This is a genomic window from Trueperaceae bacterium (assembly GCA_036381035.1).
Taxonomy (GTDB): domain Bacteria; phylum Deinococcota; class Deinococci; order Deinococcales; family Trueperaceae; genus DASRWD01.
The window spans coordinates 1-57,671 of record DASVDQ010000106.1 but is presented as its reverse complement, the minus strand read 5'-3'; the positions used below and the strand labels follow the sequence as shown (position 1 = coordinate 57,671).

The following is a 57,671-nucleotide window of genomic DNA, read 5'->3' as shown; positions in this document are numbered from 1 at the left end:
GAGGATCTCCGCGATCTCGACGTCGAAGCCGCCGCGCTCCCTGTCTGAGATGGGGTAGCTGGAGGGCTGGGCGCAGAACGCCAGCTCGAAGGCGCCCTCCTGAGCGGAGGCGAGCTGACCGAGGACTGTCAGGCAGAGGGTGAGGGCTAGCAGGCGCGTTCGCACTCGTCGGCCTCGCTTTCCTTGTATGCAGGGACTCTAGACCAGGGGCACGCCGCCCTACCAACCGACGCGGACCGGGAACTGCTGCTCCCGGTCCGCGTCCTTGTCTCTGCGGGACTGTCGGTCCCGCCCGTGGCTTACGGCAGCTTGAAGACGAAGACCGCCACGCCGCCCGTCGGGGGCACGAACAGGTCCTCGACCTCGGGGTTGTAGTCGGGGATCGCCCCGCCGGCCGCGAAGCCGGTCTTGCCGACCATGGTGGCCACGTACTGCTCGCCGTCGACCTCGTAGGTGATGGTGCCGGCGTTGGAGCCCGTGGACAGGGGGTGGCTCCACAGCAGCTCGCCGGTCGCGGCGTCGAACGCGCGGAAGGTGCGGTCGGTGAAGGCGGAGAAGACGAGGCCGCCCGCCGTCACGACCGGTCCGGCGTCGTAGCCGTAGTCGTACGTGAACTCCCAGACGACCTCGCCCGTCACCGGGTCGAAGGCGCTGAGGCCGCCGAGGCGGTCGAACCACGTGTTCTCGCCGGTCTCCCAGTCGAACGCGCGCTCGCCGGGCTGCCAGTCGTCGGGGATCGAGACCGAGCCGAACTCGATGCAGGCGGTGTTGTTCGGCCGGTAGTACAGGCCTGTGTCAGGGCTGAAGGCCGGCGGCGCGATGTGCGCCCAGCGCAGGCCGGGGCACATGTCGAAGAAGTCGAAGGTCTCGGCGAAGGCCTGGTTCGACTCGCGCGCCTCCTCGTTCACGATGGCGCGGCCGTCGTCGTCGTAGCCGAGGATGATGGTGTACTCCGCGTCGGGGACCGCGGTGGTGAAGGCCGGGTGGTTGGCGAGCTGCTCGCCCGTGTCGGCGTCGACGACGAAGATGTAGCCCGTCGAGGAGCCCATGATCGCCACGCGGCGCTGCTCGCCGTTCCAGTCGACGGTGGCGAACGTCGGCACCTGGTGCTGGTCGTAGTCCCACTCGTCGCCCGGCAGGGCCTGGCGGTACCACTTCAGCTCGCCGGTGTCGGCGTCGAGCCCCACCCACGTGTTCGCGTAGAGGTCGTCGGTGACCTCGCCCTCGGGGTCGGCGCGGCGCGGGTCGACGCGGTCCCACGGGGTCGGCTGGCCGGTGCCCCAGACGATCGTGTTGGTCTCGGGGTCGTAGGCGCCCGCGTTCCACGCCGAGGCGCCGCCGATGCCGGCTTCCCAGGACGGCGGGTTGTTCCAGGTCGCCCAGGCGGGGTCCTCGGGACCGGTCGGGATGATGTTGAAGGTCCACAGGATCTCGCCGTCCTCGGGGTTGAGGGCCAGGATGCGTCCCGGCGCGCCGCCGGAGTCGGCGCCCGAGGGCGAGACGATGACCTTGCCGTCAGCCCAGATCGGGTTCGTGGTGAAGCCCTCGTTCAGGGCCTCGTTGGTGACCTGGACCTTCCAGAGCTCCTCGCCGGTCGCGGCGTCGAGGGCGACGGTGGCGCCGTAGCGCAGGTTCGCGAAGACCTTGCCGTCGTAGACGAGGGGCGCGCCGCGCGTGGCGGAGTCGTTGATGACCTCGCCCTCGTTGGGGGAGCTGTACTCCCAGACGGTGGAGCCGTCGGTGGCGTCCAGGGCCGTCACGCCGGTCTGGGTGGCCACGTACATGATGCCGTTCCACACCGTGGGCGTGCCCTGGAACGTCTGCCGGTAGCCCATGTCACGGACCCACGCGAGCTGCAGGTCGGCCACGTTCTCGGTGTTGATCTGGTCGAGCGGGCTGTAGCGGTTCGCCAACGAGTCGCGCCCGAACTGAGGCCACTCGCCGGGCGGGGGGTTGAGCATGTCCTCGTCGGTCTGCGCGAGGCCGAAGCCGGCCAAGGCGGCTGCCGCCACGAGGGTGACGATGCGTAGCTTCCGCTGGGGTCTCATCGATCTTCCTCCTCCGTGCCGAACGGCTCGATGCAAGCAAGGCTCTCTCGTGTTCCGTTGCGAAGCAGACCTTCCGGCTCTCGACTCCTCTCAGCGCATCTCAGCGGCAGCCTCCTCTCCGACGGGACCGAAGTCGTTGCCGAAGGAGTTGCGGACGAAGGTGGCGACGGCGGCGACCTCGCGGTCCGACAGGTCTCGACCGACGGGCGGCATGTAGCCGCCGCCGTGGATGATGCGCCTGACGACCCTGTTGACGTTCTCCAGGCGCGGGTTGTTGGCGAGGATGGCGGCGTGCTCGACGAGCGCCTCGTCGCCGTTGGCGCCGTGGCAGGCGGCGCAGATGCGGGCGAACACCGCGGCGCCCTCCTTCATGAGGGCGGCCATGTCGTCGCCGCCGGCTCCGCCGGCGTCGCCTCCGTCAGCGCCTCCGGCGTCCTCGCCGCCCTCGCCCTCGGCGTCCTCGGTCGCCGGCATGCCCACGGGCGTGCCGTCCGGCGCGATCGCGAACCAGGCGTCGTTGACGCCCTGGCCGTTGGCCTGGCCGGCCTCGGTGTCGCGGACGAAGGTGTAGAGAGGCCAGCCGCCGTAGGTGACCTGCTCTGAGCCGTCGGTGCGCGTGACGGCGCCGACGAGGTCCTGGGAGAGGCCCTCGCCCGCGGTCACCTCGCCGTCGGAGACGAGGGGCGGCCAGTTCGCCGCGCAGGTCTCGTAGCAGGTGCTCTCGCCCTGCGCGTCGGGGGCGAAGACGTAGAGCGTGTTGCCGGCGCCGTCGACGACTATCTCGCCCAGCTCGGGGTGGTTGCTCACGGCCAGGTCGGCGCCGGCCTCGGCGGCGAGCGCCGCCACGGCCAGGGCCGCGCCCAGGGCTAGGGGCAACACCTTGCGCACGGACTTGGATCCGGGGATCACTCGGTCTTTCCTCCTAAGGCGGCGCTCCGGCCGCCGTTCTCGCCGCGCCACGCCGCGGCCTGGCGCGTGGCGGGACAAATGACCCTTGACTTGCCGTGGCTTACGCATCGGTGCGGTTGGAGTCTAACGCATATCGTATATCCGCGTGGCCGCTGGGCTTAGCGTACCCCTTCATCGCCGGGGCGGCCGGGGAGGCGACAGCGGTCGCTGAGGCGGCGCCGGGACCTCGTCACCCCGCCACCTGGTCGGCCTCCAGCGACCTCTGGCTCCCGAGGGCCTCCCCCCGCAGCGCCCTGACCGCCTCCCGCGAGACCTCCCAGACCTTGGGGTCGTCGCCGTCGCGCGGACGGGGCAGCCGGCCGGTGACGGTCAGCTCCTCGACGATGCGCCCGGGGCCCGGGCTCATGACGACGATGCGGTCGGCGAGGAACGCGGCCTCGAGCGGGTTGTGCGTGACGAAGAGGACGGTGCAGCCGAGCTCCTGCCAGAGGTCGAGGAGCTCCTCGCGCATGCGTGTGGCCGTGAGCTCGTCGAGGGACGAGAACGGCTCGTCCATGAACAGCACCTGCGGCTGCACGATCAGCGCCCTGGCGACCGCCACGCGCTGGCGCTGGCCTATCGAGAGCTGCCTGGGGTAGTCGTCGCCCCGGCCGGCGAGGCCGACGCGGTCGAGCCAGTAGTCCACCTTGGTCCGGGAGGCCTCGCCCCGCTCGTCGAGGACGAAGTGCAGGTTGCCGCGCACGGTGCGCCACGGCAGCAGGCGCGGCTCCTGGAACATGTAGCTCGTCACGGGCGGTGCCGCCGGGTCGCCGACGCTGAACGTGCCGGAGTCGGCGTCGTCGAGGCCGGCGAGGATGTTGAGCAGGGTGGTCTTGCCGCAGCCGGAGGGCCCGAGCAGGCACAGGAACTCGCCGGAGGCGACGTGCAGGTCGATGCCCTTCAGCGCCGGGCGGGCGGTGCCGTCGGCGAGCGGGTAGGACTTGGCTAGGCCCCTGGCGTGGATCTCGGCCATCAGCCGACAGCGCTCACCTTCACGGGCGCGCGCCAGCGGAACGCGACCCTCTGCAGCGCCCCCATGACGCCGAGGTCGACGACGGCGAGCAGCACCATCATCGTCACGCCGTAGGCGAGGATCCCCGTCATGTTGAAGAACTGGAAGTAGAAGGAGATCTGGTAGCCGACGCCGGAGGTGCGCCCCAGGAGCTCGCCGAGGACGACCATCTTCCAGGTCAGCGCCAGCGAGCCGCGCGCCGTGCCGACGATGTAGGGGGTGAGCTGAGGGAACACCACGTGGAGCCAGGTGGCGGCGCGCGAGCGCCGGAACGCCCTGGCCATGTCGACGAGCGAGGAGTCGGTGGCCCTGGCGCCCTCGCGCACGGCCACGACGATCGTGGGCACGATCGTGATGACGAGGGCGACGACGAGCGCCTGGTCGGAGAGGCCGATCGTGAGGTAGGCGACGACGAAGAGCAGGATGCGCGGGATCGTGAGCAGGACGACGAGCCAGCCCTGCAGCAGGTCGTCGACTCGCTTCGAGGCGCCCATGGCGGCGCCGGCGGCGACGCCTATGACCATGCCGATGGCGAAGGCGCTGAGGACCCGCTGGGTGGTGACCCACAGGTGGCCGAGCAGCACGCCGCGCCGGTACTCGCGGGCGACGAAGTCGAGCGTCTCCACGGGCCCGGGGATGAGGTCGGGCGCCACGCGGGCGCCCACGAGCCACAGGACCAGCAGCGAGCCGTAAGACGCCAGCGTCAGCCAGGGGCCGACGCCGGCGCCTGAGCTCCTCGGGACTTTGGGCCGGACGACGGCAGGGGCCGCTCTCTCAGCATCTACCGCCACCCGGCGACCCTACCCTCAGCGCGGCAAGAACTCGGTGGTGTAGGCGGCAGGGTCCACGCTCTCGACCCCGACGGCCTCGGGCCCGGCGAGCTCGACGAGGCGCTCGACCATCGTGACGAGCCCGTCTATCGACTCCTGGTCCCACTTGTCGGTCGTGCCGGCCTTCCAGCGCTCGATGACCTGCGGGAACTGGCTCGGGTCGGGCAGCGAGTAGAGGCCCTCGTCGAGGATCGTCTGCCAGAACGGGTCGTCCGCCGGCGTGGCCTTCATGACCTCGAACGTGTCCCGCAGCGCGGCGATGAAGGCCGTCTTCAGCTCGTCGGGCATGTCGTCGCGGGCGACCACGACGAGGTTCGGCAGGTCGCGGGGCAGGCCGAGGCGCTCGAGCATGTCGGCCACGGTCATGATCTCGCGCCCCACGCCGGCGGCCTCCATGCGCGCGACCCAGTGCCACAGCGGCAGCGCCGCGTCGACCTCACCTGAGGCCGTGAGCTCCATCATCAGCGGCGGCGCGGCCTGGACGACCTGGTCGTCGCCGACGTCGAAGCCGTACTCCGAGATCGTCAGCGTGCGGAGGATGAGGATGCTCTTGTCGCGCAGCGCGCCGGCGGCGATGGTCCTGCCGTCGAGGTCCTCGAGCCCCTGGATGTCGGAGTCGACGGGCACGACGAGCCCGCCGATGGCCGTGGCGTAGGGGTAGATGCCGCTGGCGTTGATGCCCGCCTGCCGCAGCAGGACGGGGGCGAGGAAGTCGTCGACCTTGACGTCGGCCTCGCCGCTGCGCAGGGCGATCTCGGTCGCCTGCTTGCTGGCGTACGGCGTGCCGACGACCCTGATGCCGTTGGCCTCCGCCGTGCCGAAGTAGTCCATGGCGTGCACGATCCAGGAGAACGTGCCGGTGGCCTCCATGGCGGCGTTCACTACGGGCAGGTCGCCGCCTTGGGCCATGGCGGGCGACGCTGCCAGCGCTAGGACCAGCGCTGCCAACATCTGGCGTGGGCTCCGCATAGACCATCCACCTCCGTGGGCGTCCGCGTCCCCCCGAAACGGCTGCTTAGGTGAACGCGCAAGGGACGTCGTAGGCGATGATATATCGGGCTCAGCCCGTGATGGCGTCCCGGTGACCCATACCCCGTTCATGGAAGCGAGCGGCTCCAGGCGGTGACGGGGTGACGGACCGGGCCGCTCCGGGCAGGTGACGAGGGCGGTCCGGCCGCCGCGCCGACGGCCTCATGTATGATGAGGCGCTCGGGTGAAAGTTGGCGCATAAGGTGTCACCTCGGGCGGCCGCGTCCCTACGAGCCGGTGAGCGGCGTGGACGGGCTTTCGTCTACCCCCTTCGCGGGAACCTCTAGGAGTCACATCACATGACCGTGACACGTCACAAGGTCAGAGCCGTGGTCTCGTCTCTCGCGGCGGCCGCCGTGTTGCTCTGCGGCCACGCCGCTGCACAAGAGCGCGACTGCGGCGGATATTCCGACGCGATCATCTTCGGCGAGCAGGACTGGGACAGCGCCCAGGTGAACAACGCCATCGCCCGCTTCATCCTCGAGGAAGGCTTCGGGTGCACCACCGGCATCATCCCGGGCTCCACCGTGCCCATGCAGCAGGGCCTGATCCGCGATGACATAGACGTGCTCACCGAGATCTGGCTCGACAACCCGGCGGAGTTCCTCCCGGAGGCACTGGAATCCGGCGAGATCGTCGACATGGGCGTCATCTTCGACGACGGCCAGCAGGGCTTCTTCGTGCCTCGCTACGTGATCGAGGGCGACCCGGAACGTGGCATCGAGCCGATGGCTCCCGACCTGGTCACCGTGCAGGACATCGCCAAGTACGCGCACCTGTTCCAGGACCCGGAGCAGCCCGACAAGGGCCGCTTCTACAACTGCATCATCGGCTGGGTCTGCGAGGGCATAAACAACGCCAAGCTCAAGGCGTACGGCCTGGACGAGTACTTCAACAGCTTCCCCCCGGGCACCGGCGTCGCGCTGGCGAGCTCGATGGAGTCCGCCTACCTGCAGGGCGAGCCGTGGTTCGGGTACTACTGGGGACCGACCTGGGTGCTCGGGAAGCTCGACATGGTGATGCTCGAGGAGCCCGAGTACACCGAGGAGTGCTGGGACCAGCTGATGGCGAACCTCGAGGACCCCGAGCAGGCGTGCGCCTACCCGGCCTCGGTCGTCCACATCGGGCTCAGCGACGCGTTCGCCGCGGCCGCGAGTGACGACATCCTCGCGTTCTTCGAGAACTTCGAGCTGAGCAGCTCCCTCGTCAGCCAGGCGCTCGCGTACATGAAGGACAACGAGGCCCTTCCGGAGGAGGCCGCCCTGCACTTCCTGGAGACGCACGTGGACCTCTGGACGCAGTGGGTGCCCCAGGACGTCGCCGAGCGGGTGCAGGCCGCGCTGCGGTGACCCGCGTCCACGGCGTTGAGGCGGGTGCTCTGACATGAGCCAGGTCTTCGGTAGGACCTTCCCGGAGTGGGACGTACCGCTCCGGGAATGGACCAACGGCGCGGTCGACTGGCTGGTCGCTCACTACGGCCACTTCTTCGACGCCATCACGAACGCGCTCCTCTTCGCGCTCGTCCGGGTCGAGCGGTTCCTCGTCTGGCTGCCGTGGTGGCTCGTCGTCCTGGCGCTGGGCCTGCTGGTGTGGCACGCCTTCGGGCGTCGTCTCCTGCCGGCGGTCGTCATGGCGGGCCTGATGATGCTCGTGGGCACGTTCGGCCTGTGGCCCGAGCTGATGACGACGCTCGCCCTCATGGTGGTCGCCACGGTGATATCCATCGTCGTCGGCATACCGGTCGGGATCCTGATGGGCAGGAACGACGCCTTCCGAGGCGTGCTGAAGCCGGTGCTGGACGCCATGCAGACGATGCCGAGCTTCGTCTACCTGATCCCCGTGGTCATGCTCTTCGGCCTCGGCAACGTGGCGGCCATCTTCGCGACGTTCGTGTACGCCGTTCCCCCCGTGATCCGGCTGACCGACCTCGGCATCCGCCTCGTCGACCGCGAGGTCATCGAGGCCTCGCGGTCCTTCGGCGCCACCAGCAGGCAGACGCTCTTCGACGTGCAGCTCCCTCTGGCGGTCCCTAACATCATGGCCGGGATCAACCAGACCATCATGATGGCGCTGGCCATGGTCGTCATCGCCTCGATGATCGGCGCGCGAGGGCTCGGTCAGGAAGTGCTACGAGGCTTGCAGCGGGGTGACGTGGGGCTGGGCCTGGAGGCCGGACTCGCCATCGTCATCTTGGCCATCGTGATGGACCGGGTCACGCAGGGGTACAGCCGTCGCTTCCAGGCCGGCAGTCGGGGGCCGTGATGCGGCGCGCCGCGAGAAGGGACGGGAAGCGATGAGCCGGCCCGCCGCGGCAGGACGCCCTGCCAAGATCGTGGTCGAGGACCTGTACAAGATCTTCGGTCGCGACGCCCTGGCGGTGCTCGACACGGTCCGTGCCGGGGCGAGCAAGGACGAGGTCCTGCGCCGGACCAAGCACACGGTCGGCCTCAACGGGGTCTCGCTGACCGTGCACGAGGGCGAGACGTTCGTCGTGATGGGCCTGTCTGGCAGCGGGAAGTCCACCCTCGTCCGCTGCCTCAACCGACTGATCGAGCCCACCTCAGGTCGGATCCTGATCGACGGCGAGGACATCACCGGCCTGTCCCGGCGCGAGATGGAGCGCGTGCGCCGGGAGAAGATGGGCATGGTGTTCCAGCACTTCGCCCTGTTCCCGCACCGCAACGTCATCGACAACGTGGCGTACGGGCTCAAGGTCCAGGGGCTGGACAGGGACGAGCGGCACGGGAGGGCGAGGCGCTGGATCGCGGCGGTCGGCCTGTCCGGGTACGAGCAGGCGCGACCAGCGGCGCTGTCGGGCGGCATGCAGCAGAGGGTGGGCCTCGCCAGGGCGCTCGCGACCGATCCGGAGATCCTCCTCATGGACGAGGCGTTCAGCGCGTTGGACCCGCTCATCCGTCGGGAGATGCAGGACCTGTTGATCCGGCTCCAACGCCGGCTCAGCAAGACGATCGTCTTCATCACGCACGACCTCGACGAGGCGCTGCGGCTCGGGGACCGGGTCGCCATCCTCAAGGACGGCGAGGTCGTGCAGGTGGGCACGCCGGTCGAGATACTCACCCGCCCCGCCGACGACTACGTGAGGACGTTCGTGCAGCACGTCGACCGCGGGCGGGTCCTCACCGCCGCGGCGGCGATGGACCCGGTCGAACCGGTGACGCTGGACACGCGCCCGGGTCAGCTGCTCGAGACGTTGCGGGCGCGGCGGTGGGACCACGTCTTCGTGGTAGGCGACGACGGCCGGTACAGGGGCGTCGCCACCCGCGACGCCGTGGCCAGGGGGGAGCGGGTCGGCAGCCCGGACCTGCGGCTCGTGCTCTCGGAGGAGGCTCCCACGGTGCCCGAGGACACCCCGCTCAGCGAACTCCTGGCCCTGAGCGCCGACAGCCGGCTCCCCATCGCCGTGCTCGACGACGACAAGCGGCTTGTCGGCGTCCTCTCGCACAGCGCGCTCCTGAGCGCGCTGGCCGGCGACGACGCGCCGCTCATCGAGGACCCCTCGGGAACGACGGTCGACCCGGACGAGCGCACCGCCCCCTCGCCCGAGCGCGCCGGTGCCGGCTGAGGGACGTACTGGCGCCGACCGGCTAACCTAGGCGACGTGCGTCTCATCCGGGGCCTCGTCGCCGTGGTGGCCGTGCTCGCCGCCCTCTACCTGGTGCTGGCGGCGATCGCCAGCCCACGACCGCGCGCCGCCTACTTCCGCCTGTTCCCCCAGGACGCGCCGGCCGTGCTGGCGCACGCCGGCGGCGCCCTGCTGTGGCCCGACAACACGCTCGTGGCCTTCGACGGCGCCGCCCGCCTCGGCGCCGACGTGCTGGAGCTGGACGTCCACGAGACGGCCGACGGCGAGTTCGTGGTGATCCACGACGACACCGTCGACAGGACCACGGACGGCTCCGGCGCGGTGGCCGACCTGACGATGCGCGAGCTGCGCGAGCTCGACGCCGGCTACCGCTGGACGCCGAGCGGCCCGCGCGCGGACGCGGACGCCTCCGGGTACGCCTACCGCGGCCGCGGCGTCACGCTGCCGACGCTCGGCGAGGTGCTGAGCGCGTTCGATGACGCCGCCGTGAACGTCGAGATCAAGCAGGAAGACCCCGACGTCGCCCGGCGCCTCTGCGCCTACCTGCGCGAGCGGGACGCCACGACCAGGGTGATGGTCGGCTCGTTCCACGGGCGAGCGCTGGCGGCGTTCAGGAGCGCCTGTCCCGAGGTCGCCACGTCGGCGTCGCAGGCCGAGGTGGCGTTCTTCGTGGCGCTCGAGAAGCTGCGTCTCTCAGCCGTGCTGACGCCGCCCTACGACGCGCTGCAGGTGCCGCGGACGTTCTCCGGCATCACCGTCGTGACCCCGCACTTCGTGGCGGCCGCCCACGCCCGCGGGCTCGACGCCCACGTGTGGACGGTCAACGACCAGGAGGCCATGAGGGAGCTCGTGGCGATGGGCGTCGACGGCATCATCACCGACAGGCCCGACCGCGCGCTGGCCGTCCTCGGCCGCGACTACGACGAGGCCCTCGTGCCCGAGTTCGCCGCACCCTGAGCCGTCCTCATGGCGCGGCGGCGGCGCCGGCGGAGCCCTCCCGGAGCTCCGCCCGACGCCTCGCGAGGTTGACGCCGAGCACGACGGTCATGACGGCCATGCCCACGACCTCGTAGGCGAACGAGGGGTAGAAGATGAGGACCAGCCCCACGGCCGCCAGCACGCGCGAGTACCAGGCCATGCGCGTGAACAGGTAGCCCTCCAGGGCGGCCGCGAACGCGGCCAGCGCCACGAAGCCGACCACGATCGTCCAGACGTAGTACCAGGTGGGTCCGCCGTAGACCAGCTCGGGGTTGTAGATCATGAACAGTGGGATCAGGTAGAGGCCCTTGGCCATCTTCCACGCCTGGAACGCGGTCCTCATGGGGTCGGCTCGCGCGATGCCGGCGCCGGCGAAGGCCGCCAGCGCGACCGGCGGGGTGACGTTCGAGTCCTGCGAGTACCAGAAGATCACGAGGTGCGCGATGAGCAGGGGTATGCCGAACTCGTTCTGCAGCAGCGGCGCCGCCAGCACGGCCAGGACGATGTAGCTGGCCGTCACGGGCAGTCCCATGCCGAGCACGAGGCTGGCGAGGATCACCAGCAGGATGGCGAGTAGCAGGTGCCCGCCGGAGAACGCGAGCATGAGGGCCGAGAACTTCAGCCCCAGGCCGGTGAGCGTGATGATGCCCACGACCACCCCGGCCACCGCGCAGGCCACGCTGACCGGCACGGCGTTGAGGGCGCCCACCCGGAACGCGTCGATGAACCCGCGGAAGCCCAGCAGCGCGTCCCGTCCCGCGCTCTGGCGCGGCGCCACGGCCAGCGCCCCGGCGGCCGCCACGGCGCCCTCGACGGCGGCCGCGTGCTCTCCCACGTCCACGCCGCCGCCCGCGTCCGCCGCGGGCCCCGCACGGCCCAGCAGCAGGCGCCTGACCACCCACCGCAGCGCCGACACGGCCAGGATGCTGACGACGGCGATGAAGCCGACGCGGTTGGGCGAGACGTTGACCGCCAGGAAGTAGATCAGCACGCCGAGCGGCACCAGGTAGTACCAGCCCTCGCGCACCACGTCGCGGACCTTGGGCAGCTGCGAGGCGGGGAGCCCGCGCATGCCGCGCTTCAGTGCGATCAGGTCGACGAACAGGTAGACGGTCGCGAAGTACATGAGGGCGGGCAGGATCGAGATGCGCACGATCTCGGCGTAGGGGACCCCCGTGTACTCGGCCATGAGGAAGGCGCCGGCGCCCATCACCGGCGGGAGGATCTGCCCGCCGGTCGACGCCGCGGCCTCGACGCCGCCCGCCTCCTCGGGCCGGTAGCCGAGGCGCTTCATCAGCGGGATCGAGAACGCGCCGGTGGTCACGACGTTGGCGATGGCGCTGCCCGAGACCGACCCCATGAAGCCGGACGCGATCACCGCCGCCTTCGCCGGCCCCCCGCGCTGTCGGCCGGCGATCGCGTAGGCCATGTCCATGAACGACTTGCCGGCGCCCGTCGACTCGAGGAAGGCGCCGAAGAGGATGAACGTGAACACGACGGTGGCGGCCACGCCGAGAGGGAGACCGAAGATGCCCTCCTGGCCGAGGTAGAGGTGACCCACGATGCGCTCGAACGAGTAGCCGCGGTGCGACAGGATGCCGGGGAGCAGCTCGCCGAGCCAGGGCAGCGCGCCGCGCGGGCCGGCCATCGAGTAGAGGAGGGCCACGACGGCCACGCCGGTTATCGCCCAGCCGATCGTGCGGCGCGCGGCCTCCAGGACCACGAGCACGGCGACCACGCCCGCGACGATGTCCCGCCGCAGGAAGAAGCCGGAGCGGTGGATGATCCCGTCGAGGTCGAGGAGCAGGTACAGCCCGATGTACGCCGAGGCCGCCACCAGGGTCAGGTCGACGACCCAGTCGAGGGCCTTGCGCTCCCGCTTCCTGAGCGGGAACGCCAGGAAGGTGACGATGAGCACCACCATCAGGTGGAAGCCGCGCTGCACGAACAGGTTGAACGGCCTGAAGCCGGCCGTGTAGAGCTGGAACGCCCCGAGGGCGACGGCGAGCAGGGTCACGACGACCGTGACCCACGCGGCCATGGGCGGGCCGCCGGGCTCCTCTGGGGCGGGGGCTGGCGCGCCCCCCGCCGGGTCGGTCACCTGGGCATCACCTCCAGTCGCGCGTGTTCGCCCGGCCTCATGCGGCTGAGCTCGTAGCGCCGCTCGCCGACGACCAGCACGGATGGCGCGCGCTCCGAGCCGATGATGAACCGGTGGACGTTGCCGGGAATGGGTAGGTCGATGCCGTGGAGGAGGTACCTACCGTCGGGGAGCTGCTCCATGGTCCCGCGGCCGGCGAAGCCGCCCAGGCCGGCGACGTCCAGGTACGGCGTCAGCTCCTCGACGACGAGCATGACGCCGTCCCGGTACTCGAAGACGTCGACGACGGTCACCTGGGCCACCGAGTGGCGCCACTCGAGGCGCCACCTGCCGTCGCCGGGCAGGGGAGCGTCGGCCAGGACCTCGCCGTCGGCCGTCGTGACGACGAGGTGGGGGACGGCGGCCCGCGCCGGTCCGGCGACGAGCGCGGCGCACAGCAGGACGGCCAGCCGCGCGAGGCGGGGCGGCGCGCGCCCGGGCTGCAGCCGCCTCGGCGCGCGCCACCCCATCGCTCCGACCCTCGGGATCAGTCGGCCTTGAGGCTGTCCGGAACGGTCAGGCCGATCTCCTCGTAGTAGCGGATCGCACCGGGGTGGAGGGGGATCGGCGAGTCGAGCGCCGCCTCCGGCACCGTCTCGTTCGCCGAGGGGTGGATGTTCCTCACGACGTCGATGTGCTCGAAGAGCGCCTTGGTGAACTCGTAGACGAGCTCCTCGTCGGCCTCCGCGGCCACGATCAGCAGGTTCGGGGTGCCTATCGAGGCGGTCTCGCCCACGCCGCGGTAGGCGCCCTCAGGGAACGTGTAGCGGATCAGCGTCGGGTCGGCCGCGTGGATCTGCTCGTACTCCTCGTCGCTGACGGGCACGAGGCGGATGTCGTGGGTCTCGGACAGGCTCAGCACGGCGCCTGTGGGCACGCCGCCGGACCAGAACCCGGCGTCGATCGCGCCGTCGCGCAGCGCGTCGGCCGTCTCGTTCGCCCCCAGCCGCTGCACCGCCGCGAAGTCGTCGTACGAGATGCCCACGGCCTCGAGGATCGTGTTCGCCGAGACCTCGGTGCCGGAGCCGGGGGCGCCCACGGAGACGCGCTTGCCCACCAGGTCCTGCAGGCTGTCGATGTCCGAGTCGGCGCGCGTGATGATGTGCACGGCGTTCGTGTACGCGACGGTGATGGCCCTGAGGTTGGAGAGCTGCGGCAGGTCGCCGTCGGGCCCGAAGACGCCGGTGCCCTGGTAGGCCGCGAGCACGGTGTCGGCCAGGGCCAGCGCGAGGTCGGCGTCGCCGCGGGAGATGAACGCGACGTTGTCGACCGACGCGTTCGTGGCCTCGACGGTGGCGGTGTAGCCCTCGACGTACTGGTCGATGATCTGCGCGTAGCCGCCGCCGACGGGGTAGTAGACCCCGCCGGTGCCGCCGGTGGCGATCGAGAGGGGGGTCTGCGCTGCCGCTAGGCCGGAGCCGAGCGCGGCCATGACGACGAACGGCCGAAGGACGGTTCGCATGCTTGCCTCCTCTGACGGTTGTCTGCCGAGGACGGTAGCACAGGCCGGCCGCCTCGCGCCGCGGATAGACTCGCCTCCATGCTGAGGGGCGTGAAGGTCCTCGACCTCAGCCGGGTCCTAGCCGGTCCCTACTGCACGCAGCTCCTCGCCGACCTCGGCGCCGACGTCGTGAAGGTGGAGTCGCCGCGCGGCGACGACACGCGCGCCTGGGGCCCGCCGTGGCTGGGCGACGAGAGCGGCTACTACCTGTCGGTGAACCGCGGGAAGCGGAGCCTGGCCGTCGACCTCAAGGACCCGCGCGGCGCGGCGGCCGTGCGGCGGCTGGCCGCGTCCGCCGACGTCGTCGTCGAGAACTTCAAGGTCGGCGACCTCGCCCGCTACGGCCTCGACTACGCCGCGGTGGCCGCCGTCAACCCCAGGGTCGTCTACGTCTCGATCACGGGCTTCGGCCAGACCGGCCCGCGGGCCAAGGAGCCGGGCTACGACGGGGCGCTGCAGGCGCTCTCCGGCGTGATGGCCATGACGGGGGAGGAGGGCCGTCCGCCGGTGAAGCTGCCGGTGGCGTTCATCGACGTGCTCACGGGCCTGCACGCCGCCGCGGGTGCGCTGGCCGCGCTGCGCCGCGTCGCGGAGACGGGCGAGGGCGCGCACCTCGACGTCTCGCTCTTCGACGTGGCGCTGGCCAGCGCGGTCAATCAGGCGCAGGGCGTGCTGCTGACCGGCCAGGCGCCCAGGCGCCTCGGCAGCGCCCACCCGAGCATCGTGCCGTACCAGTCGTTCGAGGCGTCGGACGGCGCCCTGGTGCTGGCCGTGGGCAACGACGCCCAGTTCGGCCGGCTCTGCGGGGTGCTCGGCGTGCCCGAGCTGGCCGCGGACGAGCGGTTCGCGACGAACGCGGCGCGCGTGGCGCACCGCGACGAGGTCGTGGCGCGGATCGCGGGGCTGGTCGCGGGCTGGCGGCGCGACGAGCTCGTCGCGGCCTGCGGCGCCGCCGGCGTGCCGGCGACCCCGGTGCTGACGCTGCCGGAGTCGTTCGCCGACCCCCAGGCCGCGGCGCGCGGCGCGGTCGTCAGCGGCACGGGCCGCGACGGGACGTCCGTGCCGATGGTCGCGAGCCCGCTCTGGTTCGCCCGCCGGCCCGACGGCACGGACCTGGGTCTGCGCCCCCCGGAAGGCGAGGCCCCGGCGCCGCCGCGTCTGGGGGAGCACTCCCTGGAGGTGCTCACGCGCGACGCCGGCCTCACCGAGGAGGAGGCGCGCAGGCTGGTCGAGGACGGAGTGGTGGTAGCGAGCTAGGCCGGCTCGAGCAGGGCGTCGGCGGCGTCGCCGCGCAGCAGGCCGAGGTAGACGCCGTCGAGGGAGACCTCCTCGGCGGGCACCTGCAGCGTGTCGTACGCGGGGTTGTGCGGGCGCAGCTCGACCCTGCCGCCGGGGAGGCGCCGCACGTACTTGAGCGTGGCGTCCTCCTCGCCGACGCGGACGGCGCAGATCTCGCCCTCGCGGGACGGCGGGCGCCGCGAGAGCAGCACGACGTCGCCCGGCTGGATCAGGTCGGCCATCGAGTCGCCACGCACGCGCAGCGCGAAGCTCGCGTCCGGCAGGCCGGGCAGCGGCAGGTAGGCCTCGGGGTGGGCCACGGCGGCGTCGAACGGGCCGGCGGGGATGTCGCCGAGCACCGGGATGCCGGTGGCCTGCGCGGGCAGCGCCAGGTGGGGCGAGCGCCCGCGCCCGCGGCTCTCGAACTCGAGGTAGCCCTTGCGCTGCAGGGCCTCGAGGTGCTGGCGCAGCGAGACGTAGTGGATGCCGAGGGACCGCGCCAGGTCGGACAGCTCCGGTAGGCGGCCCGTGCGGCGCTGGTGCTCGAGCAGCCGCGCGTAGACGCGCTCCTGCGTGGGCGTCAGGGGTCGGTTCGCGACTGCGTTCACACCTGAAATGGTAAGGTAGGAGAGAAGATGTGTCAAATGTGAGTAGGGTTAACTATATCCTCACCGAACGGACGTTCGCCGACCGTCGCGTGAGGCGCGGGAGTTCCGTCTGGGACGTATCTCATCGCACTATCACGGCCCCCCGCGACTATGGACAGGTGAGGGTGCAGGTGCTATAGTTTCTGTAGTCCCGGCCCGCTCGTCAGAGCGGGCACGAGTCTCTAGCGACCGTCGGCCCGGCCCGGAAGGCCGCGCTTGCAAGACGAGAAAGGAACAACCATGCTCGACACGTTCGAAGCTCTCGACACGCCGAGCGGTTGCGAAGCCACAGGCATCGTCCCGTCGGGACTCGCCCTGCCGACCCGCACCCTCGAGCCCGGTCAGGTCCTCTACGAGGCCGACCGCGACGCCGCCAGCCTCTACATCGTCAACCACGGCGTCCTGAAGGCCGTCGTGCCCACCAGCCTGGGCCGCGACCGCATCGCCGACCTCTACGGCCCCGGCGACGTCCTCGGCCTCGCCGCCCTCGACGGCGGCAAGCACGCCGAGACCGTGGTGGCCGTCCACGAGGCCTGCCTCACGCCCATCGACCCGCAGCAGGCCATGAACGACCGCGGCCTGCGCGACTACGTGCTGCGCAGCCTGGCGCGCCAGCTGCGGCGCAGCCGGGAGATGCTCGACGAGGCCGAGATGCCGGTCGGCGCCCGCGTCACCCGCGCCTTCCTGCGGCTCGCCAAGCAGTTCGGCCTGCCCTCCGACGACCAGAGCGGCGCCATCAAGCTGCCTCTGGCGCTCACCCACGAGGACCTCGCCGACCTCACCGGCTCGAGCCGCGTGACGATCACCCGCATCCTCGGCGAGCTGCGCAACGAGGGCGCCCTCTCCGGCACGCGCGGCGTCTACGTCGCCGACCTCGAGGGGCTCGAGCGCGCCACCGACGAGTACGTCATGCAGGTGCTCTGACCGGGCACGTACGCGACCGCTACTTCAGGAGCCCCTGGGCAGCTTCGGAGCACCCGGGGGCTCCTCGTTGCTGGTAACCTCGAAGGGTCATGCTGACCTTCACCGACCTCGCGAAGCAACGCGTCCTCAAGTTCATGCAGGCGCAGGCAGCGCAGGGCGTCGGTGCGTTGCGCATCGCCGGCACGCGCGCCGAGCAGCGCCTCTGGCTCGTCAAGCCCACCGACAAGCAGCCCAACGACCGCGTCCAGGACGAGGGCGCCTTCGAGGTCTACCTCGACCCGCTCTCCGCCAGGGCCCTCGACGGCGCCACCGTGGACTTCGTCGAGGGCGTGATGCAGTCGGGCTTCAAGGTGTTCTTCCCCAGCCCCAAGTGGGACGACCCCGTGGCCCAGAAGGTCCAGGACGTCCTCGACCAGCACATCAACCCGGGCGTTTCCACCCACGGCGGCAACGTCGCGCTCGAGGGCGTGAGGGACGGCGTCGCCTACATCCGCTTCGGCGGCGGCTGCCAGGGCTGCGGCGCCGCCGACGTGACCCTCAAGCAGGGTGTCGACCGCATCATCCGCGAGCAGGTGCCCGAGATCGTCGCGGTCAAGGACGCCACCGACCACGACGCCGGCCAGAACCCGTACTACGCGCGGGGCTCCGGCAAGAACTCGTCCCCACTGGCGGGCCAGTAGCCGCAGCGTGGCCGGGGCCGGCGCCTCACCGACCCTGCCGACAGCCGAAGAGGTAGCCGCGGCCGTCGCGGTGGCGGCCGGGCGCAGAGCGGGCGACCTGCTCCTCCGCGGGGGGCGGGTCGTCGACGTCTTCACGAACGCCGTCATCGAGGCCGACGTGCTCGTCTCCGGCCGACTCGTGGCGGCCGTGGGTCAGGGGCTCGGCCAGGCCCGCGAGGTCGTCGACCTGGCCGGCGCCTACGTGTCGCCTGGTCTCATCGACGGCCACATGCACCTCGAGTCGTCGCTGGTCACCCCGTCGGGCTACGCCGAGGTCGCCGTGCCGCGCGGCGTTACCGCCGTCGTCTGCGACCCGCACGAGATCGCGAACGTCGCCGGCGAGGCCGGCGTGAGGTGGCTGCTCGACACCACGGGCCGGCTGCCGCTCGACGTCTGGGTCACTGTCCCGTCCTGCGTGCCCAGCACGCCGCTGGAGACCTCGGGCGCCGAGTTCGGGATCGCCGAGATGGGCCGCCTCGCCGAGCACCCGCGCGTGGTGGGAGTGGCCGAGATCATGAGCTTCCCCGAGGTGATCGCCGGCGAGGCCACGGCGCTGGCCAAGGCCGCGCTGGCGGCCTCGCGCGGCGTGACGGCCGAGGGCCACGCGCCCGGGGTCACCGGGCGCGACCTGCAGGCGTACCTCGCCGCCGGCATCGCCTCCGACCACGAGTCGACGACGCTGGAGGAGGGCCGCGAGAAGCTGCGGGCCGGGGCGTTCCTGATGGTGCGCGAGGGGTCGGTGACGCGCGACCTGCGGGCGCTGCTGCCGCTCGTCGACCCGCGGCACGGCGACCGCGTCGGCTTCGTCACCGACGACCGCCTGCCGCACGACCTGCTCGTCGAGGGCGGCGTCGACCACATGGTCAGGTCCGCCATAGCCGGCGGCGTCGACCCGGCCTACGCCGTGCGCTGCGCGAGCTGGAACAACGCCCGCCACTACCGCCTGCCGCGCCGCGGCGCCGTGGCGCCCGGCTACTTCGCCGACCTGGTCGTCGTGGGCTCGCTCGCAGCCTTCGACGCGCGGCGCGTCTACAAGGACGGCGTGCTCGTGGCGAACGGCGGCGCGCCGACCGCCCGGCCGGCCGCCGCGCCCGCGGACGCGCTCGACGACGGCCCCGTGCGCGGCACCATGCGGCTGCCCCGGCTCGGCGACGGCTCGTTCGCGCTGCCGGTGCCGCCGGGCGGGGGACGCGTGCGCTGCGTCGTGGCGCTGCCCAACCGGATCGTCACGGGGTCGGAGCTCGTCGAGCCCACCGTCGTGGACGGCGCCGCCGTCGCCGACCCGGGCCGGGACCTGGCCAAGCTCGCCTGCGTGGAGCGTCACGGGCGCAACGGCGGCGTGGCGGTGGCGCTGGTGCGCGGCTTCGGGCTCGAGCGCGGCGCGCTGGCCTCGAGCGTGGGGCACGACCACCACAACGTCATGGTCGTGGGCGTCGACGACGAGGACATGGCCGTCGCCTGCCGCCGGCTCGCCGAGCTGGGCGGCGGCTTCGTGGCGGTGGCCGCGGGCGCGGTGCGGGCCGAGCTCCCGCTGCCCCTGGCCGGGATCGTCACCGACGCGCCGCTGAAGGAGGTGGCCGCCGACCTCGACCGCCTCGACGCCGCCGCCGCGTCGCTGGGCGTCACGATGCCCTCGCCGTTCATGGCCCTCAGCTTCCTGGGCCTGGCCGTGATCCCCGAGCTGAAGCTGACCGACCGCGGCCTCGTCGACGTGGCGCGCGGCCGGCTCGTGCCACTGTGGGAGGCCTGAGGGCTCGGGTCCGTGCGGCCGGCTCGGGGCGGCGGCACGAGGCGCCGCGAGCGAACCTCGGTCTGAAGCGCCTCGCGGGGTACGACCGAGGACGGAGGCCGGTCCCTCAGATCCCGAAGCGCTCCACGGCCAGGTCGACGAGGTGCTCGGCGATGGCGAGGCTGGCCGTGGCCGCCGGCGACGGCGCGTTGACCACGTGGAGGGCGCGCGGGCTCTCGCGGATCACGAAGTCGTCGATGAGCCTGCCGTCGCGTCCCAGCGCCTGGGCGCGGACGCCGGCGCCGCCGCGGTGGACGTCGGCCAGCCCGATCTCGGGCACCAGCCGCCGCAGCGCCTCGACGAACGCCGCCTTCGAGAAGGAGCGGTAGAGCTCGTACGCGCCCACGCGCCAGAAGCGCGCGGCCATGGCCCACAGGCCGGGGAACGTCAGCGCGTCGAGGAGGTCGGCGAGGCGGACGTCGAAGGTCCCGTAGCCCTCGCGCGAGAGCGCGAAGACGGCGTTGGGACCCGCCTCGACCTCGCCCCTGACCGTGCGCGTGAGGTGGACGCCGAGGAACGGCAGCGCCGGGTCGGGTACGGGGTAGATGAGCCCCTTGACCAGGTGCCGCTTCTCCGGCCGCAGGTGGTAGTACTCGCCGCGGAACGGCACGATGCGCACGTCCGAGACGTCGGCGCCCGCTAGGCGGGCGAGGCGGTCGGCCTGCATGCCGGCGCAGGCGACCAGGTAGCGCGCCTCCAGCGGGCCCCCGTCGGTGGAGACCGTCACGCCGCCCCCCGCCGCCGCGATGCTCTCCACGGCGACGCCGGTGCGCACCTCGCCGCCCTCCTGCTCGAACAGCTCGGCGAGGCGCCGGGCGACGGCCCCGAAGTCCACGATCGCCGTGCGGGGGCTGTGGATCGCGCGCAGGCCGACCGCGTGCGGCTCGATCTCCTTCAGCCGGTCCGCGTCGATGAGCTCGAGGCCAGGCACCCCGTTGGCGCGGCCGCGCTCGAACAGGTCCTCGAGCCGGCGCAGCTCGCCCTGGTCGGTGGCGACGATGACCTTGCCGACCTGCTGGTACGGCAGGCCCTGCTCCTCGCAGAAGCGGCGCATGAGGTCGACGCCGGCCACGCACAGCCTGGCGCGCAGGGTGCCGGGACGGTAGTAGATGCCGGAGTGGACGACGCCGGAGTTGTGGCTGGTCTGGTGCCGCGCGACGCCGGGCTCCTTCTCGAGCACCGTCACCCGCAGGCCCGGCCGTCGCCGCTGCAGGGCCCGCGCCGTGGCGAGCCCGACGATGCCAGCCCCCACCACGATCACGTCGGTGCGGTCCATGGCGCCAGGATACGCGCTGGGCCCGCGTTAGACTCGGCCGGTCCGCCCCGAGGAGGCCCGCATGAACGACCGTCTCCCGCGCTGGCTGCGCGACCTGGACCCGTACCTAGAGCGCCTCTTCGCCGACGCCGAGGTGCCCGGCGCCGCGGTGTGCGTGACCCTCGGCGACAGGGTCGTCTACGCCCGCGGCTTCGGCTGGCGCGACCGCGAGGCGCGCCTGCCGGCCACGCCGCGCACGGTGTTCGGCCTGGCCTCCCTGAGCAAGTCGTTCACGGCACTCGCCGCGCTCGCGCTCGAGGCGCGGGGCGCGTGGTCGCTGAGCGACCCCGTCGCGGAGCACCTGCCCGGCTTCGGCTACCCCGGCATCGACCCGAGCGAGGTGACGCTGGAGCACCTCCTCAGCCACACCTCCGGCGTGCCGCCGCTGCGCGCGCTCGACTTCGCGCTGCGCTCGGACCAGCGCGGCGACCCCTCGTTCGTCTACGTGGGCAGGGACACCTCGGCCGACCCCGACGTGAGCGACGCCGAGCTGCTCATGGCCTACCTGCGGCGCGGCGAGCGCCCGCCGCTGGCGCCGCCGGGCGAGGTCGTGAGCTACTCGAACGAGGGCGTGGCGCTCGTGGGCGCGGCCGTCGCCAGGGTCGCGGGACGGCCCTTCCCGGAGGTCCTGGCCGAGCTCGTGCTTCGCCCCCTCGGCATGCACGCCACGACCTTCGACCCGGTCGCGGCGCGGTCCACGGGCGACCACGCCACGCTCTACACGCGCACGCCCGAGGGCGTGGTGCGCGCGCCGGTCTGGAGCCGGGCGCCCGCCTACCTGGCCACGGGCTTCCTCAGGTCGAGCGTCCTCGACCTCTCCCGCTACCTGCGGTTCCTGGCCGCCGGCGACGGCGCCGCACTCGGTCTGCCTGCGGGGCGGCTCGCGGAGCTGACGCGTCCGCGCGGCTGGGCCGCGCCGGGCGGCTCGTACGCGCTGGGGTGGTCGGTCCGCGAGCACCGCGGCGTGACGGTCGTGCGCCACGGCGGCTCGCTGAAGGGCGTCGCGTCCTCGCAGGGGTTCGTGCCCGAGCTGGGCCTGGGCGTGGCGGTGCTGACGAACCTCGACGGCGCGCCGGTGCTGCGGGCCTGGCAGGCCGCCGTGAACCTGGCCCTGGGCGACCCGCCCGACCGCCCCCTCTACGGCGAGGGCCACGAGCGGCTCGCCGCCCGCGGCGACGGCGGCGAGGCGGCGGAGGCGCTCCGGCGCCTGGCGGGCGTCTACTCGTCGGGAGAGCCGTGGGGGCGGCTGGTGTTGCGGGTCGAGCCCGCCCCGGGCGCCGGCGGCGACACCGCGACGGGGTCGGGTGCCGTCCCCGAGCGCGCGGGCGCAGGGGGAGCGTCCGGCGCGGAGGGGCTCCACGAGCTCGTCGCCTACGCGGGCGAGGACGAGGAACGCGTCGGTCGCGTCGCGCTCCTCGGCCCGGGGCTGCCCGCGGGCCCCGGCACCGCCGAGTTCGTCCTGGTGGGGGATCACGGCGCCTGGGACGGCGGGTGCTTCCACCTCGGCGCCGATGGTCGCCCGTACGCCGTCCAGCACGGCACGCGCTGGCTCGACCGCGAGGGCGCGGCGACCCCACCTTGATATAACCAGACTCACATCAATTGACACTGGTACGCGGAACCTCCTATACTAACAGCCGGACGTGAGCCTGCGCCCGCCGCGCACAGGTTTCCTTCGTGCGGCTCCGGCTCCCACGCGCAGGGCAGCGGCGCGGGCACGACTTCACTAGCGAGCGAGGAGACCTGAGATGGCCAAGGCCGTAGGCATCGACCTGGGGACGACGAACAGCGTCATCGCCGTCATCGAGGGCGGCGAGCCGACCGTCCTCGTGAACTCCGAGGGCAACCGCACCACGCCCTCGGTGGTGGCATTCAAGGACGACCAGCGCCTGGTGGGCCAGGTGGCCAAGCGCCAGGCCGTGCTGAACCCGAAGGGCACGCTCTTCGAGGTCAAGCGCTTCATCGGACGCACCTGGGAAGAGGTCAAGGAGGAGGCCGAGCGCGCCCCCTACGAGGTCGTCAAGGGCCCAGACGGCGGCGTGCGCTTCGTCGTGGGCGACAAGCAGTACACGCCGGAGGAGATCTCGGCCATGGTGCTGCGCAAGCTCGTCGACGACGCCTCCGAGCGCCTGGGCGAGAAGGTGACGAAGGCCGTCATCACGGTGCCTGCCTACTTCAACAACTCGCAGCGCGAGGCCACGCAGAACGCCGGCAAGATCGCCGGGCTCGAGGTCCTGCGCATCGTCAACGAGCCCACGGCCGCCGCCCTGGCCTACGGGCTCGACAAGAAGGGCAACGAGACGGTCCTCGTCTTCGACCTCGGGGGCGGCACCTTCGACGTCTCGGTGCTCGAGGTCGGTGACGGCGTCTTCGAGGTCCGCTCCACCTCGGGCGACACGCACCTCGGCGGCTCCGACATGGACCACGCGATCGTCGACTGGCTGGCCGAGGAGTTCAAGGCCGAGTACAACGTCGACCTCCGCAAGGACAAGCAGGCGCTGCAGCGCCTGATCGAGGCCGCCGAGAAGGCGAAGATCGAGCTCTCGGGCCTGCCCGAGACGACGATCAGCCTGCCGTTCATCGCCATGGACCCGGCCTCGAACGCGCCCCTCTACCTCGAGAAGAAGCTGACGCGCGCGAAGTTCGAGGAGCTGGTCCAGCCCCTGCTCGCCCGCATCAAGGGGCCGGTCGAGCAGGCCCTCAAGGACGCGAAGCTCGAGCGCTCGCAGATCGACGAGGTGATCCTCGTGGGCGGCGCCACGCGCGTCCCGGCGGTCAAGCGCATCGTCAAGGACCTCCTCGGCAAGGAGCCGAACCAGAGCGTCAACCCCGACGAGGTCGTGGCGCTCGGCGCGGCGGTCCAGGCCGGCGTGCTCACCGGCGCCGTCGAGGACATCGTGCTGCTCGACGTCACGCCGCTCTCGCTCGGCATCGAGACCAAGGGCGGGGTGTTCACGAAGCTGATCGAGAGGAACACGACGATCCCGGTCCGCAAGACCGAGGTCTTCTCGACGGCGGACCACAACCAGACCACGGCGCCGATCCACGTGCTGCAGGGCGAGCGGCCGATGGCGCGCGACAACAAGTCGCTCGGCCGCTTCAACCTCGAGGGCATCCCGCCCATGCCCGCCGGCATGCCGCAGATCGAGGTCACCTACGACATCGACGCCAACGGCATCCTGCACGTCACGGCCCGCGAGAAGTCGACGGGCAAGGAGGCCTCCATCACGATCCAGAACACCACGACCCTCAGCGAGGACGAGGTGGACCGGATGGTCAAGGAGGCCGAGCAGCACGCCGAGGAGGACCGCAAGCTGCGCGAGATGGCCGAGGCCAAGAACCAGCTCGACGGCCTCAGGCTCCAGGCGCAGAAGGCCCTCGAGGACGCCAGCGGGGCCACCGACGACCAGAAGAAGCCGCTGCAGGAGGCGGTCGACGAGGCCAAGCGCCTGCTCGACGGCAGCCCCGCCAAGGACGAGGTCGAGCAGAAGACCCGCGAGCTGGCCGAGAAGCTGCAGGCCTTCATGCAGGCGACCGCGCAGCAGCCGGGCCAGCAGCCCGAGGGCGGTCAGCAGGGCGGCCAGGGCGACGACGAAGAGGTCATCGACGCCGACTTCAAGCCAGCGGGCTGAGGGGGCTGGATAGGTGACCGACGAGACCGACAGGGATACCGCTGCCACGGCGGGGGTGGACGCCCCCGCCGCCGACCGTGAGGCGCCGAGCGAGGGCGAGGTCGAGATCCTGCGCGACGAGCTGCGCCGCGCCCAGGAGCGCCTCGAGGCGCTGCAGCGCGAGGTCGAGGAGACCCGCGACCGCTACCTGCGCGCCAGGGCCGAGTTCGAGAACTACCGGCGCCGCATGGAGGGCGAGCTGGCCCGCGAGCGCGAGGCCGGCGTCGACAGCATGGTGCTGCCCGTGCTCAACGTCTACGACGACCTCGAGCGCGCGCTGGAGGCGGCCGGCACCGCCGGCCTGGAGGGGCCCTTCGTCACCGGGGTGCGGGCGGTGCGCGACTCGCTGCTGCGGCAGCTCGACTCGCTGGGCATCACGCCCGTCGGCCTCAAGGGCGAGCAGTTCGACCCCGAGAGGCACGAGGCCCTGGCCGTCGTGCCGGCCGGTCCGGAAGCGGCCGACGGCGCCATCGTGCAGGTCCACTCGGCCGGGTTCGTCAAGGGCGACAGGCTCATCAGGCCGGCGAAGGTGATAGTCGCCAAGGAAGGCGCCTGAGCGAGGGCGGCGCCCCCGGGGGCGGAGGAAGTGGCCGAGTACAAGGACTACTACGCGGTGTTGGGCGTCGACAGGAACTCGTCGCAGGACGACATCAGGCGCGCGTTCCGCAGGCTCGCCGCCAAGCACCACCCCGACCGCAACCCCGACGACCCGGGCGCCGAGGAGCGCTTCAAGGAGATCAACGAGGCGTACGCGGTCCTCTCCGACCCCGAGAAGCGGCGGCTCTACGACGCCTACGGACGCACCGGCAGCGTCCCCGACTTCGCCCGCGCCGCGCCGTTCGGCGGCCAGGGCACGACGTTCTACACGAACGTCTCGCCCGAGGAGTTCGCCGGCTTCTCCGACTTCTTCCAGAGCCTGTTCGGCAGCTTCATGGCCGGCGGACCGCGCGCCGCCTCCGGCGGCGTGCCCGACGACCCGTTCGCTTTCGGCCGCGTGGGCTCGCGCGCGACCAGGCCCGCCGACGCCGAGGCGCGGCTCGACCTCGGGCTCCTCGACGCCTACCGCGGCGGGCCCACGACGATCCGCGTCGGCGACAAGCCGCTCGAGGTCAACGTGCCGGCCGGCATCCGCGACGGCACGAAGCTCCGCCTGCGCGGCCAGGCCCCCGGCGGCGGCGACCTCCTGCTCCAGGTCAGGCACCTGCCGCACCCGCTCTGGCGCCTAGACGGCGACCACCTGCGCGTCCAGGTCAGGGTGCCCGACGACGTCGCCGCCCTGGGCGGCGTCGTGAAGGTCGAGACGCTCGACGGCGTCGTGGAGCTGACCGTGCCCGAGGGCAGCTCCAGCGGCCGCGTGCTGAGGCTGCGCGGCCAGGGCTGGCCGAAGCGCGGCGGCGGACGCGGCGACCTCCTCGCCGAGGTGCGCGTGACGGTGCCGGAGACGCTCACGCCCGAGCAGCGCGAGCTCTACGAGCGCCTGCGGGCGGCCCGCGAGGGCCGAGCCGTCGCCTAGTCGGGCCGCGGCCGCGCTTCCCGGCCCGGTCGCGGCGGCGCCGGGCTCATGAAGATACGTAGTAGCCTGCGGGGGTGAAGAGACTCGTCGAGCGTCCGCTCGCGCGGACGGGGCTCATGGCCCTGCTCGCCCTCCTCCTCATCGCGGTCCCCGCCGCAGCGCAGCAGCCCGAGCCGCCCGCCCCGGAGCAGCCGGACGCGGCGGCGGAGGCCGTGCCCGCGCCGGCGCCCGGCGACGAGGACCCCGTCCTGCTGCGCCTCGGCGACACCGAGGAGCGGCTGAGCGACATCGTGTGGCGCTTCGACGTGGCCATGCGCAGCTTCGCCGCCGGCCAGGGCATCCCCTACACAGACGACCTGGCGGCGCGCCTGAGAGGACTGCTGCCCCAGTACATCCAGCAGCGCGGCACCGAGCTCGTGCTGCTGCGCGAGGCCGAGCGTCGCGGGCTGGCGCCCGACGAGGAGGCCGTGCAGGAGACCCTCGACAGGCTCCGCTCCTCGGTCGCCGAGGAGGACTACGCCGCCGCCCTGGCCGACGCCGGGTTCCCCAGCGAGGAGGACCTCGTCACGCTGATCCGCGAGGCCGACCTCATCGGCCAGGTGGTGCAGGCGATCCGCGACGAGTCGCAGCCGACCGACGAGGAGGTGCGCGTCAGGTACCTCGCCGACATCGACCGCTACACGCAGCCCGAGACCTACTGCGCCCGGCACATCCTCGTCGCCGACCAGGGGCTGGCGCAGGAGCTCGTCGACAGGGTCAGGGCCGGCGAGGACTTCGCGGCCCTGGCGAGCGAGCACGGCACCGACAGCACGGCCAGTCGGGGCGGCGACCTCGGCTGCTTCCAGCGCGGCACGATGGTCGCCCCGTTCGAGGAGGCCGTCGTGAGCGCAGAGGTCGGCGCGGTCACCGGGCCCGTCGAGACGCAGTTCGGCTACCACGCCCTGCTCGTCTACGACCACAGGCCCGCCACGGTGCTGCCGCTCGACGACGTGCGCGACGCCGTGGCCGAGAGCGTGGCCGCCGACGCCGCCTCCGCCGTCGTGCAGGGCCTGGTGCGCGGCTCGGGGCTCGTCAGCTACCCCGAGCGTTTGGAGCCGGTCCCCGCCGAGGAACCGCCCCCGGCTCCGGACGAGCCGCCGGCACCGGTGCCGGGGGCGCCGCCCGCCGGGGAGGCTCCGGCCGCCCCGGACGAGCCGCCCGCCCCGGCACCGCCCGCCGAGTGAGCGCCGTGTGGCAGGGCTCTGTCCCTCTGTAAGAGACCTGTAAGCCCCGGGGGGTTAGGTTCTCAACAGCGCTGGACGTCATCCCACGTCCACTCCACCGCCTTCTCGCGATATCCGACCAGCGCGATACCCGGCGCCGACCCGCATCGGTCGGCGCCGGGTGTCACTTACAGACCACCGCCGGCGGCGCCTTCGGCTAGCGTGCGGCATGGCGAACCGCTTGGCGGGGGAGATCAGCCCCTACCTCAGGCAGCACGCCGACGACCCCGTGGACTGGTACCCCTGGGGCGAGGAGGCGTTCGCCGCCGCGCGCGGCACCGGCCGGCCCGTGCTGCTCTCCTCCGGTTACGCGGCCTGCCACTGGTGCCACGTGATGGCGCGGGAGTCGTTCCGCGACCCCGAGGTGGCGGAGCTGCTCAACGGCTCTTTCGTCTGCGTCAAGGTCGACAGGGAGGAGCGCCCCGACGTCGACGACTACTACATGACCGCCGTCCAGGCGCTGACGGGCTCGGGCGGCTGGCCGCTCACCGTGTTCCTCACGCCCGCCGGCGAGCCGTTCCACGGGGGCACCTACTTCCCGCCCCACGACAGGCACGGCCTGCCGAGCTTCACGCGCGTGCTGCGCGCGGTGCTGGCCGCCTGGCGCGACCGTCGCGCCGACGTCGAGGCGGCCGCCGCCTCGCTGGCCGAACAGATCGCGCGGCTCGGGGGGCGCGTGGCAGCCGCCGAGGGGCTCGGCCTGCCGAGCCCCGCCGATGACGCCGCGGCCGAGACCGTCGCCGACGCGACCTCTCGCGCCGTGGAGGCGCTCCTGGACCAGGAGGACCGCGTGCACGGGGCCTTCGGCGACCCGCGCGGCGGGCCCAAGTTCCCGCCCCACGCCGCGCTCGCGCTGCTGCTCGAGGCCGGCGACGAGCGCGGGCTCGCGGCGGCCTGCCGGGCGCTCGACGCCATGGCCGCCGGCGGCCTGCACGACCACCTGGGCGGCGGCTTCTTCCGCTACGCCGTCGACCCCGCCTGGCGGGTGCCGCACTTCGAGAAGATGCTCTACGACAACGCCCTCCTGCTGGGGTCTTACGCGCGCGCCTTCGGCGCCACCGGCGAGGAGCGCTACCGCGCGGCGGCGCTGGGCATCGTCGCCTGGCTGGAGCGGGAGATGATGACGCGTCCGGCCGCGGGCCAGGTGGCGTTCTACTCGGCCCTCGACGCCGACTCGGAGGGCGAGGAGGGCCGCTACTACGCCTGGACCGAGGACGAGTTCCGCGCGGCGCTGGGGGACGGCGAGCTCTTCGGCCTCATGGCCCGCCGCTACGGGGTGGACCCGTCCGGCGACTTCGAGGGCGGCAACGTGCTGCGCCTGGCCGCGAGCGTGGAGTCGCTCGCTCGCGAGGCGGGGCTCTCGGCGGACGAGGTCGCGGCGCGCCTGCGCCGCGGCGACGAGCTGCTGAGGGCGCGCCGCGAGGGCCGCGTCAGGCCCGCCACCGACGACAAGGTGCTGACGTCGTGGAACGGCCTGCTGCTCTCGGCGCTGGCGGCGGCCGGCACGCACCTGCGGGAGCCGCGCCTCCACGAGCTCGGCCTCGCGCTGGCGCGCTTCCTCGTGGCGCGACGGAACGCGGAGGGAGAGCTGACGCACGCGTGGCGCGCGGGCGAGTCGCGCGTCACGGGTCTCCTCGAGGACCACGCCTACCTGGGCTGCGGGCTCCTCGACCTCTACCTGGCCACGCTGCGCCCCGAGCTGCTCGCCCACGCCCTCGCGCTGGCGCGCGAGGTCGAGGAGCGCTTCGCGGACCCGGAGGGCGGCGGGTGGTTCGACGCGTCCGCCGGCGCCGGCGGTGCGCCCGCGCGCCTGAAGGGCCACGCCGACGGCGCCACGCCCAGCCGTTACGCCGCCGCGGCGCGCCTGGCCTGGTGGGCCGGACGCTACCTGTCCGACCGCGCGCTGCAGGACCGCGCGCTGGATGCGCTCTGGCCGCTGCTGCCGGCCGCCGCGTCGGCGCCGCAGGCGTTCGCGACGGCGCTGGTCAGCCTCCGCGAGATGACCGGCGGCTCCCGCGAGGTCGTGGTCGTGGGCGCGCGCGAGGACCCCGCTGTCGCCGCCGCGCTGGCCGCGGTCAGGGAGGCCGGACGCGGCGACGAGGCCCTGCTCCTGCTCGACCCCGCCGACGAGGCCGGCGGACGCCACCCGCTCGCCGGCCTGCCCCTCGCCGAGGAACGCTACCCTCCCAAGGCGCCGCTCACCGTGTACGTGTGCCGCGCCGGCGCCTGCGACCTGCCGGTCCACGACCCTGCGGCCGTGAGGCGTGCCATGCTGGCCGCGTAGTACCTTGCGGAAGGTCGCCGCGTGAGGGCGGGGCGGCAGCGGGAGGCAACATGTACACGGGACTGCTCGACCTCCACAGCGTGATCAGGTGGGTCGTCGCGTTGCTAGGCGTCGTGGCGATCGTCAGCGCCGTCGTCGCCGAGCGCTGGACGCCGGCGCAGAACTCGCTGGCACGGTGGTTCTCGATCGCCGTCGACGTCCAGGTGCTCCTCGGGCTCGTGCTCTGGTTCGTCAGCCCGCTGGTGCGAGGCGCCCTGGGCGACATGGGCGCCGTCATGCGCGACCCCGCGCTCCGCAAGATCGTGATCGAGCACCCGGTGCTGATGATCGTGGGAGCGGTCCTCGTGCACGTGGGCGTCTCGCGAGGCCGCAAGACCGACAACCCCAGGCAGGCGCTCGTCTTCTACGTCCTCGCCGCCGCCGCCGTCGCCTACGCCATCCCTTGGGACAGGCGGCTGCTGCCCGGGCTCTGAGCCGACGAGACTGAGTGACGCCGCCGGCTGGCAGGGGGGAGCGGCGGGATTGACGACACTGGCACCCGGCCTGCGGCTCGTGGTGGGGCCGCCCGCGTCCGGCAAGACCGCGCGATCCGTCGAGGTCGCGCTGGAGGCGTGCCGCTCCGGCCGTCGCGTCTGGTGGATCGCGCTGCCCCACCAGCGGCCGTACGTCTTCCGGCGCGTCACCGCGGGGGGACGCGCGGTCCTCGGCCTCGAGGTGGTCGGGGCCCAGCAGGCCTACTACCGCGTCCTCTCGGCCGCCGCTTCCGACGACCTCCGGCCTCTCGTCGTGGGCACGGCCCGCATCGTCGTCGTGGCCGAGGCCCTGCGGCGGGTCATGGGCCGCGAGCCCTCGCCCGGCGAGGCCAAGCTCTTCGCCGCGGCGATCGCCGAGGCCAAGCGCTACGAGGTGCCGCCCGAGGCGCTGCGCGGGCTCGTGCCCGGCGCCGAGCTCGAGCGCCTGACGCTCGTCTACGAGGCCTACGAGGAGGCGAAGCGCGGCCACTGGGACTACGACGACGTGCGCAGCGAGGCGGCGAGGCTCGCGGGCTCCGGCGCGTTCGCCGCGGCGATGGGAGCGCCCGACGCCCGCAGCGCTGCTGGCCTGCCGGACGCCGTCGTCGTCGACGGCTGGCGCGAGCTCGGCCCCCTCGACTGGGTCTTCCTCCGCGGCCTCGCCCGCCACGTGCCCGTGCACGTGGCCCTGCCGCACGCGCCGCCTGGCCTCGCGCCGGACGAGGTCCTCGCGCCCGACCCCGCGGCGGTGGAGCTGCGGCGGTACGCGGCCGTCAACGCCGTCGACGAGGCCCGGTGGGTGCTGCGCAGCCTCAAGCGTGACCTCGCCGAGGGCCTCGACCCGCTCGACCTGGCCGTGGTGGCGCCGGGCGGCGCGGGGGACGCGCTGGCCGCGCTCGCCGACGAGTACGGGGTGCCGCTGATGGACGAGCGCGGCGTCGCCCTGACCGACACCCCAGCGGGCCGCGCGCTGCTCGCCCTCCTCGAGCTGAGGGGCGCGCCGACGCCGGCGCGGCTGCTCGCCGTGCCAGAGCTGGCGCCGGTGGCCGCCACCGCCCTGCGGCTGGGCGTCACCGGCGGCGACGCGCTGGAGCGGGTGGCGCGGGCGGTCGGCCTCGGCGAGGCGCTGGCCCGCTGGACCGAGCTCCTCGCCGTCAGCGGCGACCCTGTCGCCTGGACCCGCTGGCTCCTCAACGAGGTGCTCGCCCTCACGCAGGAGGTCGATCACGCGTTCAGGGAGCGGGTGCTCGCCGCGGCGCAGCACGCTTCGCGGCTGGGCGGCGGCGAGCGCTTCCAGGCGTGGCTCGCCGCCCTCCTGCGGGACGTGAGCTCGCCGCGGACGCTCGCGGGCGGCGTCGCGCTGCTGAACGCCGACCTCGCCTCCGGGCGCCGCTTCGAGCGCTGCTACGTCATGGGCGCGACGGTGGGCGCGTACTCGGCGGGCGAGCGCGAGGACTACTTCGTGCCCGACGACGTCAGGGCGCCGGTGCGGAGCGTCGGCTGCCTGCCGCGCCGCTTCGCCGGCGGGGACGACCTCGTCGTCGCCGAGCTCCTCACCCGCGGGCGCGTCACCGTGGTCACGGCTCCCCTCGCCGGACCCGACGGGGCGCTGGTGCCCGACGAGCGCCTCGCCGGCGACCCGGCGTCCCTGGCGCCGCTGCCGGTCCTTCCGGCCGGCAGCTTGCTGGAGGTGGGGCCCGGCGAGCCGTACGAGCCCGCGTTCGAGCCGCTGCCAGTCGCGATAGACCCGCCGAGAGCCCCGGACGGCGGTCCCGACGTCGAGTGGCTGCGCGAGTACGCCGAGGAGTGCGCGCTGAGGGCCTGGGGGGAGCTCGCCCTCGACCTGGGAGACGAGCGGCTCGAGTCGGCAGGTGCGCCGGCGGACGCCGCCGGCTCACCGCGGGCCGTCGAGAGGGAGCTGCGGCGCCTGCTGGAGGAGCCGCCCGGCGGGGACGCGGACGGCGACTGGGAGGCCCTGCTGGCGGCGCTCAAGGCCGAGCCGAGCCTCAGCCCCGCGCGCCTGGCGTCCATCGCCGCGTCACACCCGTGGGCGGCCGAGTGGCTGCGGGACCACGCCGGGACCCTCACCTGCCTGAGCTGGAACGCGAAGGTGTCGCGCAGGGAGCTCGGCGTCAGCGTGTACCTCGACGCCGCCCGGCGCCTTCCCCTCGGGCGCTCCGCGCAGAAGGTGGCGGTGTACCGCTTCGTCGCGCCGACGAGGGAGCTCGACAGGCGCGGCGCGCGCGACCTGCAGCGGGGCCGGTGGACCGAGTACGTCGCGGGGCCGGCGATCCTCAACCACAGCAAACAGGGCGTGCAGGTGGTCGAGGTGTGGGTGTGGCCCGTGCTGGGCGAGCCCGTTTGGGTGGAGGACTCGCAGTCCGACTTCGTGCAGGAGAGGTTCGAGCGCGTCGAGAGGGGCGTGAGACGCGCCCTCGACATGCTCTCCCGAGGACGCGTCGAGCCCAACCCGGACGAGTACCGCTGCAAGCGGTGCCGGCTGGCGGCGGTGTGCCGCCAGGGGGAGCTGCCGTGAGGGTCAGGGTCGCCTCGGCCGGCACCGGCAAGACGACGAGCCTCGTGAGGCGCTACCTCGAGCTCGTCGGCGACGGCACGCCCCTGCGGCGCATCGCCGGCGTCACCTTCACGAGGTCGGCCGCGGCCGAGCTGCGCGCCCGCGTCGCCGACGGCCTCCAGGAGGTGCTCGAGCGCGGCTCCTTCCTGGGCGGCCTCTACGCGCCCGCCGGCGGGCTCGAGCCGTTCGAGGCCGCCCGCCGCGAGCTCGGCGGGGCGCTCCTCAAGACGATCCACGGCTTCATGATCGCGGGGCTGAGGCTCTCGGCGCCGCTCCTCTCGCTCGACCCGCGCTTCGCGATGGTCACCGAGCCCGACGCGAAGGCGGAGTTCGCGGAGGAGCTCGACTCGCTGAGGCTCGTGGCGCGGGACCCGGACCACCCGCTACACCGGGCGCTGCTCGTCGCCGGCGCGCACGCGGCCAAGCTGCCGGTGGAGGTCTTCGCGCGGCGCTCGCTCGCCGCCGAGCTGGTCTTCGACCCCGACCCGCTGTCCCAGGCCGTGGGGGCGCTATACCGCGCGGCGTACGCGCGGCTGCTCGAGCGCTACGCGGGCCGGCGCCTCGGCCCCGGGGAGGTGGAGCGCGCGGCGCTGCGCATGCTCGAGCACCCGGCCGCACGCGAGCGCCTGGTGCGCCGCTACCCGGTGGTGCTCGTCGACGAGTTCCAGGACGTCAACCCGCTGCAGGGCGAGTTCTTCGCGCGGCTCGAGGACGCCGGGGCGCGCGTGGAGGTCGTCGGCGACCCCAAGCAGTCGATCTACCTCTTCCGCAACGCCGACGTGAACGTGTTCCGCCGCGCCCTGGCCGCGGCCAGGGCCAGCAGCGACGTGCTGCCGCCGCTCACCGAGTCGCGGCGCCACTCGCGCGCGATCGTGGCCGTGCTCAACCGCCTCACGACGCGCCTGGCGCGGGTCGGCAAGGGGTTCGTGGAGGGCGAGGCGCCCGAGGTGGTCGCGGCCGGCCCGCAGGCCGAGGTGCCCGGCTCCGTGGAGCTCGGGGTCGTGGTGGGGGAGGGCAGCCTCGACGGCCTGAGGTCTGCGGAGCGCGAGCTGCTGGCTTCCCGGCTCGTCGCGCTGCACGAGGAGCGCCGCGTGCCGTTCTCGCGCATGGCCGTCCTGGCGCGCACCCACGGCCAGCTCGCCAAGGTGCAGGCGGCGCTGAGGGCGAGGGGCGTGCCCACCGCCTACGGGAAGCGCGGCCTGTTCCGGCGCCAGGAGCTGCTCGACGTGCGCTACGCGCTGGAGGTCGGCGCGGGAGGCGGGCGCGACGCGCTCGCGCCGTTCCTCCGCGGGCCCCTGTGCGAGCTGAGCCTCGCCGAGGTCAGGGAGGTCTTGGGCGCGCCGGACCCGTTCGCGGCGCTGGGGGCCGTCAGGCCGGAGGCCCTCGCGGTCGTGGAGGAGCTGCGTCGCGTCGCCCTGGCGCCGCCTCTAGCCGCCCTCAAGACGGTGCTGCGCGACGGCCTGGCCGGGCGGCCTCCGCTCGTCGCGCGGATGTCGCGCGCGGCGCGGGCCAACGTCGACGCCATGCTCTTCGCCGTCGCCGCTCACGAGCCCGCGGACCTCGGCCGGCTCATCGACCTGCTGGACGACCTCGCGCGGCGCTCCGAGGAGGAGGAGGTGCCGGTGGAGTCGGGCGGGGTGAGGCTCCTGACCGTGCACTCCTCGAAGGGTCTGGAGTTCGACGTCGTCGCCGTCTACGACGCCTCCAAGACCCGCCGCCGGCGGACGCCCGAGGTCGTCGTCGACCCGGCCACGGGCAGGGCGGCGCTCCTCGCGGCCGTGCCGGACGCCGCGGCGAGGGCGTCCTGGGCCCGGCGCGAGGACCAGGAGGACCACCGGCTGCTCTACGTGGCGCTGTCGCGCGCCCGCGACCACCTGCTCGTCACGGGGTCGAAGGTGAAGGGCCGCGCCCCGCGGGGCTGGCTGGCCACGCTCCTCTCGCTTGGCCTGGAGCGCGAGCCGCCGGCGCCCCACGTGAGCGTCGTCACCCACGAGCCGGGCCGCTTCCCCGGCCGCGTCGCCGCCGCGGTGGCGCCGGCGCCGGCCGTGGCGCCCTCGACGTGGGCCGGGAGGCGCTTCCCGCACCACCGCCACGCGCCGCTGTCGAGCCCGTCGCGGCTCGTCGACATGCTCCTGCACGCAGGGGAGGACGGCGGCGATCCGGGCCGGCCGCGTGGGGACGTGCCGACGCCGGGCGCGCCGGTGCCCGTTGAGCTCGAGGACGGCGGCGAGCCCCTGACCCGCTACGAGGCGCACGGCCTCGGCGACGGGCTGCCGCCGGCCGCCGCCGACTACGGCGAGGACGGCGCCGCGCCGCTGCCGGATGACGGCGGTCACCCGGGCCTCTACCTCGACCTGCCCGGCCGCGGTCGCGTCGTGGGCACGCTCGTGCACTTCGCGATCAGCCAGGACTGGGCGCCGGACCCCGCCCGCCTGGAGAGCCTGAGGGCGCACGAGGTCATGTTCCCCTACGCCCCCGAGCAGCAGGACGACGTCCTGCGCGAGGTCGCCGAGCTCCTCGCCGGCTACCGCGAGCTGCTGGGCGGGGCGCTGCCGGCCCTCGAGGAGCGTGAGGTCGACCGCGCCGAGCTGCCGCTCGCCTACCCGGGCAGCTCCACGGTGTGGGAGGGCGTGATCGACAGGCTCTACCGCGTGGCCGGCGAGTGGTGGATCGACGACTACAAGACGGACCGTCGCGTGCGTCCCGAGCGCTACCACGTGCAGCTCGGGCTCTACCGGCACGCGGTCGCCGGCGCCGTCGGCGCCGCGCCGCGCACGCGCCTCGTCTACCTGCGCTCGCGGCGCGTGGTGGAGCTGGGAGCCCGAGAGCTCGACGCCGCGCTGAGGGCTTCGGGGGTCCTCGGGTCTGGCTGAGACCGGAGCCACCCCGAGGGCGTGCGGCGTGCCGGCGGCCGGCCGAGCAGGGCGCAGGGTCTGCCGGGCGTGGCGTGGACGTTAGCCCAACGGCGCTAGGCTGCTGCCCAGCTCGCCGCACCCGTGCCGCGTCCGGAGGGCCATGCTGGCGCCATGGACGAGCCGAGCTCCGCACCGCTCCCCGCCACCCTCGCCGGCACCGCCGGCACCATCGTCGGCGTCGCCGGCTCCCGCCTGCAGTGGGAGGCGGAGATGCCAGTGGCCGACCTGCCCGCCTTCGTGGCCCGCTTCGCGGCCGGCGAGGCGGTGCCGATCATCACCAGCCGCGGACGCCTGCAAGTCAGGTCGCGCGACTGGGTCGTGTGGCCGGGCGAGACCACCGTGAAGGTCCGGCTGGCGCTGGAGGACGTCGGGGCCTGGTGACCGCGCCGTGCCCGAGGAGCCGAGCCCGGCGCCGGGCCCAGGCGGCCGCGCCCGTGACCGGGTGTCCTGCCTGGCGGCTCCGAGGCGTCGGTCAGTCGCCAGCGGCCCCCGGCGCCAGGACGTCGAGGACGGCGGCGACGGCCTCGCCCACCACCTTGGCGCCCAGGTTCTCCGGGTGGAAGCGGCGGTCAGGGGAGCCCTCGGTCATCACGGCCACGGCGACCTCGCGCCGCTCGCCGCCCGGCTCGCCGAGGGCGATGACGCCGGCGTCGTTGCGCACGCCGCGCACCGACCCGCTCTTCGACGCGATCACCACGCTCGAGTCGCCCACCTCGGCGCTGTACTGGTCGTAGCCGATGGCCCGGCCGAGCTCGGTGAACTGCTGGCGCGCGTAGATGCGCATGGCGAGCGCCGTGAGGTCCTCGGGCAGCAGCTCGCCCCGCCACAGGCGGGTGAAGTAGTCGGCGAGGTCCCGCGGAGTGGTCCGGCTCGGCGTGGGCTTCTGGTCGCCCACGACGCTCGCGACCTGCAGCTTGCCCCGCACGTGCGTGCCGGACCAGCCGTGGTCCGCCACCACCTGGCGTATCCGCTCGACGCCGAGGAGGTCGATGAGCAGGTTCGTGGCGGTGTTGTCGGAGACGACGATCATCAGCGTCGCGACGTCGAGGAGCGGGTAGGAGGTGCCGGGGCTGAGGACCTTCAGCACGCCCGATCCCGTGACCTGGTCATCGGCCCGCAGCTCGACGGCGTCGCCCAGGTCATGGTCGCCGGCCGCGACGGCCTCGAGCAGCGCTTGGAGCACGTAGACCTTGATGGTGCTGGCCGCCGTGAACGCCTCGTACGCGCGGCGGGCCACCGGCGCCCCGTCGGCGTCCGACCCGCCGTCGAGCGGCAGCGCCACGACGCCCAGCCTGGCGTCCGCCGACGGCGCCTCCCCGAAGCGCGGGTCCCCGTGGCCCGCCAGGCGGCGCTCCAGCGCCTCGAGCCGCTCGCCGAGCGCCGCCGTGGCGGCCGTGTCCATGCCCGTCACCTCTGCCACGCGCGAACGTTACCGCGGCCTCAGCCGAGTTTGCACCGGTACCAGCCCACTCGTATTGTCACGGGCGGCGCCGGTGCCCTACACTTCGGGCGCCAGACACCGATGGCGATCTCACGGTCGGCCGGCCCACGCCGGAGCGGGGTGGTGCGCCTGCCGGGGCTGGCAGTCTCACGAGCCCGGCGGCCCGGGCGGCTAAGGAAGGTCATGGCAGAAGGCAAGGTCAAGTGGTTCAGCAGCGAGAAGGGGTACGGCTTCATCGCCCACGACGACGGCGGTGACGATGTGTTCGTACACTTCAGCGCCATCCAGGCCGAGGGCTTCCGGACTCTAAACGAAGGCGACGAGGTCACTTTCGAGGTGGAGCAGGGCCCGAAGGGCCCGCAGGCACGCAACGTGGTTGTCACGCACCGCGCGCCCGTGCAGGCCCCGCAGTTCGACCGCTCTGGCGATCGCTTCGCGGGCGACCGCGGCGGCCGCGACCGCGAGGGCGGCTACGGCCGTGAACGCGACGGCTACGGGCGCGATCGCGACGACGGGTACGGCGGCCGCGACCGCGGCGACCGCGGTCGGGGCGGACGCAACCGCCGCTACTGAACGGCGCCGGACGCCGGCTCGGCTAGCCAGGCGGCCGCGGCGCCAGGGGCGGAGGCGCGGCCTGAGCGGCGCCGCGAACCTATCGTCATGTGGGAACGTCGGGGCCCGGCCCGCAGACGCGGAGCCGGGCCCCTCCGGTGCCGGGCGCCTGGCCCGGCCGCGTGGTCAGCTCGTCGCCACGGTACTGCCAGCGGCGGCGCTGCGCCGGCGGCTGAAGCCGTTCGCGGGCGCGCCGAGCAGCGGGAGGACCCAGTAGTCGAGGCCGTAGTAGCCGGCGATGCGCCATGCCAGCACGATCCAGGTCGCGAGGATGAACATGACCGGGTTCGTGGAGAGCGTGCCGGCCAGCATGAACGCCACGTTCATCAGGCCGCCGAGGAACGCCACCACGCCGGTGAGGAAGCCGGCGATGAGGGCGACGCCCACGAGCAGCTCGCCGAACGCGACAAGGTAGGACATCAGCGGCGCGGCGGGCAGGAAGACGTTCTCGACGAGCCAGGCGTACCAGCCGCTGACGGCGGGGGAGTCGCCGACCGAGAGGCTCAGCGCCCTGTTCAGGAAGCCGGAGACCGCGGTGCCGGCCTCGGCGCCGACCCACTTCGGGTCGGTCACCTTGTGCCAGCCGGCGTTCAGCCACAGCCAGCCGAGGTAGACCCGCACGACGGTCCAGAAGGGCGCCATGTACCGCGAAGCGAACAGGACCTTACTGATGTTCGGTTCCGGGTAGTACGTGGTACGAGGCATGCGCGTCGCCTCCCTTTCGCCCCGCAGTATCCTGGCCAGCCGTGACCGGGCCAAGGGACGTAGGTACCGTACACGTTAGGTGCGCGACGGCGGGGTGTCCATGCCCCGCCTGAGCGGGACCCTGGTGCTGCCCGGCGGCGCGGCGCCCGGCGCCGTCGAGCTCGAGGGCGGCCGCATCGCGCGGGTCGAGGTCGCCGGCGAGCCCGGCCCGGCCGCGGGCCTGCCGGCGCCGTACGTCCTCCCCGGCTTCGTCGACGCCCACGTGCACGGCGGCGGCGGGGGCGACGCGATGGACGGCCCCGACGGCGTCGTCACGCTCGCGCGCTTCCACGCCTCGCGGGGCACGACGACGCTGCTGCCCACGACGATCACCCACCCCTGGCCGGAGGTCGTGCGCGCCCTCGAGGGCATCGCCGCGGTGAGGCCGGCGTCCGGGGGCGACGGGCTGCCCGACGTCCCTGGCGCGCACCTCGAGGGCCCCTTCATCAGCCCCGACAGGCTGGGCGCCCAGCCACCGCACGCGGTGGACCCCGACCCCGAGCTCGTCGCCGAGGCGCTGGCGCTCGACGTGGTCAGGGTCGTCACCCTGGCGCCCGAGCTGCCGGGAGCGCTGTCGGCGGCGCGCGCGTTCGCCGGCGCCGGCGTGAGGGTCAGCGTCGGTCACACGCTGGCGACGGCCGAGCAGGCCGAGGCGGTGCTCGACGCCGTGGCGGAGGCTGGCGGCGTCGCCGGCTTCACGCACCTCTACAACGCGATGTCGCAGCTGGGCTCGCGGTCCCCGGGGGCCGTGGGCGCCGCCCTGGCGCGCGGCGACGCCTACGCCGAGGTGATCCTCGACCTGCACCACGTGCACGGGACGGCGTTCCGCGCCGCGCTGGCGGCGAAGCCGGGCCGCCTGCTGCTCGTCACCGACGCGATGCGCGCCGCCGGGACAGACGAGGGGGAGAGCGAGCTGGGCGGCCAGACTGTCGTGGTCTCGGGCGGGGCGGCGCGCCTGCGCGACGGCACGCTGGCCGGCAGCGTCCTGACGATGGACCGCGCCCTGCGCAACGCCGTCGACTGCGGCCTCGACCTGGCCGCGGCGACCGCGCTGGCCTCCACGGTGCCGGCCGACTACCTGGGCCTCCGCGACAGGGGCCGGTTGGCCGCGGGCCTGCGGGCCGACGTCGTCGTGCTTGGCGCCGACCTGGCGGTCGAGGAGGTCTTCGTGGCGGGCCGGCGGCTCTAGCGGGTCAGCGGTCGTCCAGCGCCTCGGCCACCAGCCGCTGCACCAGAGCCGGGTCGGCGCGTCCGCCGCTGCCGCGCATCACCTGCCCGACGAAGAACCCCTTGAGGCCGACCTTGCCGGACCTGTAGGAGGCGACCTCGTCTGGGTGGGTCGCCACGGCGCGACGCACGAGCTCCCTGACCTCCTCCTCCGGCAGGGCCTCGTCCAGGCCGCGGGCGGCGACGAGCCCGGCCGGGTCGGCGCCGGTGGACGCGGCCTCGGCGAGGACCTCCTTCGCGACGGTCGCGGTCACCTTGCCCTCGTCGAGCAGTCGCGCCAGGCCGGCGAGCCCGGCGGGCGTGAGGCGCATGCCCGCGCCGCGCTCGCGCAGCTCGCGCGCGACCTCGTTGACGACGAGGTTCGCGGCGGCGCCGGACGGGGCGCCCTCGTCCACGGCGCTCTCGAAGAACCGGCGCAGCTCCTCCGAGCCGGCCAGCGCGTCGGCGTCGTTGGGCCTGAGCCCGTGGCGCGCCGCCAGCGTGGCGGCCGCCGCCGCGCGCGCAGGGTCGGTCGCCGGGGACCCGCCCGGGGCCTCTTCGTCCCTCGCCCTCCGGACCGCCCCGGTCGGCGCACCGGCGGCGGTCCGCCTGGCGTAGCGGTCCTTGAGCGGCACGATGCGGTTGAAGACCAGCTCGTCCCCGCGACCGTCGACGGGGTCGCGCCAGAAGTAGCCGAGGCGCTCGAACTGGTAGCGGGTCTCCGGGTCGTCGTCCAGCACGGACGGCTCGACGAGGCCGCGCCTCTCGACGAGCGCCTCGCGGTTGAGGTGGGCGAGGAAGTCGCCGCCCTCCTCGGGGTCCGGCGCCGTGAACAGCCTGTCGTAGAGCCGCGCGGTGAACGGGACGCCGCGCTCGCGCGACACCCAGTGGATCGTCGCCCAGACCTTAACGCCGTCCGGCGCCGCGCCCACCTCGTCGAGGAACGCCGTGCACCTCAGCCTCGTGACGCGCCCGGCGTCGTCGGTCACGACCTCGTCGCAGCGGACCACGGGCCCGTGGCGCAGGCGCACGGCGCGCCCCGGCGCCAGGCGCCGGTAGCCCCGCGGCGGGTCCAGCGCGAAGTCTTCGCGCTCGATCACGACCTCGCGCGTCAGCGGCACGCGGCGGCTGCCCTCGCGCGGCACGTCGTGCGGCCAGTAGGGGGCGTCGAGCCACACGGTCTGGCCGGCCGGCAGGTTCGTCAGCTCGACGACGAGCGGGTCGAGAACCGCCAGGACGCGCGGCGCCGCGGTGTTGAGGGTGTCGCGCACCGAGTGGTCGAGGAGCTGCGGGTCGGTGCGGCTGCTCGCCTTGGCCACGCCCACGCGGTTCGCGAAGTCCCTGAGCGCCGCGGGCGGCACGCCCCGCCGGCGCAGGGCGGAGAGCGTGGGCATGCGCGGGTCGTCCCAGCCGGTGACGTGGCCCTCGTTCACGAGCCTGAGGAGCTTGCGCTTGCTCACCACCGTGTGGTCGAGGACGAGGCGGGCGAACTCGTACTGGTGCGGCCGCGGACCCTCGATCAGGTTGTCGAGCAGCCAGTCGTAGATCTCCCTGTTGTTCTCGAACTCCAGGGTGCAGAGGGAGTGCGTGACGCCCTCAATAGCGTCGGAGAGCGGGTGCGCCATGTCGTAGAGCGGGTAGACCTTCCACCTGTCGCCGGTGCGGTAGTGCGGCGCGTGCACGATCCGGTAGAGGATGGGGTCGCGCATCTTCATGTTCGGCGAGGCGAGGTCGATCTTCGCGCGCAGCACGTGTGCGCCCGCGGGGAACTCGCCGGCCTGCATGCGCTCGAAGAGGTCGAGGTTCTCCTCGACGCTGCGCTCGCGGTAGGGCCCCGGGCGCCCGGGCCGCGTGACGGTCCCGCGCAGCTCGCGGATCTCCTCCTCGGAGCTGGAGTCGACGTAGGCGAGGCCCCGGCGGATCAGCTCGAGGGCCCAGGCGTAGAGCTGCGGGAAGTAGTCGGAGGCGAAGCGGACCTCGACCGGCCTGAAGCCGAGCCACTCGATGTCGCGGATCGCCGCCTCGACGAAGCGCTCCTCCTCGGTCTCGGGGTTGGTGTCGTCGAAGCGGAGGTAGGTCACGCCGCCGTAGTCCTCGGCGAGGCCGAAGTTCAGGCAGATCGCCTTGGCGTGGCCCACGTGGAGGTAGCCGTTCGGCTCCGGCGGGAAGCGCGTCACCACGCTGGTCACCCGCCCGGCGGCGATGTCGGCGTCTACGACGTCGGTGATGAAGTTGGGCGCCACCTGACGCTGCCCCTCGCGCGGGACCCTGGCGGGCGGGTGGTGCGCGGTGGGGGGCAGGCGGGTGGTGTCCTCGGCGCTCATCCTGGTTCCTCCGGTCGGGCCGGCCGGCGGACCGGCGCGGCGCGACCCAAGACTCTACCGCCTAGGTCGCGTAGGGGACGACCAGCATCGTGACGAACAGGTAGCTGACGGGGAACGTGAACAGCAGCGAGTCGAGGCGGTCGAGCACGCCGCCGTGGCCCGGCAGGAGGACGCCCGCGTCCTTCACGCCGGCCCAGCGCTTCAAGAGCGACTCGAAGAGGTCGCCGAGCTGCGCGGCCAGCGACGTCACGACGGTGAGCGCCACGACGGTCCCGACGCCCAGCTCCAGGCCGGCGACGCGCCGGGCGAGCAGGGCGATGCCCGCGACTATGAGGAGGGCGAGGAGGAGCCCGCCGACCGCGCCCTCGACCGTCTTGCGCGGGCTGACGCGGGGCGCCAGCGGCGTGCGGCCGAAGAGCGAGCCGAGCGTGTAAGCGCCCACGTCGGTGGCGATGGCGGAGAGCAGGGGTATGCCGAGGAACCAGAGCCCGAGGTGGCCGTCGGGCGTGTAGCGCAGGGTGATCACGTAGCCGAGCAGGAACGGCACGTAGAGGTACCCGGCGACCGTGAACGCCGCGGCGTGCACCGAGTTGCGGTTCGGCACGGCGACCTCGAGCACGAGCACGTAGATCACGAACGTCACGAGCAGCGCCTCGCGCCAGCTCACGCCGCCGGCGAGCGTGGGCATGCCGGGGTACGTCGAGGGCAGCGAGGCCGGCACCGTGAGCACGGCAGCGACGAAGAGGCTGCGCTTCCTGACCGGCACGCCGCGCAGGCGCATCAGCTCGGCGTACTCGGACAGCGCCACGACGGCCAGCAGGACGAACGCCGGCGCCAGGAGCGGCAGCCCGACCCACAGGACGAGCATGGCGGCGAGGAAGATCGCCAGGCCGCCCGCCACGCGCGTGCGCAGCGTGCCATCGGCGCCCGGCTCGGCTGGCGGCTCGCTCACACCGCCAGGATGTCAGTCTCTTTCGTCTTCGTCCTCTGGTCGATCTTGGCGATGAACTCGTCGGTGGCCTTCTGGACGTCGGCCTCGGCGCGCCTGAGCTCGTCCTCCGAGAGCCCGCCCTCCTTCTGCAGCGCCTTGAGGCGCTCGTTGGCGTCGCGCCGGATGTTGCGCACGGCGACGCGGGCCTCCTCGGCCATGTGGTGGACGGTCTTCACCAGGTCGCGGCGGCGCTCGTCGGTGAGCGGGGGCACGCTGATGAAGATGTTGTCGCCCTGGTTGTTCGGGTTGAAGCCCAGGTCGCTCTCGAGGATGGCCTTCTCGATGGCCTGCAGGGAGCTCTTGTCGAAGGGCGTGATCACCAGCGTGCGCGCGTCGGGGCTGGAGACGGTGGCGATCTGGGGCAAGGGCACCGACGTGCCGTAGTAGTCGACGTGCACGCGGCTCAAGATCGCCGGGTTGGCGCGGCCGGTGCGGACCGAGCCGATGTTCTGCTCGAACGCCTCAAGCGAGCGCTGCATGCGCTCCCTGGTCTCGGCGAGGACCGTCTTCATCGCTGACCTCCGGATCTCTGGCTACCGGGCGTCAGTGTACCGCGCTCGCTCAGGCGACCTCGAACGCGGTTTCCACGTCCTGCGCGATGAGCGTGCCCACCTCCTGGCCGGCGAGGAGGTGCTGCAGGTTGCCGGGCGCGAAGATGTCGAAGACCCGGATGGGCAGGCCCCTGTCGATGCAGAGGCTCACGGCCGTGGCGTCCATCACGGCCAGGCCGTTGTTCAGCACGTCCATGTACGACAGCGTCTTGTAGCGCCTGGCGCCGGGGTTCGTGCGCGGGTCGGCGTCGTAGACGCCGTCGACCTTGTTCTTGGCCATCAGCACCATGTCGGCCTCGATCTCGAGCGCGCGCAGGGTGGCCGCCGTGTCTGTCGTGAAGAACGGGTTGCCGGTGCCGGCGGCGAAGATCACGACCCGGCCCTTCTCGAGGTGCCGGAGGGCGCGGCGCCTGATGTACGGCTCCGCGACCTCCTGGATGTTGATCGCCGACTGGACGCGCGTGTCCACGCCGACCGCCTCCAGGGCGTCCTGGAGCGCGATCGCGTTCATCACCGTGGCGAGCATGCCGACGTAGTCGGCCGTGGCGGGGTCCATGTGGGCGCCGTGTTGCGCGCCGCGCCAGAAGTTCCCGCCGCCGACGACGAGGGCGAGCTCGACGCCGCTGGCCTTGGCCGCCGCGATCTCGCGGGCCAGGGAGGTCGTCGCCTCGGGGGAGACGCCGAAACCCCCTGGTCCCGCGAGGAACTCGCCAGACAGCTTGAGCAGCGCGCGGCGCAAGGCCCTACTCGCCTACTGCGATGCGGGCGAAGCGGCCGACCTGGATGTTCTCGCCCAGGGTGGCGGCGGCCTCCTTGACGAGCTCGCCGACGGTCCTCTTGTCGTCCTTGACGTAGGGCTGGTCGAGCAGGACGACCTCGGAGAAGAACTTGTTCAGGCGGCCCTCGACGATCTTGTCGGCGACGGCCTCGGGCTTGCCCTCCTCGAGCGCCTGCTTGCGGAGCGCCGCGCGCTCGGCGGCGACGAGGTCCTCGGGCACGTCCTCGCGGCGCACGTACTGCGGGTTCGCCATCGCCACGTGCATGGCCAGGTTCTTGGCCAGCTCGCGGAAGGTGTCGTTGCGGGCCACGAAGTCGGTCTCGCTGTTGACCTCCACGAGCACGGCGAGCTTGCCGTTGTGGTGGACGTACGAGCCCACGACGCCCTCCTTGGCCTCGCGTCCCGCCTTCTTGTCGGCCTTGGCGATGCCGCGCTCGCGCAGGAGCTCGGCGGCCCTGTCGATGTCGCCGCCGGCGTCCTCCAGGGCGCGCTTCACGTCCATCATGCCGGCGCTCGTCATCGCCCGCAGCTTCTTGACCATCTCGGTCGTAACGGCCATGGTGTTACCTCAACCTCGTTCCGGGTTCTATCCGCCCGGCGCCGCGCTGGGCGCCGGCGCTTCCGCGGGTCCGTGCGGACCCTCAGTCCTCTACTGCCTCTTCCTCTACTGCCTCTTCCTCCACCTCGGGGAACGCCTCTTCGTCGGCCGCCGTGGCGGCCTCCACGATCGCGCGCTCCGGCTCCGGGACCGGCGCCGGGAGCGTCTCGCGCTCGGCGTCCGCGGCGGGGCTCGGCTCCACGACCTCCTCGACGCCGCCGCGCACCTCGACGATCAGGTCGGCCAGGCGGGCGGTGATGAGCTGGATCGAGCGGATCGCGTCGTCGTTGCCCGGCACGATGTAGTCGAGGACGTCGGGGTCGGAGTCGGTGTCGGCCAGCCCCACGACGGGGATGCCGAGCTTGTTCGCCTCCTTGACCGCGATCGCCTCCTTGGTGGGGTCGATCACGAAGAGCGCGTCAGGCAGCCGCGACATGTTGCGGATCCCGCCGAGGTAGCGCTGGAGGCGGTGCATCTCCTTGCCGAGGTCGATCTGCTCCTTCTTCGTGAAGCGCAGGATCGACTCGTCCTCGAACATCTGCTCGAGCTCCTTGAGGCGGTCGACGCGGGTGCGGATCGTCTTGAAGTTCGTCAGCAGGCCGCCGAGCCAGCGCTCGTTTATGTACGGCATGCCGCAGCGGCGCGCCTCGGCCGCGAGGATCTCCTGCGCCTGCTTCTTCGCCCCGACGAACAGGATCGTGCCGCCGCGCTGGGCGACGCCCTTGAGGAAGTCGAAGGCCTTCTCGCTCTCGACCAGCGTCTTCTGCAGGTCGATGATGAAGATCCCGTTGCGCTCGGCGAAGATGTAGCGCTTCATCTTCGGGTTCGCGCGCTTGGTCTCGTGGCCGAAGTGGACGCCGGCCTCGAGGAGCTGCTTCATTCCCAGGTACGACATGTCTTCCTCCGCGGGCGGGATGTTGAGGTTGGAGTCACAGGTAGGCCGCCCCCGGCGCGAAAGCCGCGTGCTGGTGCTCCCCTGTCTCTCAAGGATGCCGGCGGACATCCCGCTGCCGCCGGCAAACCTACCCACTTTACAACATGGCGCGCGCCCGGGAGCGCAGCGCCGGCGACCACCACCCGCCCCGCGGACCGACTCAGCGCACCTCGTGGGCAGGTACGGCGCCGGGGTCCGCCGTGCAGAGCGGGCCGAGCCGGCCGCGCGCCCCGCTCACTGCAGGGTGTGGAGGGCCTCCTGGGCGGCGGCGTAGTTCGGGTCGATCTCGACGGCGCGCTGGTAGGCGTCGCGGGCGCGCTGCGAGTCGCCCGGTCCCCCGCGGCGCTGGTAGGACTGGCCGAGCCAGTAGTACGCCTCGGCGCTGGGAGGCTCGGAGAGCAGCGCGCCGTGCTGCGCGCGCCTGATGGCCTCGTCGACCTGGCCGGTCTCGAGGTAGGCGCGGGCGAGGTACGTGAACAGCGGCGGCAGGAACACCGCGCCGTCCATCTGCACGGCCTGCTCGAGCCGCGGCAGGCTCGCCTGGATCTCGCCGCACTCGAAGAGCACGATGCCGAGGTTCGAGGCGGCGGAGAGGCTGTTCGGGTCGAGGTTCACGGCCTGGGCCAGCTCGTACTCTGCCGTCGCGCAGTCGCCGAGGCGGTAGGCGATGTCGCCGAGGTTGTTGTGGGCGGTGGCGCTCGTGGGGTCGAGGACCACGGCGCGCCTGAACGCCTGCTGGGCCAGCTCGAGCTCGCCGAGGTCGCGGTAGACGCGCCCGAGGTTGAGCTGCACGGTGCTCCTCTGCGGGTTGTCGAGGAGCTGCGAGCTCGTCGCGAGCGTCACGGCCTGCTCGAGGGTGGTCCTGGCCTGCTGGAGGTCGCCGAGCTGGTAGAGGACGAGGCCCTTGGTGTTCTGCACGCGCGGGTCGTTGGCCGAGACCTCCTCGGCGCGCTGGATCGTGTCGAGCGCGTCGGCGAGGCGCCCGCTGTAGGCGGTGGGGTCGGCCTGGTACTGGTACTGGTACGTGTTCGCCAGGTGGATCAGCGCGTCGAGGTGGTCGGCCTGGACGTTCAGCGCTTCCTGGAACGCCTCGATGGCCTCGGGGTAGGCGCCCTGGCAGGCCAGCGCGCGTCCCTGCCCGACGAGGGCGTCGGCGTTGTCCTCGTCTACCCTAAGCGCCTCCTGGAAGTAGAACTGCGCCAGGGAGCAGTTGCCGCGGTCGAGGTAGAACTGCCCGTCGCTGATGAGGGTGGCAACGTCCGGTCCGTCCTCGCCCTCCTGGGCGACGACGACACCGCCAAGGCACAGCACTGCCAGGAGCGACGCGCCAAGGAGCCGTAGCGGCTGACGTGTGGTGGGTTGGAAGCTGATCAACATGTCCTCCGACGACCGGTACACGCGTTTTGGTGTGAAGACTCTAACATCCACATCTGACGCGCCGGTCAGTCCGCTGCGCGGCGCCGGAGTGAGGTGCCGGCAAGGGGCTCGCCCCCCTGCGCCCCGCCCTGCGCCGGTCGGCACAATCATCACCAGGCTCGGTGAGAGCGCCGTGTGCGTCCCCGTGGGGACTTCGTCACATCCGGGCCACGTCTCCCGGCGCCTCGCGAGGGCCTCGCGGAGCCCCCGCCGGGCCCGCTGCGGGCGACCGGCCGGTCGGGGTGCGGCTGGGCCCCTGGCGGCCCGCTGCGGGCCTCGGCAGCGCCCTCCGCGCCGGGCGGAGGACCCTCCCGGCCGAGTACGGGTCCGCCGCGCCGGCCGGGCCACGCTGGCGACGGGAAAGGGTTACGATGGGCGGTCGGCGCCGGAAGCCCGGCCGCGGCGGAGCTCGCCGCGTCGGAGCGGGCGCCCGAGGAGACGCGAAGGACCCCGTGACGGAAGCTCTCACGGCCAGCTCCCACCCCGCCGCAGGAGCGCGGGTAGCGGCGGGCCGCCTCACCACCCGCCTCGCCTGGGCGGCGCTCATCGCCAACACGCTCGTGATCCTGCAGGGCGCGGTCGTGCGCCTCACGGGCTCGGGCGCGGGCTGCGGCAGCCACTGGCCCACCTGCAACGGGACCGTCGTCCCCCTGAACCCCACCGTCGAGACGCTCATCGAGTTCAGCCACAGGGTGCTCTCGTTCGGCGTGCTGGTCCTCGGCGTGTGGCTCCTGGTGCGCGCCCTGAGGGTCAGGCGCGACAAGCCCGGCTTCGCCGCGTTCGCGACGGCGGCGATGGCCTTCCTCGTCGGCGAGGCGCTCATCGGCGCCGCCACCGTGCTGCTGGGGCTCACCGGCGACAACGCCAGCGTCGCCAGGGGCGTCTGGGTGGCCGCGCACCTGGTGAACAGCCTGCTGCTCATCGGCACCCTGGCGTGCACCGTGGCGTTCGCGCGCGACCGGGCGCCGGCCTACCCGCTCAAGGTCTCCTCGCAGCTCCCGCTGGCGGCCGTGCTGCTCACGGGCGTCGTGGGCGCGCTGCTCCTCAGCTTCACCGGCGGCATCGCCGCTATGGGCAACACGATCTCCCCGCCCGAGTCGCTCGCCGAGGGACTGCGCGCCGACTTCGACCCCGCCTCCCACCCGCTGATCAGGCTGCGCATCCTGCACCCGCTGATCGCGATGGCGGTGGGGACGTACCTGTTCGTGGGCCTCGGCCTCGCCTGGTGGCTGAAGCCCGTGCCGGCCGCTCGCGGCGTCGCGCGGGCGCTCCTCGGCGTCTACCTGGCGCAGCTCGCCGTGGGGACCTTCAACCTCGCGCTGCTCGGGCCGTTCGTCCTGCAGCTCCTACACCTGCTGCTCGCCGTCTCGGCGTTCGCGCTGCTGGCGGCACTGACCGTGATGATGCTCGGCGGTGACGTCAAGAAGGGCGCCGGAGCGCTCTGGCGTCGCTCCGCCGTGGAGGGTGCATGACGCGAGCCGACGCGGCGCCGAGGGCCACCTGGCGCGACTACTTCGTACTCACCAAGCCCAAGGTCATCGTCCTGCTGCTGATGACCACCGTGGGCGCCATGTTCATCGCCGCCGGCGGGTTCCCCGGCTGGGTGACGCTGCTGGGCGCGATCGTGGGCGGCTACATGTCCGCCGGCGCCGCCGGCGTCTACAACATGGTCTACGACGCCGACATCGACGTGCGCATGAAGCGCACCGCCAAGCGGCCCACCGTCACGCGCGTGGTCAGCACGCGCAACGCCTTGGTCTTCGCGGTCGTGCTGACGGTCCTCTCGTTCGTCGTCCTGTGGGCCACGACCAACGTGACCGCCGCGTTGCTGTCGTGGGCCGGCATCGCGTTCTACGTGCTCATCTACACGATGTGGCTGAAGCGCTCGACCTGGCAGAACATCGTCATCGGCGGCGCCGCCGGGGCGATCCCGCCGCTGGTGGGCTGGGCCGCGGTGACGGGCCACCTGAGCCTGCTCGCCTGGATCCTCTTCGCCGTGGTGTTCGTGTGGACGCCGGTCCACTTCTGGGCGCTGGCCCTGATGGTCAAGGACCAGTACGCGAACGTGGGCGTGCCCATGGCGCCGGCGGTGATCGGCGAGCGCGCGACCGTGATGCAGATGGTCATGTACACGGTCCTCACCGTCGTCCTGACGGTGCTGCCGTTCTTCCTGCACGAGTTCAGCGTCGCCTACTTCGTCGCCGCCCTGGCCCTCAACGTCGTGCTGGCGCTGCGCGTCGCGGCGGTGTTCAGGGTCGTGCGCGAGGGCGGCTCGGTCGACAAGGTCACGGCGCTGCCCCTCTACAAGTACTCGATGACCTACCTGGCGCTGCTGTTCCTGACGATGGCCCTCGACCGCGCCCTGCTGTGAAGCGGCCGCCGCGCGGCTGATGCGTCACGTCCTCCTCAGGCCGCGGTGGCTCGCCGGCCACCTGCTGGCGCTCGCGCTCGTCGTGCTGTTCGTGAACCTCGGCCTGTGGCAGCTGAGGCGGCTCGAGCAGCGGCGCGCGCACGTGGCCCAGGTCGTCGAGCGCATGGGGCTCCCGCCCGCCCCGATCGGCCAGGTGCTGGCCGAGGGCGGGGAGCTGCCCGAGTACCGCGCCGTCACCGCGGTAGGGGAGTTCGACTCGTCCGAGGAGGTGCTGCTGCGGGGCCGTACCCGCGACGGGCAGCCCGGCTTCCACGTCCTCACGCCGCTCGTCCTCAGCCGCGCGGGGCTCGCCGGGTCGGCCGTGCTCGTCGAGCGCGGCTGGGTGCCCTACGCGATGGACCGGGTGCCGGTGGCGGAGGCGCCGCCGCCGGCGGGGAAGGTCACGGTCACCGGCCGGCTGCGGCGGCCGACCGGCGGTAGGGCAGGGTCCTTCGGGCCCCGAGACCCCGCCGAAGGCGAGCTGGTCCAGGCGTACTACGTCGACGTCGAGCGCCTGCAGGGCCAGATGCCTTACCCGCTGGTGGAGGCCTACGTGGAGCTGACCTCGGTCACGCCCCCGCACCCCGGCGACCTGCCGCTGCCGCTGCCCGAGCCGGACCTCGGCGAGGGGCCCCACCTCAGCTACGCCGTCCAGTGGTTCTCGTTCGCCGCGATCGGCATCGTGGGCTACTTCTTCCTGCTGCGGCGCGCCGCGCGCGACGAGGGGAGGGGCTGAGGCCGGCCCTCAGCTCCCCGCCGACACCGCGGCCTCGCGCAGGGCGCCCTCGAGCGTCCTCAGCAGGCTGCGGAAGGGCGTGACGAACTTCTCGACGCCCTCCTCCTCGAGCCTCGCGGCGACCTCCTCGAGGTCTATGCCCAGGGCGCGCAGGTCGGCGATGACGCGCTTGGCCTCGTCGAGACCCTCGGTGACGCGCGTCGCCGGGTCGCCGTGGTCCCTGTAGGCGTTCAGGGTCTCGAGCGGCATCGTGTTGATGGTCTCGGGACCGATAAGCGGCTCGACGTACTTCGTGTCCGGGTAGCTGGGGTCCTTCGTGCCCGTCGAGGCCCACAGCAGGCGCTGGACGCGCGCGCCGGCGCCGGCGAGGCGCGGCCAGCGGGGGTCAGCCTCCGCGAAGCGGCGGGAGAAGACGTCGTACGCCACCTTCGCGTAGGCGATGGCCGCGCGACCCCGCAGGGCCAGCGCCTCCGGCGTGCCCATGGCGTCGAGGAGCGGGTCCACGTGCACGTCGAAGCGGCTGAGGAAGAAGCTGGCGACGGAGTTCACGCCGCGCAGGCCCTCGCCGCGCGCGAGCCGGTCCTCGAGCCCGGCGAGGTAGGCGTCGATCACGCGCTCGTAGCGCTCCAGACCGAACAGCAGGGTGACGTTGACGTTCACGCCGTCGGCGATGAGGCGACGGATCGCTCCCAGGCCCGCCAGCGTCGCCGGCACCTTGATGAAGACGTTCGGCCTGCCGAGGCGCCGCCACAGGTGCGTGGCCTCGGCGTAGGTGGCCTCCTCGTCGTGGGCGACCTCCGGCGAGACCTCGAGCGACACGAAGCCGTACCGGCCGCCCGAGCCGTCGTAGGTGGGCCTGAACATGTCGGCGGCGCGGCCGATGTCCTCGACGACCAGGTCCTCGTAGGCGTCCTCCACGGTGGCCCCGCGCGCGGCCAGGGCCGCGATCGCCGCCGCGTAGTCGCCCGACTGGGCGATGGCCTTGTTGAAGATCGCCGGGTTCGAGGTCACGCCGCGCAGCCCGTCGCGGTCGATGAGCTCCTGCAGCGTGCCGTCCTCGAGCCACGAGCGCCGGATCTCGTCGAGGTACACGGACTGGCCGTGCTCCTGCAGCCTCTTGAGCGGGTTCATGTGAGCTCCTCGCGCGCGCCCGCCGCCGGGCGCCTGGACTCTCGGCCCGATGTTACGTCGCGCCTCGCCGGCGGCACGTGGTGGGCGGTTCCCTCCGAGGCTCGGCCCTGCGCCGGCCGGCCGCAGGGGCACGTCCGGGCGCCTGGCACCTGCCGTGCCTCAGCCTGGTGCCGGCCGCCTAGCCTCAGCCGCGCGGGCGCTCCCAGCCCGTGGCCACGACCTCGCCACCTCGCAGCTCGAGGCGCGCGCGCGGCAGCGGCAGCACCGCGGGACCGCTGACCGCCTGACCCGCGCGCAACGGGTCGAAGACGCTGAGGTGGCAGGGGCAGGTGATCGCGGGCGTGGTCGCGTCGTAGTTGAAGCCGAGGTTGATGGCGGCGACGTCGGTGTTGAGGGTCGCGACGCACTGGTGGTGCGTGCAGACCCGGCTGAAGGCGACGAGGTGCGCGTCGCCCGCGCTGACGCCGCCCGGCACCGGCCGGGGCACCCGCACGGCCACGGCGGGCGTGGCCTCGAGCAGGAACTCGACGGCGTCCCACGCGTCGGCGAAGGCCTCCAGGGGCGCGACGGTCACCGGTCCGGCGTCGACGAAGTCGGGCGTGGGGTCGGGCCGGCGCTTGAAGAAGTGGACGTCGACGGCCCGGTACAGGCCGTAGCCGCCGCCGCCGATCACGGCCAGCACGGGCACCCGCCAGAGCCACTTGACGACCTGGCGGCGGCCCTCGTCCGGGGGCGCGCCGCTCGAGGGTCCGCCCTCCCGACGCGCGTCCTGCTCGCGTCCGTCGCTGTCGGCAGCCGCCGGCTGTGCGTCCTCGGGGCGTCCGACGCTGTCGGCCCCCGCCGGCCTCGCGTCCTGCTCGCGTCCGTCGCTCATCGCCGGGAGACGACCTCCACGACGTAGGCGACCACGGCGTCGAGCTCCTCCTGGCTGAGCGTGGCGCCGAAGGCCGGCATCATCCCGCGGCCGAACGTCACGGCGTCCCGCACGTTGGCCTCGTTCGCGGCGCGGGCGTTGCCGGCGAGCGCGACGCCCATGCCGCCCCCGCCCGCGGGCCCGTGGCACTGGGCGCAGTTCGCCGCGAAGACCGCCGCGCCCGGATGCTCGGGCTCCGCGACGGCGGCCAGGTCGCCGGGGGCGCCCACCTCGCCCGGGACCACGCCGGCGCGGGCGCTCGCCAGCAGCTCGTCGGCCGCCGGGTCGTCCCCGCCCGCGGCCTGGTAGGCCTCCAGTACCTCCACGGCCTCGTCGAAGCGGCGGAGGCGCACGTAGGCCTCGCCGAGGGCGAGCCGCGCCGACGGCTCGAGACCCTCCACGCCGCCCGACTCGGCGGCGCGCTCGATCAGCGCCGCGGCGTCGGCGGGCGCTCCCGACCGCAGCATCAGCTCGCCCATGCGCGAGAGCGCGACGGGGTCCTGCGCGCCCGCCTCCGTGATCGCCCGCACGTAGGTCGAGGCCGCGCCGCGCAGGTCGCCGGCGCGCCAGTAGAGGTCGCCAAGGGCCAGCAGGTTCTCCGCGGTGGGCTCGGCCTCGACGGCCGCCGTGAGGTCGTCGACGCGCTCGAAGAGCTCGAGGCGCGCGGCGATCGTCGCGTCCGGCTCGCCGCCCACGACGTCGACGTAGCGCCGCAGCGAGCTCTCCGCCGCCTGCAGGTCGCCGTTGGCGTAGGCGACCTCGGAGAGGAGGAACAGCGTCTGGGAGTCGTCTGGCGCCACGGCCGCGGCGCGCTCGAGCCAGCCCTGGGCCTCGCCCAGGTCGTCCTGGAGCGCCAGCACGGCCAGCCGCTGGAACACCGCGGGCGGCACCTCGTCGGCCTCCGCGGCGCGCAGGTAGGCCTCGCGGGCGTCCTCCAGCTGGCCCACCTCGAGGTAGGCGTCGCCGAGGGCCATGAGGTTCTCCGGCGTCGGCTCGCGGTCGGCGGCGCGCCGCAGGTCGCGTATCTGCCGCGCCGCCTCTACGTCTGTGGTCGTGACGTTCGCGTCCTGGCCGACGCGCGGCAGGACGTAGGAGGGCAGGAACGCCGCGGCCAGCACCGCGAGCCCGAGCAGCGCGACGGCGGCCACCGGCGGCCGGCGGCGCTTGGCCGCCTGCGGCGCCGGCGTGGGCTCGCCGGGCGGGGTCTCAGCCGGCGCGGACGCGCCGCGCCACCCGCCGGCGGCCAGCGCGGCCTGGCGGGCGTCGATGGCCTTGAGCGCAGCGGCGGCCTTGGCCTCGTAGCGCAGCCTCAGCCGCTCGCGCCGCTCCGGGTCCAGGTCCCCGCGGGCTTCGAGCTCAGCGATGGCGCGCAGCAGGGCCGCCTTCTCCTCCTGCAGTCCGGCCAGCACCGGGTCGGTGTCGTCGGGCAGTGGGTCGGCGTGGCGCGGCGACAGGAGCGGCAGCGCGACGTACGCGAACGCCAACAGCGCGAGCAGGGCGACGACGAGGAAGGTGATCACCGGCCCCGCCCCTCCAGCTCCGACCTGACGCGCGCGATGTCCTCAGGGTCCACCTCGACGGGCTCGCGGGAGCGGCTCACCCAGCGGCGTCCCAGCACGACCAACGCCGCGACCCCGGCCACGCCGGCGGCGATCGGCAGCACCCACACGACGAGGTGGAGCCCGCGCTTGGGCGGGTCGAGCAGGATCCAGTCGCCGTAGCGCGCCTGGAAGAACGCGAGGATCTCCGCCTCGCTCCTGCCCTCGTCGAGCTGCTGCTGGATGATCTCGCGCATCTGCTGCGCCAGCTCGGCGCTGGAGTCGGCGACGCTCTCCGACGTGCAGACGGGGCAGCGGAGCTGCCTGGCGATGTCGAAGACGCGCGAGTCGAGCTCCACGGCCTGGGCCAGGGCGGCGCAGAGCAGCGCCAGGAGGAGGAGCGCCGCCGCCGAGCGCCGGCCGCTGGCGATGACCCTCCTCACTGCAGCAGCGCCGCGAGCTGGCGGTCCAGCAGCTCCGGGGTGACGGGTCCGATGTGCTTGTCGACGACGACGCCGTCGCGGGAGACGAAGAACGTCTCCGGCACGCCGAAGAGCGCCCAGTCGACGCTGACCGCGCTGTCGTCGTCGATGAGGTTGGGGAACGAGAGGTCGAACCGCTCGATGAACGCGGTGCCCTCGGCGCGCTTGCCGCGGTCCTGCGTCTGGATGCCGACGAACAGCACGTCCGTGTCCCGGTACTCGCGCCAGTAGGCCTCCAGCACCGGCGCCTCGTCGTAGCAGGGCGCGCACCACGAGGCCCAGAAGTTCACGACGAGCGGGCGTCCCCTCAGGTCCGCCAGCGAGAGCGTCTCGCCGAACTCGTCGCGGTAGCGCGCGTGGACCGGCAGCTCGAACGGCGGCGCCGGCTTGCCCACGAGCTCGGAGGGGATGTCCCTGTCGGGCTCGCCGCGCAGCAGCCCGAAGGCGAAGAGGCCGCCCAGGGCCGCGACGACGAGGACCGTGATGACGACCCCCTGCCGGCGCACCTACGCCTCCCTCGCCGCCGCTGCCGGCACGCTGGCCCTCACGGGGACGCGCCGCGTCGCGCCGCCTAGGGCGTAGGCGGTGCCGAGCACGAGGATCGCGCCGCCCACCCAGATCCAGGTGACGAGCGGGCTCTTCACGACGCGCAGCACCACGAACGTCGTCTCGGGGGTGACGTTGCTGTTGAGGCTCAGGTAGACGTCGTGCCACGGCGTGTACATCACGTCGGGCGTGGGGATGCCGCGGGCGCTGCCCGCGAAGACGTTGATGCGCGGCCGCAGGGTGGTGAGCAGGCGCTCGCCGCGGCGCACCTCGACGAGCACGCCGGCGCTGACGCGCGCCGGGGTGGGGTCGACGAACAGGTCGGTGGCGGTGAGCGTGTAGCCCTCGAACTCGGCCGACCCGCCGACGTCGAGGCGCACTTGCTCGTCCACGCGGTACCCGCTCGAGAACGCCACGCCCACGGCGATGACCACGACGGCGAAGTGCACGATCATGCTGCCCACGCGCCGGCGGTTCTCGTGCGCGTAGCTCCGCAGCACGTCCAGGGCCGGTCGCCCGGCGAGGCGCAGGCGCGGGACCAGGGCGCCGGAGAGCAGGAGCCCCAGCGACACGAGGTTGTAGCCGGCCAGGGCGACCGTGAGCGCGGGGAAGGCCTTCCTCACGCCCAGCAGCCACGCCGCCGCGCCGGCGACGACGAGCCCGCCCAGCAGCCAGGCGAGGTTGCGGCGCAGCGACTGCTCCTCGGCCTTGCGCCACGGCAGCAGCGGGCCTATGCCCATGAGCAGCAGCACCAGCAGCCACAGCGGCAGGGTGACCTGGTCGAAGAAGGGTGCGCCCACGGTGACGCGGTCGCCCGTCAGCGCCTCGACGATCAGGGGGAACAGCGTGCCCAGCAGCACGGCGAACGTGATGGCCAGGAACAGGACGTTCACGCCGAGGAAGCCGCCCTCGCGGCTCACCAGCGAGTCGAGCTCCGCCCGGTCCTTGACCTCCTCCCAGCGCGTGGCGAGGAGGCCGAACGCGAACAGGACGACGAGGACGAAGAACGCGAGGAACGCGGGTCCCACGGGCCCGTTGCCGAAGGCGTGCACGGAGGAGACGACGCCGGAGCGGGTGAGGAACGTGCCGAGGATCGAGAGCGAGAAGGTCGTGAGGATCAGCGCCACGTTCCAGGGCTTGAGCATGTGCCGGCGCTCCTGCACCTGCACCGAGTGGATGAACGCGGTGGCCGTGAGCCACGGCATGAGGCTGGTGTTCTCGACGGGGTCCCACGCCCAGTAGCCGCCCCAGCCGAGCACCTCGTAGCTCCACCAGCCGCCGGCGACGATCGCGGCCGAGAGGAAGCCCCAGCCGGTGAGCGTCCAGCGGCGCGTCATCGTCATCCACTCCGCGCCGGGGCGACGCGTGATGAGCGCCGCCATCGCGTACGCGAACGGCACGGTGAGCCCCACGAACCCGAGGTACATGAGCAGCGGGTGCACCGCCATCATCCAGTGGTTCTGCAGCAGCTCGTTGGGCCCGGGCCCGTCGAGCGGCGGGTTGGCGAGCACCGTGAACGGGTTGGCGAGGAACGCCAGGACGAAGAAGAAGAACGTCTGCACGCCCTGCATCACCGCCAGCGCCCAGGGGCGCAGGGGGTTCAGCGGGGCGACGGCCGCTACGAGCGCGGTGTAGCCGGACAGCAGCCAGGCCCACAGGAGGATCGAGCCCTCGAGCGCGGCCCACATGGTCACGACCTTCACCCAGACGGGCGAGGCGACCCGCGAGTGCTGCGCGACGTAGGCGACCGAGAAGTCGTCGGTGAGCAGCGCGGCCTCCATGACCAGCACCGCCACCGTGGCCACGAGGAAGCCCGCGACCGCGGCCAGGCGCGCCGAGGTCATGAGGCGCGCGTCGCGCCGGCCGGCGCCGACGGAACCCGCGACGGCGCCGTAGAGCGCCACGGCGAACGCCAGGAACGCCGCGGCGCCGCCCACCACGCCCAGCTCTAGCTGCACGGCTCTCCCCTCAGCGCAGCGACTCCTTCAGTGCCTCGACGTCGACGTGTCCGTCCTCGGGCGGCCTGTAGTCGCTGCTGTGCTTGACGAGCAGGTTGTCGCCCACGAACGTGTCGCCCTCGAAGCGGCCCTCGACGACGACCCCGCCGTTCTCCTGGAACAGGTCCGGCGGCGCGCCCCGGTACCTGACCGGGTAGGACCGCACGGAGTCCGTGACGTTGAACGTGAGCTGGAGGTCGGCGTCGTCGAACGACACGCTGCCGGGCTCGACGAGGCCAGCCAGGCGTATGCGCCTGCCCTCGAAGCTCGACGCGTCGCGCGCGTACTCGCTGGGCAGCACGAAGTAGACGAGCGACGTCTGGAGGGCGCGGGCGATCATCAGCCCCGCGGCCGCCAGCACGACCACGCCGAGGGCGGCGTAGACGACCTTCTTCCTCACTCCTCACCTTCCGCTTCGGGCTTCTTGCGCTCCAGCCACCGCAGGTAGAGGAAGTAGCCGGCGTAGACGACGAGCAGCTCGACCCAGGCGATCGCCACCCACTGGTTGGGTGTCAGGTCAGCCCACACGGACTACCTCCGTGGACACGGGCGCCGACCCCTCGGCCGCCCGCGGCAGCTTGAACAGGCCGATGCGCACGCGCTCGGAGACGAAGTAGAGGTAGATCAGCCCGGCGACGGCGACGTTCACGAGCAGCACGCGCAGCATGGAGGCGTCCATCGTCACGCCGCTGCCGTCCAGGTTGACGCTCTTGGCGGGGTGGAGCGTCCTGAACCACTCGGCCGCCAGGTAGTTGAACGGCAGGCTGATCACGACGATCAGCATGATCACGGCCGAGACCCGTCCCCGGCGCGTGGGCTCGTCGATGAG

At 73.1% G+C, this 57,671-nt stretch carries 51 protein-coding genes and 1 pseudogene (1 of these 52 running past the window's edge); 23 read left to right on the top strand and 29 right to left on the bottom strand.

The genetic code is table 11. From position 1 onward, the window contains the following. The 6 genes from VF202_12535 to VF202_12510 form a co-directional block, all read right to left on the bottom strand. Nucleotides 1-165, bottom strand: partial view of an ABC transporter substrate-binding protein gene (locus VF202_12535; GenBank protein HEX7040940.1) — the 5' end (the start) only. Its footprint begins 1,806 nt before the window's first position; only the first 165 of its 1,971 coding nucleotides appear in the window; the start codon lies at nt 163-165; its stop codon lies off the left edge, out of view. A 134-nt stretch (nt 166-299) separates the two neighbouring features. After that, nucleotides 300-2,048, bottom strand: coding sequence for a PQQ-binding-like beta-propeller repeat protein (locus VF202_12530; protein HEX7040939.1), 1,749 nt, complete (start codon nt 2,046-2,048; stop codon nt 300-302). A 90-nt stretch (nt 2,049-2,138) separates the two neighbouring features. Then, entirely contained in the window at nt 2,139-2,957 is an 819-nt protein-coding gene (locus VF202_12525; protein ID HEX7040938.1) for a c-type cytochrome, read from the bottom strand. 229 nt (nt 2,958-3,186) lie between these two features. After that, the gene (locus VF202_12520) at nt 3,187-3,969 is read right to left on the bottom strand and encodes an ABC transporter ATP-binding protein (protein HEX7040937.1); all 783 of its coding nucleotides are present in this window, start codon (nt 3,967-3,969) and stop codon (nt 3,187-3,189) included. Beyond that, the gene (locus tag VF202_12515; protein ID HEX7040936.1) at nt 3,969-4,799 is read right to left on the bottom strand and encodes an ABC transporter permease subunit; all 831 of its coding nucleotides are present in this window, start codon (nt 4,797-4,799) and stop codon (nt 3,969-3,971) included. The genes VF202_12520 and VF202_12515 overlap by 1 nt, the downstream gene beginning before the upstream one ends. Before the next feature lie 15 nt (nt 4,800-4,814). Next, a complete protein-coding gene (locus VF202_12510) occupies nt 4,815-5,789 on the bottom strand; it encodes a PhnD/SsuA/transferrin family substrate-binding protein (protein ID HEX7040935.1) in 975 nt (324 codons plus the stop codon). A gap of 377 nt (nt 5,790-6,166) precedes the next feature. On the opposite strand from VF202_12510, the gene VF202_12505 reads away from it, so the two are divergent. The 4 genes from VF202_12505 to VF202_12490 are packed head-to-tail and all read left to right on the top strand — an operon-like array spanning nt 6,167 to nt 10,428. After that, on the top strand, nt 6,167-7,216 hold the full coding sequence (locus VF202_12505) for an ABC transporter substrate-binding protein (protein HEX7040934.1): 1,050 nt from the start codon (nt 6,167-6,169) through the stop codon (nt 7,214-7,216). Between the two features lie 34 nt (nt 7,217-7,250). After that, nucleotides 7,251-8,129 carry a proline/glycine betaine ABC transporter permease gene (locus VF202_12500; protein ID HEX7040933.1) on the top strand — a complete coding sequence of 293 codons (879 nt, stop codon included), beginning with the start codon at nt 7,251-7,253 and terminating at the stop codon, nt 8,127-8,129. Between the two features lie 31 nt (nt 8,130-8,160). After that, nucleotides 8,161-9,450, top strand: coding sequence for a glycine betaine/L-proline ABC transporter ATP-binding protein (locus tag VF202_12495; protein HEX7040932.1), 1,290 nt, complete (start codon nt 8,161-8,163; stop codon nt 9,448-9,450). A 36-nt stretch (nt 9,451-9,486) separates the two neighbouring features. After that, the gene (locus tag VF202_12490; protein ID HEX7040931.1) at nt 9,487-10,428 is read left to right on the top strand and encodes a glycerophosphodiester phosphodiesterase; all 942 of its coding nucleotides are present in this window, start codon (nt 9,487-9,489) and stop codon (nt 10,426-10,428) included. 7 nt (nt 10,429-10,435) lie between these two features. Here VF202_12490 and VF202_12485 read toward each other — a convergent pair whose 3' ends face one another. Genes VF202_12485 through VF202_12475 form a run of 3 tightly spaced genes read right to left on the bottom strand, consistent with a single transcriptional unit; the run spans nt 10,436 to nt 14,051 of the window. After that, nucleotides 10,436-12,490, bottom strand: coding sequence for a TRAP transporter fused permease subunit (locus tag VF202_12485; protein HEX7040930.1), 2,055 nt, complete (start codon nt 12,488-12,490; stop codon nt 10,436-10,438). Nucleotides 12,491-12,546: 56 nt separating this feature from the next. Beyond that, nucleotides 12,547-13,059 carry a DUF1850 domain-containing protein gene (locus VF202_12480; protein ID HEX7040929.1) on the bottom strand — a complete coding sequence of 171 codons (513 nt, stop codon included), beginning with the start codon at nt 13,057-13,059 and terminating at the stop codon, nt 12,547-12,549. A gap of 17 nt (nt 13,060-13,076) precedes the next feature. Further along, on the bottom strand, nt 13,077-14,051 hold the full coding sequence (locus tag VF202_12475) for a TAXI family TRAP transporter solute-binding subunit (GenBank protein ID HEX7040928.1): 975 nt from the start codon (nt 14,049-14,051) through the stop codon (nt 13,077-13,079). 78 nt (nt 14,052-14,129) lie between these two features. Between VF202_12475 and VF202_12470 the strand changes: the two genes are divergently transcribed. After that, a complete protein-coding gene (locus VF202_12470; protein ID HEX7040927.1) occupies nt 14,130-15,347 on the top strand; it encodes a CoA transferase in 1,218 nt (405 codons plus the stop codon). On the opposite strand, the gene VF202_12465 is transcribed toward VF202_12470, so the two are convergent. Further along, a complete protein-coding gene (locus VF202_12465) occupies nt 15,344-15,976 on the bottom strand; it encodes a S24 family peptidase (GenBank protein HEX7040926.1) in 633 nt (210 codons plus the stop codon). The two genes, VF202_12470 and VF202_12465, sit on opposite strands and share 4 nt — an antisense overlap. Before the next feature lie 279 nt (nt 15,977-16,255). On the opposite strand from VF202_12465, the gene VF202_12460 reads away from it, so the two are divergent. The 3 genes from VF202_12460 (at nt 16,256) to ade (ending at nt 19,408) form a co-directional block, all read left to right on the top strand. Continuing rightward, nucleotides 16,256-16,939 (top strand): Crp/Fnr family transcriptional regulator, encoded by a 684-nt coding sequence (locus VF202_12460; protein ID HEX7040925.1) that lies wholly within the window; start codon nt 16,256-16,258, stop codon nt 16,937-16,939. 89 nt (nt 16,940-17,028) lie between these two features. After that, a complete protein-coding gene (locus VF202_12455; GenBank protein ID HEX7040924.1) occupies nt 17,029-17,619 on the top strand; it encodes a NifU family protein in 591 nt (196 codons plus the stop codon). A gap of 7 nt (nt 17,620-17,626) precedes the next feature. Then, complete coding sequence (gene ade / locus VF202_12450; GenBank protein HEX7040923.1) at nt 17,627-19,408, top strand: adenine deaminase; 1,782 nt, start codon at nt 17,627-17,629, stop codon at nt 19,406-19,408. A gap of 106 nt (nt 19,409-19,514) precedes the next feature. Here the strand turns inward: ade and lhgO are convergent, their stop codons facing one another. Then, nucleotides 19,515-20,723: an L-2-hydroxyglutarate oxidase gene (gene lhgO / locus VF202_12445; protein HEX7040922.1), complete on the bottom strand. Its 1,209-nt coding sequence runs from the start codon at nt 20,721-20,723 to the stop codon at nt 19,515-19,517. 61 nt (nt 20,724-20,784) lie between these two features. Here lhgO and VF202_12440 point away from each other — a divergent pair, with 61 nt between their 5' ends. From VF202_12440 to VF202_12395, 10 genes are all read left to right on the top strand, one after another. Continuing rightward, entirely contained in the window at nt 20,785-22,344 is a 1,560-nt protein-coding gene (locus VF202_12440) for a serine hydrolase domain-containing protein (protein HEX7040921.1), read from the top strand. 166 nt (nt 22,345-22,510) lie between these two features. Beyond that, nucleotides 22,511-24,394 (top strand): molecular chaperone DnaK, encoded by a 1,884-nt coding sequence (dnaK, locus tag VF202_12435; protein HEX7040920.1) that lies wholly within the window; start codon nt 22,511-22,513, stop codon nt 24,392-24,394. Between the two features lie 13 nt (nt 24,395-24,407). Further along, the gene (locus tag VF202_12430; GenBank protein ID HEX7040919.1) at nt 24,408-24,989 is read left to right on the top strand and encodes a nucleotide exchange factor GrpE; all 582 of its coding nucleotides are present in this window, start codon (nt 24,408-24,410) and stop codon (nt 24,987-24,989) included. A gap of 30 nt (nt 24,990-25,019) precedes the next feature. Next, a complete protein-coding gene (locus tag VF202_12425; protein ID HEX7040918.1) occupies nt 25,020-25,946 on the top strand; it encodes a DnaJ C-terminal domain-containing protein in 927 nt (308 codons plus the stop codon). 74 nt (nt 25,947-26,020) lie between these two features. Next, nucleotides 26,021-27,169, top strand: coding sequence for a peptidylprolyl isomerase (locus VF202_12420; protein HEX7040917.1), 1,149 nt, complete (start codon nt 26,021-26,023; stop codon nt 27,167-27,169). A 208-nt stretch (nt 27,170-27,377) separates the two neighbouring features. Then, nucleotides 27,378-29,492 (top strand): thioredoxin domain-containing protein, encoded by a 2,115-nt coding sequence (locus VF202_12415; GenBank protein HEX7040916.1) that lies wholly within the window; start codon nt 27,378-27,380, stop codon nt 29,490-29,492. Nucleotides 29,493-29,542: 50 nt separating this feature from the next. Next, nucleotides 29,543-29,965 (top strand): hypothetical protein, encoded by a 423-nt coding sequence (locus VF202_12410; GenBank protein ID HEX7040915.1) that lies wholly within the window; start codon nt 29,543-29,545, stop codon nt 29,963-29,965. A gap of 49 nt (nt 29,966-30,014) precedes the next feature. Next, nucleotides 30,015-32,540 carry a hypothetical protein gene (locus tag VF202_12405; protein HEX7040914.1) on the top strand — a complete coding sequence of 842 codons (2,526 nt, stop codon included), beginning with the start codon at nt 30,015-30,017 and terminating at the stop codon, nt 32,538-32,540. Next, nucleotides 32,537-35,452 (top strand): UvrD-helicase domain-containing protein, encoded by a 2,916-nt coding sequence (locus VF202_12400; GenBank protein ID HEX7040913.1) that lies wholly within the window; start codon nt 32,537-32,539, stop codon nt 35,450-35,452. Before VF202_12405 ends, VF202_12400 begins: the two co-directional genes overlap by 4 nt. A 153-nt stretch (nt 35,453-35,605) precedes the next feature. Continuing rightward, a complete protein-coding gene (locus VF202_12395; protein ID HEX7040912.1) occupies nt 35,606-35,875 on the top strand; it encodes a hypothetical protein in 270 nt (89 codons plus the stop codon). 91 nt (nt 35,876-35,966) lie between these two features. Here the strand turns inward: VF202_12395 and VF202_12390 are convergent, their stop codons facing one another. Further along, nucleotides 35,967-36,914, bottom strand: a complete 948-nt coding sequence (locus VF202_12390) for a serine hydrolase (protein HEX7040911.1) — start codon at nt 36,912-36,914, stop codon at nt 35,967-35,969. Nucleotides 36,915-37,118: 204 nt separating this feature from the next. Here VF202_12390 and VF202_12385 point away from each other — a divergent pair. Further along, nucleotides 37,119-37,310, top strand: a pseudogene (locus VF202_12385) (cold-shock protein). A 363-nt stretch (nt 37,311-37,673) separates the two neighbouring features. Here VF202_12385 and VF202_12380 read toward each other — a convergent pair. Continuing rightward, nucleotides 37,674-38,252, bottom strand: coding sequence for a DoxX family membrane protein (locus tag VF202_12380; GenBank protein ID HEX7040910.1), 579 nt, complete (start codon nt 38,250-38,252; stop codon nt 37,674-37,676). A 79-nt stretch (nt 38,253-38,331) separates the two neighbouring features. On the opposite strand from VF202_12380, the gene nagA reads away from it, so the two are divergent. Then, complete coding sequence (gene nagA, locus VF202_12375; protein HEX7040909.1) at nt 38,332-39,480, top strand: N-acetylglucosamine-6-phosphate deacetylase; 1,149 nt, start codon at nt 38,332-38,334, stop codon at nt 39,478-39,480. A gap of 4 nt (nt 39,481-39,484) precedes the next feature. On the opposite strand, the gene VF202_12370 is transcribed toward nagA, so the two are convergent. The 7 genes from VF202_12370 to VF202_12340 all read right to left on the bottom strand — a co-directional run bounded on the left by VF202_12370 (nt 39,485) and on the right by VF202_12340 (nt 47,050). Then, nucleotides 39,485-41,821 (bottom strand): glutamine--tRNA ligase/YqeY domain fusion protein, encoded by a 2,337-nt coding sequence (locus VF202_12370; GenBank protein ID HEX7040908.1) that lies wholly within the window; start codon nt 41,819-41,821, stop codon nt 39,485-39,487. Between the two features lie 61 nt (nt 41,822-41,882). Further along, nucleotides 41,883-42,773, bottom strand: coding sequence for a phosphatidate cytidylyltransferase (locus VF202_12365; GenBank protein ID HEX7040907.1), 891 nt, complete (start codon nt 42,771-42,773; stop codon nt 41,883-41,885). Then, nucleotides 42,770-43,324: a ribosome recycling factor gene (gene frr, locus VF202_12360; protein ID HEX7040906.1), complete on the bottom strand. Its 555-nt coding sequence runs from the start codon at nt 43,322-43,324 to the stop codon at nt 42,770-42,772. The genes VF202_12365 and frr overlap by 4 nt, the downstream gene beginning before the upstream one ends. Nucleotides 43,325-43,373: 49 nt before the next feature. Next, nucleotides 43,374-44,102, bottom strand: a complete 729-nt coding sequence (pyrH, locus tag VF202_12355) for a UMP kinase (GenBank protein ID HEX7040905.1) — start codon at nt 44,100-44,102, stop codon at nt 43,374-43,376. Nucleotides 44,103-44,106: 4 nt separating this feature from the next. Then, nucleotides 44,107-44,700: a translation elongation factor Ts gene (tsf, locus tag VF202_12350; protein ID HEX7040904.1), complete on the bottom strand. Its 594-nt coding sequence runs from the start codon at nt 44,698-44,700 to the stop codon at nt 44,107-44,109. 82 nt (nt 44,701-44,782) lie between these two features. Beyond that, entirely contained in the window at nt 44,783-45,634 is an 852-nt protein-coding gene (gene rpsB / locus VF202_12345; GenBank protein ID HEX7040903.1) for a 30S ribosomal protein S2, read from the bottom strand. A 273-nt stretch (nt 45,635-45,907) separates the two neighbouring features. Beyond that, entirely contained in the window at nt 45,908-47,050 is a 1,143-nt protein-coding gene (locus tag VF202_12340) for a tetratricopeptide repeat protein (protein ID HEX7040902.1), read from the bottom strand. Between the two features lie 491 nt (nt 47,051-47,541). Here VF202_12340 and VF202_12335 point away from each other — a divergent pair, with 491 nt between their 5' ends. The 3 genes from VF202_12335 to VF202_12325 are packed head-to-tail and all read left to right on the top strand — an operon-like array spanning nt 47,542 to nt 50,235. Then, the gene (locus VF202_12335; protein ID HEX7040901.1) at nt 47,542-48,561 is read left to right on the top strand and encodes a COX15/CtaA family protein; all 1,020 of its coding nucleotides are present in this window, start codon (nt 47,542-47,544) and stop codon (nt 48,559-48,561) included. Continuing rightward, nucleotides 48,558-49,460, top strand: a complete 903-nt coding sequence (locus VF202_12330) for a heme o synthase (GenBank protein ID HEX7040900.1) — start codon at nt 48,558-48,560, stop codon at nt 49,458-49,460. Before VF202_12335 ends, VF202_12330 begins: the two co-directional genes overlap by 4 nt. A 19-nt stretch (nt 49,461-49,479) precedes the next feature. Next, on the top strand, nt 49,480-50,235 hold the full coding sequence (locus VF202_12325; protein ID HEX7040899.1) for an SURF1 family protein: 756 nt from the start codon (nt 49,480-49,482) through the stop codon (nt 50,233-50,235). Nucleotides 50,236-50,244: 9 nt separating this feature from the next. Here VF202_12325 and tal read toward each other — a convergent pair whose 3' ends face one another. From tal to VF202_12280, 9 genes are all read right to left on the bottom strand, one after another. Then, on the bottom strand, nt 50,245-51,366 hold the full coding sequence (gene tal, locus VF202_12320) for a transaldolase (protein HEX7040898.1): 1,122 nt from the start codon (nt 51,364-51,366) through the stop codon (nt 50,245-50,247). Between the two features lie 184 nt (nt 51,367-51,550). Then, nucleotides 51,551-52,240 carry a Rieske 2Fe-2S domain-containing protein gene (locus tag VF202_12315; GenBank protein ID HEX7040897.1) on the bottom strand — a complete coding sequence of 230 codons (690 nt, stop codon included), beginning with the start codon at nt 52,238-52,240 and terminating at the stop codon, nt 51,551-51,553. Then, nucleotides 52,237-53,799: a c-type cytochrome gene (locus VF202_12310; protein HEX7040896.1), complete on the bottom strand. Its 1,563-nt coding sequence runs from the start codon at nt 53,797-53,799 to the stop codon at nt 52,237-52,239. The genes VF202_12315 and VF202_12310 overlap by 4 nt, the downstream gene beginning before the upstream one ends. Then, entirely contained in the window at nt 53,796-54,260 is a 465-nt protein-coding gene (locus VF202_12305; GenBank protein ID HEX7040895.1) for a cytochrome c-type biogenesis protein CcmH, read from the bottom strand. The genes VF202_12310 and VF202_12305 overlap by 4 nt, the downstream gene beginning before the upstream one ends. Then, entirely contained in the window at nt 54,257-54,805 is a 549-nt protein-coding gene (locus VF202_12300; protein ID HEX7040894.1) for a TlpA disulfide reductase family protein, read from the bottom strand. The genes VF202_12305 and VF202_12300 overlap by 4 nt, the downstream gene beginning before the upstream one ends. Further along, a complete protein-coding gene (locus VF202_12295; protein HEX7040893.1) occupies nt 54,806-56,803 on the bottom strand; it encodes a heme lyase CcmF/NrfE family subunit in 1,998 nt (665 codons plus the stop codon). It abuts the gene before it with no gap. A gap of 10 nt (nt 56,804-56,813) precedes the next feature. Further along, a complete protein-coding gene (gene ccmE / locus VF202_12290; GenBank protein HEX7040892.1) occupies nt 56,814-57,242 on the bottom strand; it encodes a cytochrome c maturation protein CcmE in 429 nt (142 codons plus the stop codon). Beyond that, nucleotides 57,239-57,370, bottom strand: a complete 132-nt coding sequence (locus tag VF202_12285) for a hypothetical protein (GenBank protein HEX7040891.1) — start codon at nt 57,368-57,370, stop codon at nt 57,239-57,241. Before VF202_12285 ends, ccmE begins: the two co-directional genes overlap by 4 nt. Then, nucleotides 57,360-57,671, bottom strand: a 312-nt coding sequence (locus VF202_12280) for a hypothetical protein (GenBank protein ID HEX7040890.1), incomplete at its 5' end; no start/stop codon positions are given. The genes VF202_12285 and VF202_12280, both read right to left, overlap by 11 nt.

Coding starts and splice junctions, on each gene's coding strand:
- VF202_12530 (HEX7040939.1), bottom strand. CDS start 2,048: ATGAGACCCCAGCGGAAGCTACGCATCGTCACCCTCGTGGCGGCAGCC.
- VF202_12520 (HEX7040937.1), bottom strand. CDS start 3,969: ATGGCCGAGATCCACGCCAGGGGCCTAGCCAAGTCCTACCCGCTCGCC.
- VF202_12510 (HEX7040935.1), bottom strand. CDS start 5,789: ATGTTGGCAGCGCTGGTCCTAGCGCTGGCAGCGTCGCCCGCCATGGCC.
- VF202_12505 (HEX7040934.1), top strand. CDS start 6,167: ATGACCGTGACACGTCACAAGGTCAGAGCCGTGGTCTCGTCTCTCGCG.
- VF202_12500 (HEX7040933.1), top strand. CDS start 7,251: ATGAGCCAGGTCTTCGGTAGGACCTTCCCGGAGTGGGACGTACCGCTC.
- VF202_12495 (HEX7040932.1), top strand. CDS start 8,161: ATGAGCCGGCCCGCCGCGGCAGGACGCCCTGCCAAGATCGTGGTCGAG.
- VF202_12485 (HEX7040930.1), bottom strand. CDS start 12,490: ATGGCCGCGTGGGTCACGGTCGTCGTGACCCTGCTCGCCGTCGCCCTC.
- VF202_12480 (HEX7040929.1), bottom strand. CDS start 13,059: ATGGGGTGGCGCGCGCCGAGGCGGCTGCAGCCCGGGCGCGCGCCGCCC.
- VF202_12475 (HEX7040928.1), bottom strand. CDS start 14,051: ATGCGAACCGTCCTTCGGCCGTTCGTCGTCATGGCCGCGCTCGGCTCC.
- VF202_12470 (HEX7040927.1), top strand. CDS start 14,130: ATGCTGAGGGGCGTGAAGGTCCTCGACCTCAGCCGGGTCCTAGCCGGT.
- VF202_12460 (HEX7040925.1), top strand. CDS start 16,256: ATGCTCGACACGTTCGAAGCTCTCGACACGCCGAGCGGTTGCGAAGCC.
- VF202_12455 (HEX7040924.1), top strand. CDS start 17,029: ATGCTGACCTTCACCGACCTCGCGAAGCAACGCGTCCTCAAGTTCATG.
- lhgO (HEX7040922.1), bottom strand. CDS start 20,723: ATGGACCGCACCGACGTGATCGTGGTGGGGGCTGGCATCGTCGGGCTC.
- VF202_12440 (HEX7040921.1), top strand. CDS start 20,785: ATGAACGACCGTCTCCCGCGCTGGCTGCGCGACCTGGACCCGTACCTA.
- dnaK (HEX7040920.1), top strand. CDS start 22,511: ATGGCCAAGGCCGTAGGCATCGACCTGGGGACGACGAACAGCGTCATC.
- VF202_12415 (HEX7040916.1), top strand. CDS start 27,378: ATGGCGAACCGCTTGGCGGGGGAGATCAGCCCCTACCTCAGGCAGCAC.
- VF202_12410 (HEX7040915.1), top strand. CDS start 29,543: ATGTACACGGGACTGCTCGACCTCCACAGCGTGATCAGGTGGGTCGTC.
- VF202_12395 (HEX7040912.1), top strand. CDS start 35,606: ATGGACGAGCCGAGCTCCGCACCGCTCCCCGCCACCCTCGCCGGCACC.
- VF202_12380 (HEX7040910.1), bottom strand. CDS start 38,252: ATGCCTCGTACCACGTACTACCCGGAACCGAACATCAGTAAGGTCCTG.
- VF202_12370 (HEX7040908.1), bottom strand. CDS start 41,821: ATGAGCGCCGAGGACACCACCCGCCTGCCCCCCACCGCGCACCACCCG.
- frr (HEX7040906.1), bottom strand. CDS start 43,324: ATGAAGACGGTCCTCGCCGAGACCAGGGAGCGCATGCAGCGCTCGCTT.
- tsf (HEX7040904.1), bottom strand. CDS start 44,700: ATGGCCGTTACGACCGAGATGGTCAAGAAGCTGCGGGCGATGACGAGC.
- rpsB (HEX7040903.1), bottom strand. CDS start 45,634: ATGTCGTACCTGGGAATGAAGCAGCTCCTCGAGGCCGGCGTCCACTTC.
- VF202_12340 (HEX7040902.1), bottom strand. CDS start 47,050: ATGTTGATCAGCTTCCAACCCACCACACGTCAGCCGCTACGGCTCCTT.
- VF202_12330 (HEX7040900.1), top strand. CDS start 48,558: ATGACGCGAGCCGACGCGGCGCCGAGGGCCACCTGGCGCGACTACTTC.
- VF202_12325 (HEX7040899.1), top strand. CDS start 49,480: ATGCGTCACGTCCTCCTCAGGCCGCGGTGGCTCGCCGGCCACCTGCTG.
- tal (HEX7040898.1), bottom strand. CDS start 51,366: ATGAACCCGCTCAAGAGGCTGCAGGAGCACGGCCAGTCCGTGTACCTC.
- VF202_12315 (HEX7040897.1), bottom strand. CDS start 52,240: ATGAGCGACGGACGCGAGCAGGACGCGAGGCCGGCGGGGGCCGACAGC.